Genomic DNA, 57,671 nt, shown 5'->3' with positions numbered 1-57,671 from the left:
TAAATGTTATAGTTTTGTAGTAAGTAAATTAATCTGGTGAAAGACTAGTAAATTTACTTAGAAAATCTTTCACTGATTTATTTATTATTCAGAGAAACTATGATACATACCGCAATGGGGTCATAGTCAATCTTAAAACTAGTATTATAGTTTCTAAAGAATAATATAAATTTAGGAACTTTAGGGAGGAATACATTAATGGCAAAGCAAAACAAAGGTCGTAAATTATTCGCGACAACTGCAACAGCAGCATTAGTTGCATCTGCATTAGTACCAGCAGCAGCATTTGCAGCTGATACAAAAGAATTTACTGATGCAAGCAAAATTTCTGATTATGCTAAAAAATCAGTAGACTACCTAGTAGGTAAAGGAGCTATTGCTGGTTTTGATGGTAAATTTAATCCAAAAGGTGAGCTTACTCGTGCTGAAGCTGTAACAATTTTAGTTAAAGCTAAAGGTATTGCTATTGACGAGAACAAAAAAACTGATTTCGCTGATGCTAAAGATCACTGGGCTTCAGAAGAAATCGCTGCTCTACAAGCACACAACAAAGATATCATCGCAGGTTTCGAAGATGGAACATTCAGACCAGATGATAAAATTACTCGTGCTCAATTAGCTTTAATTATTGTTAAAGCTTATGATTTAAAACAAGACACAAGTGCTATCCTAAACTTCACTGATAACACAGCTACATGGAGTAAAGACGCTGTAAACACACTAGCAAGTCTTGGTATCGTGGCTGGTGTATCAGAAACGAAATTCGATCCAACTGCAGTTGTTACTCGCGAACAAGCAGCAGCATTCTTCCACCGTACAGAAGTTAAAGAAGAACGTATTGCAGTCAAAACATCTGTACCAGTAGTAACTTCAGTTAGCGCAACTAATCTTAAAGAAGTAGTTATTTCTTTTAACAAAGAATTATCAGATGCAAAAATTAAAGCTGACCAATTCTCTGTTAAAGATAACACTGTTGCAGCAGTAACGTTATCAGATGACAAAAAATCAGTAACATTAACTTTAGGAACAGCTGTTGCACAACAAGCAACTGTCGAAGTAACTGCTAAAACTACAGTTGCATTTGCGGATGAATCTGCATTAGCAGAAGATGTAGTGAAATCACTTACAGTAACTGATGTAATCATCCCTGTTGCTGAGTCTATTACACTTACTGGTCCTAATACATTTGAAATTAAATTCAGTGAGCCTGTTCAAGCTGGAGCTAGTGCAGATGTATCGGTTAATAATGGTGTATATGGCATAGCTCAAAAAACATTATCAACAGATGGACGTACATTAACTGTTCAACTAAGTGCTGGTTCAATTGCTGAAGCAACTTACAAAGTTAAAGTTGAAGGATACTCTGACTTTGCACCTTTTGCTGCAATGGCTAAAACATTTGATTTAGTATATGTTAAAGATAAAACTGCACCTACAGTTAAATTAGTTTCTGCTTCACAAAACGAAGTAGTTGTTGAGTTTGACAAAGCTGTAACTAAAAAAGGTGGAGCAGCACTTGATGTAAACTACTTCTACCAAACTTATTCAGCTTGGAAACCAGTTGCTGTTACAACAACAGATAACAAAAAGTTCACATTAAAATTCTCTGATAATGACCCAGCTACACAAGATTTCATCTTACCAGAAGGTAATGTACCTGTTACGGTTCTTAAATCAGTGGGAGATGTACCAGTAGTTGATTTATGGGGTAACGAGTTAGCTGCAGATGCTAAACTTACTGCAACAATTACTGCAGACAAAGTAGCACCAACTGTTACAAAAGTTGAAGCTAAGGCTGAAAATCAATTAGTAGTAACTTTCTCTGAAAAAGTTAATGTAGCTGCTAACAACTTTACAATTAAAGATGTTGATGGGAAAGTTGTTTCTCCAACAATCTCTAACGTAGCATTTGATAATGATAAACTTACTGCAACAATTGACTTAAGTGCAAAACTTGCTGGTGGTAACTATACAGTTGAAGTTAAAGATGTAACAGATACATCTTTATCAGCTAACAAAATTTTACCAGTTACACTTTCAGTGTCAGTAACTGATAAAACACCTATGAATCTTTCAGAAGCAACTGCTACTGTTGTAGACAATGCTACTGCTAAAGAACAGTATATTTATGTGACATTCCCAGAAGCTATTGATGCTAAAACAGCATTAAACAAAGATCTTTACCTTGTAAATGGTACTGCATTAGCTTCTAACGATAAAATTGAACTGTTTGGAACTAATAACAAACGTGTGAAAATCACAGTTAAATACCGTGGTGCAACACCAGCTGCTGTTGTTGTTCCAGGTACAGACGTAGCTACTGATGATTTAACATTTGGTCGTATTGCAGATGCTTCTGGTAACTTACCAACAGCATTATCAACTACTATCAACATTACAGACGAAACAGCACCAACAACATTTACTGCTAAAGCAATCGGTTTAAACAAGTTACAATTAGTATTTAATGGTGAACTTAAAACTGTAGTTGCTGATGGTATTGAAATTGATGGTAACGGTGACGATACTTATGCAACTGCTGCTGCTATCGATAATGTTGAAATTAAAGATGGAAAAACATATGTAACTGTAACTACAAAAGCTGCTGAAGCTTCTGTAAATAAATCAGCTATAGAACGCAATAAGATTCAAGTTAAAGTTGTAGATAATAAACTAGAAACTATCACTGGCCAAAAATTAACAAACGTTGCTGCTGTGACTAAAACTAATGTAGCAGATGGAATTGCTCCAGAGCTTGAATCAACTGACCCAGTTACATTAGCTCGTACATCTGCTACTGTTGCAACAATTACAGTTGATTTCGATGAAGCTTTAGATACTCTAGATGCATTAGCTGCAACAGATTTAGTAGTTAAAGATGCTAACGGTAAAGAGTATGTTGCTGGTACTAACTATTCTGTTGCTCTAAATGCTGGAGATGATTCTAAATTAGAAATCGTAATTACATTTGCTGATGAAGCAACACTTGATAAACTAAACAATACTAAGTTCTCAGTTGCTACAAAAACTACAGTAAACTACTTAGATGATGCTGCTGGTAACAAAGTTAAAGTATTTGAAACAAAACAAACAAAAACAGCGTTAGCTGACAATCCTGCTCAATAAGCAAAATAGATAAAAGTATTTTGCATGAGTTTAAATAGCTCTATAGAGAACATTCTCTATAGAGCTTTTAATTTTGTAGATCGATATTTTAGAGAAAAGAAAATATATTTGTTATATATAGTAGAATTATCATACCCAAATTTTTAACACTTAAGTTAAGTCAAAATATATTTTAAGTTAATTAATCTTGTACATGCGAAAGAAAAAACATTACATATGTGAATAGTAAATAAGATATATCTACTATTTAATAAACTATTTTAAACCATGAAATCAACTTATTCATTTACTAAGTAATAACTTATGACTAATTTTGACTTGTTCTTCTTCATATATTACACACAACAAACTCTCTAACAGGACTAAAAGGTTTTTAAATTATACACTTTATAAAAAAATCCCAAATACATAAAATAAAAATTAAGGAAATTTTAAAGAACAGGCAATATCATTTTGATCAATTTATTAAAGTACATAGTAATGTGTAGGTAACGAAATTTAATTCCGTGTATTATTACAAATAACATGCTTGCTCCAGGTTGAAAATAAATAGAATAAATTTTATTAGATTCTATTTCTCATTATGGCTGAACGATACAGGGAAGAAGATGGACCCTAGATAGAATATTTAGGTATTTTGAAATAAATGCTATTTTATAATTGTAAGTCTAGGTGTGGAAAATAACACCGTATCTACCAATATTATATTTCTATACCAATATTTTTTTATTTATTTATCATTTAAATAGTATTATGATAGATTTGTAACAAAGAGTTACAAAACGATTACTAGTCGATATGATTCTATGAAACTTTAATACATAACTATTTCATCATAGAATAGTATTTAACATTAAAACATTCACTGGAGGAATCACCAAAATGTCAAAGAACAAATTCTTCGCAACAACAGCAACTGCAGCTTTAGTAGCATCTGCAATCATGCCAGCAGCATCATTAGCAGCTGAAACTAAAACTTTCACAGATGCAGGAAAAATTGCTGAGTATGCAAAGCCAGCTGTTGACTATTTAGTAGGTAAAGGTGCTATTACTGGTTTTGAAGACGGAAGCTTCAATCCACAAGGCGAACTTACTCGTGCTCAAGCAGTAACAATCTTAGTTAATGCTTTAAACATTGATGTTAAAGAAGGAACAAAAACTAATTTTGAAGATGCTAAAGATCACTGGGCAACTGAAGAAATCGCAGCATTACAAGCATATAACAACGACATAATTAAAGGTTTTGAAGATGGATCATTCAGACCAAATGAAAAAATTACTCGTGCACAATTAGCTTTAATTATTACTAAAGCTTACAACTTAAAACAAGATGATAGCGCAGTATTAAACTTCACTGATAACACTGCAGCTTGGAGCAAAGATGCAGTAAACACTCTTGCAAGCCTTGGTATCGTTGCTGGTACTTCTAAAACAACATTTGCACCAAATGCAATTGTCACTCGTGAACAAGCAGCAGCATTCTTCCACCGTACAGAAGTTGAAAGCGTACGTCTTGAAGTTGAAACTACTGAAGCAAAAGTAACTTCTGTAAGTGCAATTAATGCTAAAGAAGTTGTAGTTAAATTTAATACAGCACTTGCTGAAGGCACTACTAAAGCACAATTAGAAGCTGCTTTTGCATTAGAGGGTGCAAACTTAGTTGCTGACTCAGCTGTTCTTTCTCAAGATAGAAAATCAGTAACATTGACTCTTGATACTACAGAAGTAACAAATGCAAAAGTTACTGTGGCTGCATTAGATACTGCTAAAAAGGATTCTAATGGTGTAGCTATTAAAACTGCTCAATACACTTCTTTATTAACTTTTGAAGATACAACTGCTCCAGCTGTTGCAAAAGTTGAAGCTAAAGGCACAACTTCTGTTATTACTTTCACTGAACCAGTTAAAGAAGAAGGAACTGTTAGCTTAAATGGATCTGTTATCACTTCAACTACTGATTATGAGTTGAGTGCTGATGGAAAAACTTTAACAGTTAAAAACTTAGAAGCGGAAAAATCTTACAAAGTTGATATTGTAGGTGCAACTGACTTTGCTGATAACATTGCAAACCCAATTGCAGTTAACTTCACAGTTGCTAAACCTGTTGTTGATAATACAAAACCAACTGTTACATCTTCAGTTAACGGAACTAAAATTACTTTAGATTTCTCTGAAGAATTAGTGAAGCAAAATCTTGATGTTACAGCTGGTGACGATGAGTACGCGAAAGTTACTGTAGGATCAACTGAATTCTTCCTAAAAGACGCTCAACAACATGCTGATGATAAAACTAAATTCACTTTTGATGCATTATCAGTATTAGGTTCTGAAAAATTCATTAATACTAATGTAAAAGTTGAAGGATTTAAAGATGTTGCTAACAATGCTGGTGATGCATTTGAATTCGCTGCTACATTACAAAAAGATACTTCTGCACCGAAGTTTGTTAGTGTTTCATCTAAAATGCTAGCTGCTAACGACTCTGGCTCAACTGACGTAGATGCAATTTACTTAACATTTGATGAAGAAGTAACTGTAACTGGTGACTTTACATTAAAAACTAAAAACGGTATTGTTTACACTTCAGCTACACCTATTTCATTAAGTAATGTTGCTTCTGGAGAAGACGTTGATGGTAATGGAAAAGTTGAAGGTGCTGAAAAATATACTGTTAAAGTTGATGTAGATTTAGACGAAAATGCAACTTATACATTTGAATTAGGTGCTAACGCTGTTGCTGATGCAGCTGGCAACAAAATTGCTGATGCTTTATCTGTATCATTTACTTCTGGTAAATTTGTAGTTGCACCTGGAACAGTAACTGATTCGTTACAATTAGCTGCTTCTAATCCTATAGTAGTTGTTGATAACAACGTATTTACAGTAGAATATGCTGCAGATGTGACAACTTCTGCATTAACAGCTTCTAACTATACGTTAGGTGGTAAAGCTCTACCAGCTGGAACACAATTACAGTTCGTTGATGGTACTAATAAAGTAAGATTTACTTTACCTGAATCATCTATCACTGCAAATGGTAACTATGTATTTGAAGTTAAAAACGTTGTTGATACTAACGGAAACACTTTAAAAGATGGAAAAGCTACTGCAACAATCGCATTGAATGAAAATATTGCTCCAACAGCTACTAAAGTAACAGTTGTTAACAGCAAAACATTCACTGTAGATTTCACAGAAGCAATTGCTAACCAAGCATCTGCAACAGGTCTAACTGTTAAGATTGCCGGTACTACTGTGACTCCTGTATCTGCTTCTGTAGCTAATGGTAAACTTACTGTTACAACAACTGCTGACTTTACATTAACTGATAGCATTTCTGTTGAATTTAAAGATACAAACTTAGTAGATGCTAACGGTAATAAAGTTAAAAACGGAGTAGTAACTAAGTAAAAATAATACTAATATAAGCCTATCACTTCAGGGTGATAGGCTTTTCTATTTATGAAATATGGGTTATCTTAGAGTTGCAGAATTCCCAACATATCTAAAATTGAAACAACTTTGTTGACAGTAATAATCTTCTATAAGGCGAAGTGTATGTAACTACTTATTTTTATTAAACAACATGATGAAATCTGTTTAGGGAGAAATCACTATTAGACTCACTGTTTACTACAGACAGAATTAAATTCAATTATAATTATTATGTAAGTACCTGGCATAACCATTTCCATCCTCTCCCCATATTTTCCTAATCCCTAGTAATTCCCTCCCATCTTTCTATGAATCTACCAAACCAGGCGAAAAGTATGCTATATTCTAGTTATCAATATATTTTTCTACATAATGGAGTGAGAGATTTGGCTAGAAAGTTAAGGAAAATAGTTATTGCATACTTCTTAGTAATATTTGTTTTTGGTGGAACTGTTGCAGATGCATCTGTGTTTACTAATAAGGTAAGTGAAACAGAAAAAGTAGTTGCACCACAAGTAATACACAAACAACAGAAATTTAAAACCGATTCTATCAATGAGTTTGTGAATGTATTAGATATTAATCTTTCAAATACATATACAAAATTAGAAATTGGCATGTCTGATCCTCTAAAATTGCGAAATACGACATCAAATTTGGCGAAAGCACATAGTTATGAAGGTCATCAAGTGGTTGGGGCAGTGAATGCTTCTTACTTTTTGGCAAATGGTTTACCAGCGAACTTACTTGCACAAAATAACGAAATCATCAACTATGGTATTTTAGGTGAAAATACAGAAAGTCCAACACAAAATCCAGTTGCATTTGGAGTATCGAAAGATGGTACTGCCATTGCAGATGAATTTAAAACGAATTTAACGTTTAAAGTTAATGGACAAGAATACAAGATTGATAATATTAACAGTGAGAGAGCGCAAAATAAAAATGTTTTATATACTCCAGTCTCTGGAACAACTGGGACAAATATTTATGGAGCTGAAATTGTCGTAACTTCAGCTACTCAAAATACAAATGAATTGCATTTTGGTGACCAAATTTCAGGAGTTGTTTCTCACGTAACAGGCTATGGTGAAACGGGAAATTCTCAAATTCCTGCAGATGGATTAGTCATTTCTATTCAAAATAAAGAACTTGCACAGTCACTTAAAAATTCAGTTGCGATTGGCTCAACAATTGATGTTAGTCTATCAATCGATGAAAAATGGATGGATGCTGAGTTTATACTTGCTGCAGGACCACTTTTAGTGAAAAATGGGCAAGTTAATATTTCAATGCCAACAACTACTACCTTCGCAAAAAGTCGACAACCAAGAACGGCTGTTGCTGTTGATGCTACCGGTAAAAAGGTATTCTTTGTTACTGTTGATGGTAGAAGTACAGGGCATAGTAATGGAACTAGTTTAACAGATTTAGCAAATCACCTTATCTCATTAGGTGCAACTTCTGCGATCAATCTAGATGGCGGAGGTTCAACAACGATGGTAGTACGAAATCCTGGAGATATTTACCCAACAATTGTAAACAAGCCATCTGATGGATATGAACGGAAAGTGTCTACCATTTTACAAGTTGTAAATACAGCACCGAAAGGCACGGTAAAATCATTTAATATAAATGGTATTCCAAGCCAAATGATGGTAGGGACGTCAGCGAATTTAAATATAATAAAAGTTTATGATGAATACTTCAATCCTTTAACAATTCACCCTTCTGATGTGATATGGTCTGTTGAAGGGAATGTTGGTGTGATAGAAGGTGGTACCTTTAAAGCAACAACAGTTGGAAGTGGTAAAATTATTGGTGAGTATCAAGGAGTACGTAAAGAGTTTTCCGTTACGGTTTTAGAAATTCCAAAATTACCAATATTGTTAGATAATTTTGATACAATTTCTAATTGGAGTAAAGATACAGCAAAAGCTGATGCTCTAATAACTACTAGCACTACCTCTGAGCCGACTCGACAAGGTGCTGGAAGTTTAAAATTAAGTTATGATTTCACAACACAAGACACCGGAACAAAAGCAGCTTATGTTGTTAGTAAGACGCCTATCCCTATATCTGGGAAACCACTGAATTTAGGTGTTTGGGTATATGGTGATGGTGGAAAACATTGGTTAAGAGGGACAATCAGAGATGTTGCAGGAACAAAACATACTATTGATTTTACAGCTGAAGGCGGCCTGAATTGGACTGGATGGAAATATGTCACAGCAGCAATACCAGAAAATGTCGTTTTACCGATAAAATTTGAACAAATCTACATTGCACAACCAAATAGTTCATTACAAAACAAAGGGAATATATACTTTGATCAACTACAAGCAGTATATGTAGAGAATTATGAAGAACCAATATATTTAGATGTAGCACAATCTCATTGGGCATATTCATCCATTAAAAATTTGAACATCCAAGGTCTTATTGCAGGCTATCCAAATGGAACCTTTAAAGCAGACCATTCCATTACACGTGCTGAAGCAGCTGTAATTATTGCAAAAGCCTTAAATCTTACTGCATCAAAAGCACCTACTTTTACAGATGTAAGTAATACTCACTTTGCCTATAAACAAATTACTGCCGTTCAAGAAGCTGGAATTATTACAGGAAGAGCGCCAGGTAAGTTTAGTCCGAATGAAAACTTAACTAGAGCTGAAATGGCTACGATTTTAACAAAAGCTTATAAACTTACAGGAACAAGTGAAGTAACATTCAAGGATGTTACAAATAAGCACTGGGGATATCCATTCATTCAAACATTAATCGCTAACAATTTAACATCAGGTTACGATGATAATACATTTAGACCAAATGGAAATATTACGCGTGCTGAATTTGCAGCGTTTGTTGATCGAGTAAATGAAAAATAAAAATTATCATCAAGAACGTGGCCTTGTGTGATCATCAGCATCACACAAGGTTTTTCTGTATTTTACAGGTAAGTTAATTTTAATATGCATCCTCTTAATTCACATACTAACTATGATAGAATAATAGATAGTTTGTGGAACTATTATTGGAGGATCTTATGAATAAAAAAATATTAGGTATCATTTTTATTTTGCTAATCATTATTGTTGGAGTAAGTGTATACGCCATTATTAATAATGTTGAATCATCACAGCAATTACTTGATGAATACGATGTTATTGTAGTTGGTGGTGAACCAGAAGGGGTTGCAGCTGCAGTTTCTGCAGCACGAAATGGGGCCAAAACCCTTCTGATTGAAAATAGAGAAGAACTTGGCGGGTTATTTACATATGGAATGTTAAACTTTTTAGATATCCCTCAAGGTGAGGATGGACATTCAGTTAGTAAAGGGATTTTCGAAGAGTGGCATAACCTTGTTGGAAATACAAGTGTTTTCGATATTGAACTAGCTAAGTCAACTTTTCGTAAAATGGTTGAAGATGAACCTAACATTACGTTATTAACAGAAACGAATGTTTTGAATTCTATTAAAGCTGGAAACAAAGTTGTGGCGATTGACATAGAAAATGAAACTGGTCAATATACGATAAAAGGTAAAGCATTTATCGATGCTACACAAGATGCGGATTTTGCTGTAATGGCAGATGCACCGTATTTTGTTGGTGGGCAAGATATTAATATTGCTGATAAAAAAATGGCTGTTACATTAATGATCCATCTTAAAAATGTAGATTGGGAAGGGATTAGGGAAGCGGCAAAATCCGAAAAATTCGGGGAAGCTGTGGTGACTAACACAGCTGCTTGGGGGTTTGCTAGTCTTCACCGTGCCTATCCAGCAAAAGTTGAAAATACAAGATTACGTGGCCTAAATTTAGGAAAAGTAGGAGACGACTACTATATCAACGCCCTACAAATCTTTGGTGCAGATGGACTCTCTGAAGAATCAAAAAAAGATGGAATTGAAAGAGGAAAACAAGAGACAGAAAACATTCTCGCATATTTGCAAAAAGAGTTTCCTGGATTTGAGAACGCTGAAATTGCTAGTTTCCCAACAGAGCTATATGTGAGAGAGACAAGACACATTCTCGCAGAATATCAACTACCAATGTCAGACCTGTGGACAAACAGTGATCATTGGGATAGCATTGGCTTTGGTGCATACCCAGTAGATATTCAAGCACAAACACCTCAAGATTATGGATTTGTCGTTGCTGCACCGAAGCAATATGCGATTCCATTTAGATCCCTTGTTCCAAAGGAAGTAGATGGATTGCTTGTTGTTGGGCGAGCAGCTGGTTATTCTTCAATTGCTGCAGGTAGTGCAAGAATTGTTCCAACAGGAATGGTAACGGGTGAAGCAGCAGGAGTAGCTGCAACAATTGCCATAAACGAAAACCTATCATTTAGAGAGTTAAGTAAAGATCAAGAACTAATTGAACAACTACGAAGCAAACTTAAAGCGCAAGGTGCTTTTGTTGACCATATAGAGACAAGCTATCCATATGAAGGAGAATGGTATGATTCTTCTATTCAAACATTAATGGATTATGGTTTAATCTTAGGTTCTTATACAAATGATTTGAAGGTAGATGAAAGTACAACGCAACAATATTATGTTAAGCTAATCCATGATTCAATATTACGAGGAAATCCTGAAGTGTTCGAAACGTATCAGGAAAGTATTATTCAAGTACATGATGAAATATTAAATTTAGAAGATGTTCCACTTGTTAGAGATGATGCTGCGACCATATTATCGCGGATGCTATTGTTGAGTACTGAGAATATTAGTTGGCAAGATCTAATTGACGAAGGAATCATTGATGAGGAATTGGCACAAAGAGTTTTAGAAGATAGAGAGCTGAAATTGCAGGAAGTATATGCAATTGCTGTTGCCGTAATTCAATGGAATCAGTAAAATAAATAAGGGTGCTCAAAAGCGGAAATTACTTTTGGGCACCCATTTTATTTTACTTATAAATTAATGCTTTAGAGCTTTCTGGACTTGATTCTTCCGTAAGAACCATTTCAGAAGAACATTTTACAGGCATCTTTTACGGAGCTGCTCCAAAAATCATCCAAGAGAATTTAAAGTATTTCAATACAATGTGAACAAGGATCCAAGAAACAAATAAGCTTAATAGGAATCCTGCTAGAATGTATAAATGATACAAAAAAGAGTTTCCGTAATATGGAATGAACTTGTGCGCTAAGTTTAAAATAAGTAAATGAATTAAGTATACACCAAATGAAACAACACCTAGATGCATAAGTGTATTTACAACTTTTGTCGAGCACGCTCGGTAAATGACAAAGGATATTTGTAATAAGACGATTGCAGATAATACCGTATGAACATTCCAAATGAACTCATTCATTAAAGAATGAAGGGTAAAACCTACTTGAGTTCTACTAAAATACATTGCTGTTACATGAATACTAGAAACAATTCCCCATGACATCCATAATAGAATTGTGTACAAGCCTAATTTTGACTTAAATAGTTGTGAAAGTTTAATATTAAGGAAATCTTTTATTCTATCAAAATAGACACCAAAGAAAATTCCAAGGAAATAGAAACTAAAATAAGAAAGTGCAATATTTCCTTTGTTTAAATGGAAGCTTACCGATTAAACCAGCTGAAATTGGACTATGATAGTAAGAGTAAAACAGAACAAATCTACTTAAGAATATAAATGTAGTTGTGCCAATTCTGAAAAATGTATTACCAAAATTATAAAAGCCATATAAGGATGAATTACTGTTTAGTTCACCAATCGTAAAGGATGTTGCGTGAACAATCAAAACTCCTAATAGCTAAAGCCCTTGTAATATATAATTTATTGATTTGTGCTTTTTTCAAATAGCCCGCCTCGGTTATATTATATCGAAATACATGGTAGAATAGAAGATAGTTTGCGTCAAATGTAATATTTTGGAGGAGAGTATGTCGAAAAAGAAATTACTATTAATAATAGTAGCATTGGTAATTATGATTGCAGCAGGTTTGATTGGTATCAATCTATACAATAATTTAAAAGATCCTGAGTTAGCAGCAGAACCAATTCCATATGATATACCCGATGCAGTAAGTGAATTTGATGAAGAATATGATGTAATTGTTATTGGCGGAGAACCAGAAGGAGTAGCTGCGGCAGTTTCTGCAGCTAGAAATGGTGCAAAAACGCTATTAATTGAAAATCGAGAAGAACTAGGTGGAGTATTTACTTATGGAATGTTAAGTTTCTTAGATATACTCCAAGGTGAAGACGGGAAATCTGTAAGTCGCGGTATTTATCAGGAGTGGCATAGTCTTGTCGGAGGTGGAAACGCTTTTGGAATTGAACAAGCAAAGGCCGCTTTTAAAAAGCTAGTCGATGAAGAAAAAAACATTACATTATCTGCGAATACAGAAGTAGTTGAGCCTATCTTAGAAGGAAATACAGTCATTGGTGTTAAAGTGAAAAATGAACACGGAGAATTCAAAATTAGTGGGAAAGCATTTATTGATGCGACACAAGATGCTGAATTTGCAGCAATGTCAAATGTACCATATTTTGTCGGTGGAGAAGACATTGGTATAGCGGATAAAAAAATGGCCGTTACACTAATGATTCATTTGAACAATGTTAACTGGGACAAAGTGAGAGAAACAGCGAAGTCAGAAAAATTTGGTCCAGCTGAAGTGACAAACACTGTTGCTTGGGGATTCTCTGATTTACATTATGATTATCCACCAGTTGAAGAAAACACACGTTTGCGCGGCTTAAACTTAGTAAAAATTGATAACGATTATTATATTAACGCGTTACAGATTTTTGGAATTAATGGATTAGATGAAGAATCGAAAAAAGAAGCGATTGAAAAAGGAAAGCGTGAAACAGAACATATTCTAGCTTACTTACAAAAAGAATTCCCTGGCTTTGAAGATGCTATGATTGCAAGCTTTCCAACAGAACTTTATGTCAGAGAAACTAGACATATTTGGGCAGAATATCAGCTATCAATGGCTGACGTTTGGACGAATCGCGACCACTGGGATAGCATAGGTTTTGGTGCTTACCCTGTTGATGTGCAAGCTCAAACTCCTCAAGATTATGGTTATGTTCTATCTGATCCAAAACAATATGCGATTCCATTTAGATCGATAGTACCGAAAGAGATTGATGGTTTACTTGTTGTTGGTCGATCAGCTGGATTTTCATCCCTTGCAGCAGGTAGTGTTCGAGTAGTTCCAACTGGAATGGTAATTGGTGAAGCAGCAGGTGTTGCCGCATCCATTGCAATCAGCCATGACATGTCATTTAGAGAAATGAGTCAAGACGAGGGACAAATTGAATATTTACGTACTTTATTAACAGAACAAGGTGCTTTTGTGGAACATAAAGTAACAGACTATCCATACCAAGGTGAATGGTATGACGAATCCATTCAGACATTAATTAATTACGGATTAGTAGTCGGTGGATATACGAATGATCTTAGAGTTGATGAAGCGACGACAAGACATAGTTTCATGAACATGCTTAAAGGCGCAATCGAAAGAGCTAACCCATACATTGATGAGGCGTTCCGTAAGAAATTGAATACTGTTCATGCCAATGAATATGCAAAAGAAAACGGCCCTCTAATGCTCGAAGATGTAACGAATGTTTTAACACAATTATTTATTAGTGAGTCTGGTGCACCAAGTTGGCAAGGTTTGATTGATAATAATATTATCGGAGCAGACATTGCAGCTAATATTTCACCAGTAAATCATGAACTAACATTTAAGGAACTTTATGCAATTAGTGCAGAAGTTATTGAGTATGTAAAACAGTAAAACAAACTTTAAAACCGATCTATTTAATGGACACTCATATAGTGTTTCTAAATAGGTCGGTTTTTGATTGTCTTGATTTATTTTTGTGAAATGTATCAGTAAAGGGGTTTTTCTGGAGAGCAATCGCTGAATTTAAAAAGTTGACTAGTAACCGGGTTTTACTAGACAGAATTCGGTGAATTTAAAAAAGTTGACTAGTAACCGGGTTTTAATAGACAGAATTCGGTGATTTTAGAAAAAGTTGTCCAGAAACCGGGTTTTTCTAGACTGTCTCAGCCTCTATCACTAATTTTCATATATGTAAAAAGTGCTCGCTATAAGCAAGCACTTCACACTTTATCTTATCGGTAAACTATTTAAATACATATCAGAAAGACGCATTAGCTCTAGAATACGATTGTAATCATTTTCGTAGTCAGAATAGTCTGAGATGACTTCGTTTGTATAAACATTAAACGCATCACCATCTTCAAAAGCTTCTTTTGGTTTAAATGTAATCTCACTATTATAAAATGATCCCACTGGCATGTAATATCTCATACCAATTAAATTATCAGGATAGTTCACTAAGTCCTGCCCAAAGTAGACACTATCATCTAAAGATAGATTCAGTAAATTTGCAATCGTTGGCATAATATCGACTTGTCCACCTATAGTATCAATGATCTCACCTATTGTTTGGTCACCAACAGTAACGATAAATGGAATATTGAACTGATCTAAGTAGTGGTAATCATGACCTATTAACTCTTTTAGTAAAGCAAAGTCACCTTCAGCAATTGCGCTAGGCTGTAATCCAAAATGATCCCCATAAATGATTAGAACTGTATCCTCCCACATACCAGAATCCTTCAGCTCTTGCACAAATTTCCCTAATGCAAAATCTGCATAATGAACTGATTTTAAATAATTCCCAACTATACTAGAATCGAATTCTGTAGGAAGTTCAATTACTTCTTTTGTAGCAGGAATTTTAAATGGATGATGACTTGATAGCGAGACAAATTGAGCGTAAAACTTTTCATTATTCTCATACATTTTCTTCAATTCCGGCATTACCTTGGAGTAAAGCACTTCATCAGAAGGGCCAATTCCTATAACATCTTCTTTACCGAAGAATTCAATATCATAATATCGATCAAAGCCCAATGCTGGGTATAATTCATTGCGATTCCAAAACGTAACATCGTTCGCATGAGATGTAATTGAAGTATACTCTTGTTCTTTTAGCAATTTTGCTAAACTCGGTATATCCCGATCTGCAAAGGTTTTAGCTGTAGCCTCCCATGGGCTAGGATACAATGAAGTATTAAAAATAAATTCCGCATCAGATGTATTACCAGGAGCAATTTGCTGGTAAACATTAGAGAAGTAAAGGCTGCTTTTTAATAACTCATTTAGAAATGGGGTAACTTCTTGCCCATCTACCTTTAAGCCAATAGTGAAGTCCTGAAGTGCTTCTACTTGAATCGCTATGACATTTTTCCCCTCAGCAATACCTAAGAACTTAAGTTCTTCTTGAGGAATGGTATTTAACTCTTTTAATTTTTGTATTTTTTGAGGTAGATGTGCAAATTCATTTTGTGTTAATGCACTTTCAGCTGCTGCTTTATTGGAAATAGAGAAAATTTGATAAGTGAACATCCCTTGCTTTTGGGCGGCTAGAACTGAATCTGCAATTTGTTCACCTTTGTGTGAAAAGATGTTCAAACTAATCAAAACTACGCCAATAACTAATACTCCACTTAGAAATTTATAGTTTTTATTTAAGTTACCAAGTTCCTCTGTTTTTCTTCTAAAAATGGCGTATATAACTAGAATTATAAAATCGACAAATAATAGCAAATAAACAGGATCAAATAATGAAACAACACTTTCTTGTACTGTTCCAACTTGGTCTAGAAGTGCAAAGGCGTATATGTTGGCAATGTAGCCATAGTAACCTTTGTAAATTAACACTGCTATAAACAAAATAGTTAACAAAAGGTCTACTAATACATAGATAATGGCTTTGAATTTTTGAGAATTAATAAGCTCAATTAAAGCAAAAATAATTAGAAAGTAACCAATCTCTACGAAAATAGTTTGGAAAATATTATAGCTATCGAACAGTAGTAGCCTTGTAAAAAATAGTTTTAATAGAATGATACCTGTAAAAATAAAAAAAAGGTGATGTTTCTTTAAATGATTAAGTAATTGCAAAACACCTTCACCTCAATCGATTGTTAACTTTGTGTAAAAAATAATAAGTACATATTAACTTATATTAGTTGTTTTGTAAATTTAGTAACAAGTTCAACAATATTTTTCAATTAATCTACTATTCATTTCAACATGATAATATTTTCGTTACGGTAGGATATGTAGAATCATGTAAATCATTACATTGTTACATTTTGGTAAGAAATCTAACATAATAGGGAAATACGTTAAATCTGGTCAGAAAGGTAAAAAGTATGATGTGAAATTAGTAGATTTTTGATAGAATAGGAACCAACTAGAAGAAAAGGAGGATTTGAGACAGTGACAATGAAGAGAGTAGGTATTCTATTCATCATCGCAATGTTCACACTCACAATTCTGTCGAATACTGAAGCTTCAGCGAACTCAAAAGTAACATTTCCTGATGTTCCAAATTCGTTAGATGGTTATGATGAAATTTACTACTTAGTAGAAAAAGGTGTTATTCACGGATTCCCTGAGGGCGTTTTTAAGCCTAAAAATCTTGTAACTCGAGGCCAAGCAGCTATTATGGTTATTCTTGCAGGTGGATATGAGCCATTAGTAGTCTCAACATCTTCTTTTGACGATATCGATATAAAAAGAAAGCCTGATTTGTCAGGTTATGTTGAGAGAGCAGTTAGTTTAGGATTTTTCGACTCTATTACGAATCGCAAATTTAATCCAGACCAACCATTAACACGTGGGGAAATGAGTAAAGTTTTAGCCACTGCACTCAAATTAAATATAGATCAATATGCCTCATTTGAGTCTCCTTTTAGCGATATCAACACGGATAACAAATATCACAAATACATAAACGCCCTTTACTATAACGGCTTAACAGTGGGTGCTTATGGAAAGTATAGTCCAAATGATCAGCTAACAAGAGAGCATTTCTCCATGTTTGTTGCCAGAGCAATAAATGAAGCATTTCGTTTACCAGTTGATGTTGCTGGTGTTCATTTTCCAGATGAGAGCAAATATATTGGGAAAGTAGCGGCTACTGATAACTATCTATATGTCCGTTCTACTCCATCAACAGCAAATAAGGCAAATATTGTTGGACAAGTAAATAAAGGTCATGTCTTTGATGCATATAGCATTGAAGGAGATTGGATTAAAGTAACCTATAACAATCGCTATGCTTATGTCTCTGCGCAATATCTAAAATTTGTTGACCAAAATGGAAATCCACTTGGCTCTAAATTGTATTCTGTAGTTGCAGCAGATAATGTATCTGTGTATGTAAAAAATGATGAAAACTCAAATATTCTAGGAGCGTTTGTAAACGGAGCAATAATCGATGTTTACGGAGTAACTGGTGATTGGTATTTAACAAAGGTAAATAATCAACCTGGTTATATTAAAATCTCACAAACTTCTTCACAACAAGTTACTGAGCCTACGGATTTAATAGGGCGTGCGACAGCAAATTCTGTACGAGTAAGAACTGCACCAACGACTTCCGGTGAAATTATTGGAGAGTTAAATCGTGGGGATGAAGTATCTGTTTTATCCATTAATGGTTTTTGGGCAAAAGTACTTTACAATGATAAAGAAGGATACGTGCATAAAACGTATCTAAAACTATTAAATCAATCAGGTTCACCGCTAAATGGTAGAATTATCGTTTTAGATCCTGGACATGGTGGAAGTGATCCAGGTGCAGTGCGTTTACCTTATATGGAGAAAACGATTGTATTTAGTATCACAAATATATTAAAACAAAAGCTTGAAAAGGATGGCGCAATCGTTCACTTAACTCGAACAAGTGATACGTACCAATCATTAGAAAATCGAGTTAAATTCGCACAAGATCATTATGCTGAAATTTTCGTCAGTATTCATACGAATTCAGCAGAAGATCCTGCAGCATTAGGCACAGAAACTTTTTATAGTGTCACTGCTAATGATAACGAAAAAGAAGATAATGCATTAGCATCAAGCATCAACTCTCAAATTGTAAAAAATGCAAATACTGTAAATCGCGGTGTAAAGAGAAAGGATTTTTATGTAATTCGTCACTCTGTGTTCCCGTCTGTATTAGTTGAACTTGCATTCTTATCAAACCAAAATGATCGTGCAAAGCTAACTAGTCCTGAGTATCAAGAAATCTTCGCGGACTCGATTTATAAAGGGATTGTAGAATATTATCAAAAGTGATGCGCGGTTGAAGTAATATAAGAAGACTACTATTCAGATACTAATGAATAGTAGTCTTTTTATTTAGGTCGGTGGAGTTATCTAAAATATAGTACGCTGTAGAAATTATGCTGTATTTCTTTTAGGTTTTAACACCTATTATTGAATTATAAAAATTTGAATCTCAAATAATTCCTACTACGAAATTCATAAAAGTTATAGATTCTATAATTTATAATTAACGATTTTATGTCAAAAATGCTATTTTTATGCGATAAAATATTGAAATGTGTAAAATAATCCCTATTTCTAGTCAAATTTTTAGATTTTAAATGAATATAAGGTATAATAGACTTTATAATTAAGATACACATATAGTGATAAGGTGGAGAATAATGGCTAGAGGAAGAAAAGTAAATTCCAATGGGGAAAAAAGTATGAAACTTTTGCGGGAAAAGGCAATTGAGATTTTTTCTGAGTATGGATATTTCCAAACGAAAATTAGTGATATTGTTAAAGCCGCAAATGTAACACAACCAACATTCTATTTATATTTTGAAAGTAAAGAAACCTTGTATAAGGAAATCATAACTGAATTTAAATTCAATTTGGAAGAAATTTTTGATGATACAGTTAATGAATATGAACATCACCAAGATAGTAAAGTAACGATTCAAGTGTTACTAACTAGAATTTTTAACTATTTTGCATTGAACCCACATCTTACAAAAATCGGTTTAACTGAATCAGATATGTCTCTGAATGGGATATTGAGTCAAAAGTTTAAAAACATCTGTGAGAAGTTTGTAAGTAATTTCTTAAATAACGAAATCGCAAGCCATATTTTTGTTCAAAGTTTAATTGGTTCTGTTGAAAGAGTGTCATTATCTGCTTTGTTAGAAGAAAACATGAAACCAGAAAAACTGGCTGAAGAAATAGTAAATATTTATTTTTCACGAGAAGAAGCTACTGTTAGCATCTAAAAAAACCTGCTGGAATCAGATTTACCATTTGTGGTAAATATTTTTCTAGCAGGTTTTTACTATTGTCATAGTGATAATGAATTTTACACTTCAGTTAAATTATTCTTTTGCCGATTGGACTGTAACCTTTAAATAGTAACCGTTTTTAATTTTCTTTCCACTTAGATCTGTAATTTTTGGATGTATTAACAAAATATATTGCGCATCGTTTTTTAATGGAGCATTTGGTTTCACAATAATTTGTTTAGAATCTTTACCAAGTTCAGTTGAGATTTTTATAGTATTCCCACCTAATTCAACTAATTCAATGGAATCTGGTTGAGTAGGCAATTGAATAGGCTTATTAAAATTAATAGTAAATTTTTTAGTAGTTGGAACTTCTAAGAGATCATTTAGTTTTTCATAATCTTTATTTTTTTCAACAATACTGTCAAAATGTGCTTCATAAATTGCATTCGATAATGTTTTTATATAGGGGGATACGCCAGTTTTATTTACAACAGTATTATTTGGCCCATAAAATTCACCAACTGTTAACTTCAAGTAGCTACCATTACTAAGTTCATAAAAAGACTGCATTGTCCCCTTACCATAGGTTTTTTCACCGTATAGAATAGCGGCATCTTGATCGAGTAGTGCTGCAGCTGTCATTTCAGATGCACTTGCACTATAACGGTTGACTAAAACCCGAGTATCACTAGGGAATTGAATAGGTTGATAGGACGAAGGTGCCATATATATGCCCTCAGAAATTCTTAATTTATAGGCATTTTTTGCTCCTGGAAATAAACCAATAATATCTTCAGCTGTTGTTACGTAACCGCCGCCGTTATTTTGTAAATCTAAAATGAATGAAGTAGCACCTTGAGAAACTAAAGCTTGGTAAGCTTCCTTTACCTCTTTCGCTCCGTTAGTACTAAATGATTTGAGTTGGATATAGCCTACATTTCCATATAATAATTTACTATTAACATTCTCAACTGAAAAAGGCTTTCTTTGGATTGTTAATGTTATTTTTGAACCATCTGTCTTCAATAGTGTAATGGATACAAGTGTACCTTCTGTTCCAGTAATCATGGATGATGCTTCTTCAACGGTCATATCTTTTGTTGATTTTCCATTCACCGCAGTAATAATGTCACCAATGTTAATATCCGATTGATAAGCACTTCCATTTTCAATCACGTCAAGAATGAGAATTCCTTGTGGATGCTTTTCAATAACCACACCAACTCCAACAGTTGTATGATCAATTGAATTTACAAAAGACTCATATTCCTCTTTTGTATAATAGGTAGAGTATGAATCTAGCATCTTCATCATATCTTCGATTGATGTTGCGTTGTCTAAGTCACCAGTAATTTCACCTACATAATCCTGATCGATGATTGTTCTTACCTCATCTATTGGTGCTGCATAAGCTTGAAACGGCAACAAAAGAACTAAAATAGCTAGTAAAAATGAAGGAAAGACCTTCTTCATAAGAGAACACCTCACTAATTATCTAATCCACCTTATTATAACTTTTTCAAAATTTTTTTAATAGAAGAATAGATTTATATATTAATTTACTGAAATATTTGATTAAATAGACATTGGAGCTAAAATATGGAAATATACTATGCATAATTTCATAATCTAGGATAAAAGAGTATAAATTTAATAATTCTTGTATAAGCTAAAGATAAATAGATTTATAGCTTAAGAGATTACATTTTTAGTAGGTAAGCTTATCTTATTAAATAGGACCCGAGAGGAAGTTGAATGTTGAATAAAATGGGTTTAGTATTATTAATTTTATTGTTCATTGTTATACAAACTTCTACTATCAGTGCTTTTGCAAAAATGGAAACAGTTCCTTATGGATCTCAAGATACAATGTCCATTAAAATTGAAAAAATAAAGGATTCACCCCATACAATGTTAGACATGAGTTCCATTTTGCGTATAGTCAATCATGGAAGCTGGGAATCATCCCATGAACATGGGAAAGACGGTATTGTACAAAGAGGAGAGGCAGCAAAAATCATAACAATGGCATTGAGTATCTCTTTAGATTCGGATTATCAATTAAAAGCAATTGATGTGCCAATGACACATAAATATTATAAAGAAATAAGAAAACTTGCAGAACTTGGCATCATACAAAATGTAGAATACATACGTCCTGATGAACCATTAAAAAGGTCAGAGGCTTCAGTAATGATTGCACGTAGTTTTGATGTGCAAATTGACCAACAAAATCAGAAAAAATTTACAGATTATGATGCTAAATTTTGGGCGAAAGATTTTATTGAATCACTGGCTGATGTATATATTATCTTTGGAACTTCAGCAACAACATTTTCACCAAATCAAAACGTAACAACTTCTCAATTGGCAGCTTTAATCAGTCGAGGGCAGGAGTTTGAAGAACAAGTAAATAATTTAGAAATCGTTTATGATTACCTAGCTAAAGATTATATTTATACGAAAAATTATTATACGAATCTAACAGATGAAGTAATTTCTTTTGTCAATTTTGAAAGAGAAAAAGCTGGAATGAAGCCTTTAATCCAAGATAAATTATTAAATCAATTAGCCATTATAAAGGCCCAAGATATGATAGATAGGGATTATTTTGAACATAGATCACCTTTCTACGGATACCCTTGGGATTTAGCAACGTTATTCGACTACGGATATACTAATTTTGGGGAAAATATTGCGAGAAACTATCATTCTCCTAAAGATGTGGTAGAGGCATGGATGGCATCACCTTCTCATAAAGAGAATATATTAAGGAATAACTACACAAATATTGGCGTCGGTGTGAGAGAAGACGACGATGGGAATTACTATTGGGTTCAAATGTTTTCAAGAATGTAACTGATGAACGTTACTGTGAACCTGAAATTTGTTTTCCTATATTGACTAGAGATTTCTTAAACTAAAAAGTAAATTAATGTATTATCAATATGTTTTATGTTACAAGAGTATTACAAGTGGGGAATATAATTTCATGAAATTTCATATGAAAGTGCCGAATTTCTAGTATTACCAAGAAATTCGGCACTTTCTATTTTATAGTAAAAACGTTACATAAATGAAAAATTACATATCTAATTTTTATGTTAATCTATTAATAGCTAAAAAGAGCTTACTGGAAGGGGTAGTTACAGTGCAGAAAAAATGGTTAATTCCCGTATTTGCATCTTTTATGTTATTTTCAGGATTAGGTGTAAACAGCGCAGATGCAGCAGCTTCGGAAACAGAGTTAGTTTCAACAGCGAAACAATACTTAAAAGCTCCTTATAGATATGGTGGAACTTCAATACAGAACGGAATCGATTGTTCCGCATATACACAATATATATTTTCAAAGTTAGGAATCTCACTACCGCGTTCTTCATCAGAACAATATAGTACTGGTACGAAAGTTGCGAAAAGTGATTTACAAACTGGAGATTTAGTATTCTTTAATACAAATGGTAGAAGTGTCTCTCACGTTGGGATTTATATCGGTAATGGAAAGTTCATATCTGCGACAACAAGTGGTGGTGTTGCGATTGACAGTATTAATGACCCGTATTACTGGGGTTCAAAGTATATCGGTGCAAAACGTGTAGCTAGCTTTACGTCTGAAGAAGAAGTTAAGCAGGAAGTAGTAGCAGTTGCTAAGGAAGAAGTGAAAAGTGTAAGTGTTGACTTTAGCATCTATACTTCAAGAGGCGAAGTGGCACTTAAACTTGCTGAAGCACTTGGTTTAGATACATCTGATCCTAATAGCCCATTTGTTGATATTAAACCGACAGATGCATATGCTGGTGCGGCTAATGCTCTTTATAAAATGGGAATTTTTGTTGGTGACGAAAATAAGAAGTTTAACCCAGGTTCACCGATTACTCGTGGCGAATTATCATTAGTATTAGTAAACGCTTACGGATTAACACAAACAGGTGAAGCAGTTGAGTTTAAAGATGTTCCTTCTACTCACTGGGCACATAAATTCGTTACAACTCTTGCTTCTAATAAAGTGACATTGGGAATTGGCGACGGCTTATTCGGTATTAACGATAATGTAACAAAAGATCAATTAAGTACATTTATTACGAAATTGCAAGAAATGTAATATTCGAAAATTACTATCCAAAACAAGATTTAATACAAAAATTAATTCCTGCACGATTGATTTTTGTAGCAAATAAAATATCCTTTCAGTACTCTAATATAAATGAACGGTCAAAAAAGAAGGTATAATTCATACCTTCTTTTTTATATTTATGTGGAGATAGCAAAAAAATACCATGTGAAATGATTGTTAAATGAAGCAAATCCAGTTATATGCCCGTTGGTAAAAGAGGAAAATTATGCACATATTATTACGCAATAATTACAAATATATTCGAAGAATCGCCAAAATGGTTATTTATGCAGGAATACGCTTAATTTAGCAAGTATTTACTTCATATCCAGTACATCAACTCTTAACGTAAATGAAAAATTACAACACTCTTTTCTATGATAGTCTAGTAGTAGTTAAATGATAGATATTTGATAGAAAGGAGAGAGAAGTTTTGAAAAAGAAGAAATGGTTATTACCAATTTTTGCATCATTCATGATTTTTTCTGGCATTGGCATAAATGAAACTGAAGCTGCCAGCCCTTCCCACTTAACAAGTACAGCTTTATCATACATAGGAGCACCTTATAAATATGGAGGTACTTCAATTACTTCTGGAATAGATTGTTCAGCATATACGCAACTTGTGTTTTCGAAACTAGGTATACATCTTGATCGAACGTCAAAGGATCAATATCAACAAGGAACAAAGGTTGCAAAAAATAATCTTGAAACAGGAGATTTAGTGTTCTTCAACACATCAGGTAGAGGAATTTCCCATGTGGGAATATACATAGGAAGTGGAAAATTTGTTTCTGCTACAACAAGTGGTGGTGTAGCAATCGATCACATAAATGACCCATATTATTGGGGTAAACGATATGTTGGTGCAAAACGTGTAGCCAACTTTTCAAATGTAGAAGTTGCATCAGTAAAGGCTGCAGCAGTTGATTTTAACGTATATGCATCAAGAGGAGAAGTAGCCCTTCAATTAGCTGAATCACTTGGATTAGACACATCTGATACAAATTCTCCTTTCCCGGATGTGAAAGCTTCATCTGAATATGCAGGTGCTACGGTAGCGTTAAATAAGATAGGAGCATTTGTAGGGGATGAAGAAGGAAAATTCAATCCTGCATCGCCAATTACTCGTGGAGAATTAGCACAAGTGTTAATAGTTGCTTTTAATATGAAGGCGCAAGAAAATGTGGAGCAATTTATTGATGTTCCAACAACACATTGGGCATACAACTCGGTATCAATCTTATCATCTAATAAAGTAACAATTGGTATTGGTGATGGATTATATGGTGTTAAGGATCATGTTAGATTAGATCATTTAGGTTTATTTGTAGAGAGAGCCGAGACGATTGAGTAAGGTAGAATAAAATATCTTATAAAAACCCCAGTTATAGTCACATCGTTTAAAAGAGTGATCTGTCTGGGGTTTTTAGTATTTTATAGAAGTGAATGCTGTAGAGTTTCACGCATTTCTTGAAGTTCCTCATCATTTAAAAAATAATACCATATTCCATTTTGCAATCCGCCTTCACCTTTTGAAAAATGAAGATGTTCAATATCATTTAACGTTGATTTATAAACACTTTGAAACTCAATCATCTCATCAAAAGTTAGATTTGTTTGAACATGTTCTCTAATTGTTTTAAGGATGCTAGGAGCCTGCCAGATTAGATTAATTGAAGCTACTTTGTTAAAGATGCTTTCAAGCACTTGTCTTTGCCTCATCTGCCTTCCAAAATCTCCACGAGGATCTTCCTTCCTCATTCGTACATAACTAAGTGCCTCGTCACCTGATAGAGTTAAATTTCCTTCTGGATATTCAAATGAGTTATTAGAGAATGACATATCATTATAGACATCTACTCCACCAACGATATCTACCATTTCTATAAAACCTTCCATATTAACTGTAACAACATAATCGATTGGGATATCCATTAGGGTCTCTACAGTGGATAGTGTAGTTTCTACGCCACCAAATGCATAGGAATGGTTAATCTTATCCTCAAAATCAAATCCAACAATTTCGGTGTAAGTATCCCTTGGAATACTTAATATTTTCATTGTACTATCATTAGGATTTAAGGTAAGTAGAAGGATTGTATCTGCACGGCCAGTGGTTGATTCCCAGTTATCTATTCCTAGAAGAAGAACGGTAATTGGTGAAGATGGTGTATTATTGTGAAGCTGTGGTTGAATTGGGACTTCGTTTGATGGGGCATTACTATTTGCTGAATAATTCACACTAGTTTGCTGTCCATTGTCAGTAGCCTTAGGTGTAATCCATAAAGGCTCGTGAATGGTATCAAAAGTGCTACGAATTTCAATGTATAGATAAATTGAATAGCTAAGGAAAATAAATAGAATTGCACCTAGTAAACTTAAAACTACCTTCCATCTTTTCATCGAAAAAATTCCCCCATAATAAAAATCCTCTATTTTGCAGTATATGCAAAATAGAGGAAATTCAAGATGACTATTTCGTACTCATTTTAAGTTGATAGCTAGATTTTGTTAATAAGTGAATAATCCATCCTATAACAAGACCAATAACTGCTGGTAATAACCAACCTAAGCTTTGCTCTGCAAGTGGTAATGAATTAATTAATTTTGAATACCACCCAATTTTAATTCCTGCTGTTGATAGACCGTCATAAAGTCCGATAAAAGCAGTTGGAATCAATGCTAAAGCATATACAATTGGTCTACGGTCAAACAATTTGTCGAACATTACTAATAACATTAAAACGATTGTAATTGGGTAGATGAACATTAATACAGGAAGCGTAATTTTGATTAGGTTTGCTAAACCAAAGTTAGAAATTAAGAATGAAAATACTGTGAATACAACAACTAATAATTGATAAGAAAGTTTCGGGAATAATTTATTGAAAAATGTTGCGTTAGCTGCAACAAGTCCAATTGCTGTTGTTAAACAAGCTAATATAATAACAGCTGATAAAATTATGTTACCAGCACTGCCGTAAAGTACTCGTGACGATTCAGCGATAATACTTCCGCCGTCGCTAAGGTAACCTGTAACACTCGGGCTAGTAACACCAATGTATGCTAATGAAATATAAACGAACGCTAGTCCAAGTGCAGCAATAATACCTGCATTAATCGTCATTTTAACTTGTTTAATACGATTTTTTATACCATTTGCTGCTAACGATTGAACGATTAATATACCGAATACAAGTGAAGCTAATACGTCTAATGTTAAGTAACCTTCAGTAAATCCTTTAGAAAATGCTTGAGTTACGTATGGACCTTGTGCATCACCAATTGGCCCAATTGGTGTAATAAAGCTTTTCACTGCAAGAAGTACGATAACTAATAACAATAATGGCGTTAATACTTTACCTACACGGTCTATTAATTTGCTTGGGTTTAATGCTAAGAAAAGAACCAAGGCAAAGAAAATTAGTGTAGTGAAGAACAATGGCATCCATCCACTCTGCGCTTCAGCGGATAGGAATGGTGCAACACCAATTGAGTAAGTTGTTGCACCTGTACGAGGAATCGCAAATAGTGGCCCAATGGATAAATAGACAACTGATGTGAAAATGATCCCAAATACTGGGTGAACTCGTTTTGATACTTCTTGTAAATCTCCTCCGTTTAAAGCTACAGCAACGATCCCCATTAAAGGTAATCCTACTCCAGTAATTAAAAATCCAATCATCGCTGGGATATATTCTGATCCTGCTTGTTGTCCCAATGAAGGTGGGAATATAATATTTCCTGCTCCTAAGAATAATGCAAATAGCATAAATCCTACGGCAAGGTTTTCTTTTAAAAATTTCACCATGTGTAAAACCTCTCTTTGTTGGAATTGTTGAAACTTTCTGAAAATAATATTCCTAATAGTTGTGTATAAGTTAGGATTCTAGCATAGTTTTTGTATAATTAAAATAGTTTTAATAGTTTTTTTGCAAGAAAAGTCGAAAAAGAGGGTATATTGTTACGAAAATTCGAAATATTTAAATAGAATTTACCTATTTATTACCTATGAATACTAGAATTGGTATTTTTAAATTGCTTTTAGTTTTGCTCTAAAAGAATTGTCAGTTTTTCAATTATTGAATGAAAGGCGAGATTCTTGTCACTTCTTGTAATAAAGTTGTTACAAAACTGTAACGTTAGTTTTACACAATTTTACCCAAGATATCAATAGTCAAATTTGATAATGGTATTTGGAGGTTTTCATGAAGCAACATATTTCAATTCGAAAAATCATAATAACTGCCATCACCAGTATAACGATATTTTTCTGTGTAGACTTTGAAAATAAAGCTGTAGCAAGTGCAAATGAATATGATTTTACTTCCGATAAATTTCAGGAAACTGCTAAACAATATCTAAATATACCTTATCGTTGGGGTGGTACAACAACGAGTGGCTTCGACTGTTCCGGTTATGTATTTAAAGTATTTTCTGATTTAGGGATTGAACTACCTAGGACTTCAAGAACTCAGTACGGAGTCGGTGTAGATGTTAAAAAGGAAGACTTACAGCCAGGAGATTTAGTTTTCTTTAATACATTAGGTAACGGTGTATCTCATGTTGGAATTTACTACGGAGATGGAAAGTTTATTAATTCCCAAAGTTTTAAAGGGGTTAGTATTACTGATATTAATGATCCAAAATATTGGGGGGCACGCTTCGTTGGTGCAAAACGAGTTGCAAATGTTGGAGAACTGTTGCAAACAACCACTGGTGCCACAGGTGAATCCGCATCGTAGGGTAAAGAGACGATATAGTGAGAGTTGACTTAAATGTCAACTCTCACTTCAGATTGTCGACAAAAGGTCTTCAAAATGCCTTCATTTTGAAGACCTTTTGTCATTTTGAGATATTTTCATTAGTATCCTACGGATACTCTTACCAAAGTCACTCTTGGAGTAACCTTTTTCAGGCCATTTTTGGAGCTTGCCATGTCCAATTGGCAAGCTTCTTTAAATTCATGGCAGCAAAAGTAAGCATCGCCTGCATAGACAATTTTTTAATTCCCCGTAGGGTTGTCCATCGCATACCATGCTTTTCTTTTGCATCTGCAAAGACACGTTCAATCGTTTCTTTACGTCTCGCATATATTTGTTTGATATCGTTTTGATGACGAAGATGATCCGCTTCCTCTACATGATGTTCCCAAATATGACGTTCAATTATTTTTCGATGATCCTTACTATTGGTACATTGGGCAAGTAAAGGACAAGTTGTACATTGAGTTGGGTTTGATTTATATTGGCGTTTACCTTCTTTGGTCGTTGTCGAGTATTTAAGTTCTTGCCCTTCAGGGCAAAGGTAGCAGTCATAGTACTCGTCATATACATAGTCATGTTTACGTAAAAATCCGTCCTTAGTTTTGGGACGTGTATAAGGAAGTGCCGGTTGAATATCTTGGTCGAATAAGAATTTAGTTATCGCAGGTGTTTTATAAGCAGCATCGGCAGCAACAGCAAGTGGCTTTTTCACTTTTTTTATTACCTTTTCAACAAGAGGCTGAAGTATATGGCTATCATGAACATTACCAGGTGTCACAATGGTACCGAGTATAAATCCATATCGATCGGCCGCTGCATGAAATGAATATGCAAACTGCTTAGTTCTTTCATCTTTTACATAGTAGCCACTTTCAGGGTCTGTCGTACTTTCTTTAATTTCCTTCATTTCATCTTTTTCAAATTTATCTGGTGAGAATGGTTTCTTTCCACGGTTAATTCTGTCTTGATTTAATTCCTCTTGTAGTTTAGCTTCATATGCACGAGTCTCTTTACGTACCATTTTCTTTTCGAATTTACGTTTATTCGCACTCGCTTTGACATGAGTTGAATCAATGAAAACATGCTCAGCACTTAGTAAACCTTTATCAGCAATTTCTTTGAGTATGCGATAAAAAATCTGTTCAAAGATATCAGTATCTTGAAATCGACGTTCATAATTTTTACCGAAGGTAGAAAAGTGAGGTACTTCTGAATGAAATCCAAATCCTAAAAACCAACGATAAGCCATATTTGTTTCAATTTCTTTTATTGTTTGACGCATTGAACGAATCCCAAATACATATTGAACAAAAGTCATTTTGATTAATACAACCGGGTCAACACTAGGTCGACCTAATGTAGAATACAATGGTTCCACCAGTGGATAGATGAAAGAAAAATCAATCGCCGATTCAAGTTTTCTGACCAGATGATCTTGCGGTACAAGTTGATCAATAGTTATCATCTCAATTTGATCACGTTCATGATTGTGGTTTTTCGTCATCATATCTATCACCTCTAGTAGTTTCTAATTCTTATAAGTTTATTTTAAAAGAAAAAAGACTGTAGGCAAACTCAAATTTTGAGTTTGTCTACAGTCTGTAGTGAGAGTTGACTTAAATGTCAACTCTCACTTTTTATGCTTCTATTTATAACTATTGTGCAACACGTGGTGTCCAACTGCTAAAATCAGCACCTTCAGCATCAACCATTTCTTTCGGGAAAACAAAAGTCCATGGTTTTGTCGAATTAGCTTGAACTGTCAGTACAGGATCTAACTTAAAGTAGCCTTTAGCAATTTGCTTTTTGTTGGCATCTAAAATTTCTAATGGTAATTGCTCTAAATTGATAGCTTTTTCATTGCCATTTCGAAGTAGAATGGACACAGCTAGTCCTTTATCTTCGAGTAATTTTATCTGGAAGCCAGTGAAGTTTACTTCTGTTTTACCAAGACTCGGTAAATCTTTTATGATTTTTTCTAATTGATTAATCTGTTCTTCTGAAAGTTTATTTTTCCATGTTTCGTCTAGGTCTAGCTGATGACCTCGTAGTGAAACCAAATTGAAGGCAATTTTCCAACCTTCTTCTGGTAGCTCACTTGCTTGAATTGTATTTTTTTCGAAAGTGAACACCCACGGTCGAGCACTTTCTGCAGGGATAGAACCTAGTTCTTTTAAGTCAAATGTCTTTGAAGCGATTACTTTCCCATCTTTATCAAGTAGGAATAGACCGACTTCCCCTAGCTCAATCGCTTTTGGTAGGGAGCTTCGTAAAAATGCTTTTACATCCCATGAACCATTCGCTTGATTTACATCAATAGCGATAGCAGCTAAAGATAGTTGGTTTGGTTTTAAGGGCTCTAATTCATTTGATAGAAAGTTGAAAATGTATTTTTGCTCTTGAGGTACGTCCCAATCAGGATGGAAAGAAAGTTTTGTATTTACCTCAACTGTATTTTTAGATTCTTCTACTTCATTAAGTAATTCTTTTGATTCAACTGTGCTGTCTTTTCCTACCTTGTCTGTCTTTTTAAATAGATCGAATAATCCCATTATTGCTCCTCCTGAATGCTTTTAATTCTTTTCATGAATTTAACAATTTCAACTACGATACTTCGGCGAAGTTCCTGGTAGTTTTTACCGAAAAGTTCTAATCCTTCTCGTTGATAAATTCGCATTGGATCTTCTTGTTGATATTGACGTAAACCAATTCCCTCTTTTAAATGTGCCATTTGCTCTAGATGTTTAACCCACATACTATCAATAAAGCTTAACATGACATTTGGAATAAGTTCCATAATTTCATCATTATCTTTAAAACTCTCGATAAAGTTCGACAATTCTTCTATCGATGGTTCTAATGAATCTATAATACGATTTACTTTAGATTCTTCATTATTAATACTTACAGGAGTAAGGAATAGGGAATTAACATTCTGTTCCATTTTTTCAAAATTCCAATCCAATGGACTAAGTTCCTCTGGAGCGTTATCTCGTATTGCAAAATCAACAGTCTCACTCAGCATTTTAAGTAATTGCTCTATGAAACGTTTTTCCTTTAAAATACTGTCACGTAAATTATAGATTACTCGTCTTTGATCATTAATAACATCATCTAATTTTAGATTATACTCACGCATAGAGAAGTGAGCACCTTCTACAATTCGTTGTGTACGGTCAATAAGTTCTTGTACATCTTTGTTTGTAATGCGTTTTGTCTTATCAACTACCATTTTCTTTTTAAACTTTTCTAGTTCATCTTTTGCAAATCGACGGAACATATCATCTTCAATTGATAAGATGAAACGACTTTCTCCTGGATCACCCTGACGACCAGATCGTCCTCGTAATTGGTTGTCAATACGACGGCTTTCGTGTTTTTCTGTCCCAATTACATAAAGACCACCTAATTCTGCAACACCTTCACCAAGAACAATATCAGTACCACGGCCAGCCATGTTCGTAGCTACAGTTATTCGCCCTTTTTGACCAGCTTCTGATATTAACTCGACTTCTTGTTCTACAGTTTTGGCATTTAGAAGTTGGTATTGAAGCTTGTACTTATCGAGGTATTTAACCACTTTTTCAGATTGAAGTATTGAAGTAGTTCCTATCAAAACAGGCTGACCTTTTTCATGTCTACGCTTTGCTTCCTCAGCAACGAATTGATATTTTGCATGGATAGTTTCAAAGATAATGTCAGGTTCATCCATTCGAATTTTTGGTTTATTTGTAGGAATCTGAATAACATTCATCCCATATACTTCAAGGAATTCTTTCTCTTGTGTTTTCGCAGTCCCTGTCATTCCAGCTAATTTTGGATACATACGGAAGTAGTTTTGAATTGTTATTTGTGCTTGAGATTTATTTTCTTCTGTAATTGGTACGCCTTCTTTTGCTTCAATTGCTTGGTGTAAACCATCAGATAATGTGCGACCTTCCATAATTCTTCCTGTAAACATATCGACAAGGAAGATTTTATCATCTTTTACAATGTAGTCGACATCGCGTTCGAACATAACATGTGCTCGTACAGCTTGAATAACATAATGATATAAAGTTTGGTGATCTAAATCATAAAGATTATCAACACCAAAAGCAGCTTCAACTTTTTCAATCCCTTGATCAGTTAGAGATGTTGCCTTCGTTTCGTCATCGAAGTCATAGTCTTCATCTTTTTTGAACCGTTTTGCTAGTCTAGCAGCAATACGGTGGAGTTCTTCATTTGCTTCCATTTTACCTGCGATTATTAACGGAGTTTTCGCCTCGTCAATAAGTACTGAATCCACTTCATCAATAATTGCAAAATGATATGGTCTTTGAACTTTATCTTCTATAGAACGTGCCATATTATCACGTAAATAGTCGAATCCAAATTCTGTCCCGACTCCGTAAGTTATATCAGCATTATAGGCTTCTTTTTTCTCGTCCTGCTGCATCATAGGAAGATTTAAACCAACTGTAAGGCCAAGAAAACGATGAATTTGACCGATTAAATCAAAATCGCGTTTTGCTAAATAATCGTTTACTGTAATAACATGCACACCTTTACCTTCTAGTGCACGTACGTATGTAGGAAGTGATGCAACTAATGTTTTACCTTCTCCTGTAGCCATTTCAGATATGTTTCCTTCAGTAAGGACAAGCCCACCGATTAATTGAACATCAAAATGACGCATATTTAATACACGTTTTGATGCTTCACGTACAACAGCAAAGGCTTCAGGGATAATATTAGAAAGGTTTTCACCATTTTGTATACGATTTTTAAATGTGTCTGTCATGCTTTTTAATTCATCATCAGACAGTTTAGTGTAGTTTGTTTCTAATTCATTTATTTGATTTACGATTTTATAGTATCGTTTTAATTCGCGATAGGATGTTTTTTCTTTATTACGATTAAATAATGAAAACATTTTTGCTTACGCTCCTTTATTTTACTGATCGATATTTAAATTATCAGGATATCAGTATAGGAAAATACATCGATTTTCGCCATTATGCAACAAATCGTGTTTTTCTAACGTCTAACTAATAAATGGTAGACACTTAGTTATTCTATCAAACTTTTGTTGGTATGACTACAAGACGCACGGGAAAACTAAATAGAAGAAAGTAACGGTTATGTAAATATTATTACCAACATATTGCATTAAATAATAAGATTCTAGAATATATTTACAGTTTTATGTTAATTATAGAGAAAAGCTATTTTTTCCACATTAATCATGCTATAATGAGCAAGGTTTGATCGTACATAGAAAATGATTTAAGGAGGACAGACATGATTTATGTGTCTTTGATTGTGGCGTTCTTATCGTCAATTTTACTCACTCCACTAGTAAAGCGATTAGCGTTTAAAATAGGGGCTGTTGATGCTCCAAACTATAGAAAAGTTCATTCGCGAATAATGCCACGTCTAGGTGGATTAGCAATTTATCTTTCGTTTTTAATTGGGCTAGTCATTCTCAGACCGGATAATGAATATACTTTAGCTATTGTTCTTGCTGCTACTGTCATTATTGTAACTGGCATATTAGATGATATGTACGAAATTTCTGCGAAAGCGAAAATGATTGGCCAATTAGCGGCTGCTGTTATAATTGTGTTCTACGGTGGTATTAAAATCGAAGTGATTAACTTACCATTCGGTGGAGAAATGGATTTTGGGATGTTAAGTATTCCACTTACAATTATTTGGATTGTGGGTATAACGAATGCTATTAATTTAATTGATGGTTTAGATGGTCTTGCTGCTGGTGTTTCAACGATTGCGTTAATAACTCTTGCAACAATGGCTTTCATTATGGGGAACAATCCATTTGTTCTTGCCTTGGCAGCACTACTAGCTTGTAGCACTCTTGGATTTTTATTCTTTAATTTTCATCCAGCAAAAATCTTTATGGGAGATACAGGAGCTTTATTCCTTGGCTTCATGATTGCTGTATTCTCGTTACTAGGATTTAAAAATATTACAGTCGTATCATTCATCATTCCTGTAATTATGTTAGGTGTTCCAATTTCAGATACATTCTTTGCAATTGTTCGTCGTTTACGCAATGGACAAAAATGGTCAGATCCAGATAAGTCTCACTTACATCACCGCTTACTTGACATTGGATTTTCACATAAACAAACTGTCTTAATCATTTATGGAATTGCAGCGATGTTCGGTTTGTTTGCAATTATCTTCTCGATGGCAAAGATCTGGGGCGCAATTTTATTAGTAACTGTAATATTAGTTGCACTTGAATTGTTTGTGGAAATTATCGGTCTTGCAGGTAAGAATTACAGACCGCTCATTAAATTGGCAAGAATTTTTAATAAATCAATTAACTAAAACTTTAAGCTATTACGGCTGAATTGAAATCTATCGATTCTACGTAATAGCTTTTTTGTTTGTTAGAATACAAACTTAGTACATATTTACAATTCCCCTAATAGTTTTAATATTCTATTAACATTTTATCTTTAAAATAGAAGAAACTAGATAAGGTGGTAAAATAATGACTAAATATCTTTCTTCAAAAACTCTCTTTGCACTATCAGCAGCCGGGGCTGTATTAGTAGCTCCTTCAATTCAGGCAGAAGCAGCAGAAGTGAAATATAAATTGTCTGTTGATGCTCGCTATGATTCAGGTGTGCAAAATCCAGATGGTGGAACTACTGAGATTATTGCTTATAACAAACATAATCATTCAGTATATCTTGTAAATGGTGAGACAAAATTAGTTGAGGCTGTTTCGTTAACATATAACGAAACCAATGCAATGAAATTAAAACCTTTCATGTCAGTAAATATTGCCGACCTAATCAAAGAACAAGATCCTGATTTTGTATACGGTGATCTATCAAGTATTGCAGTTCACCCAAATGAAAATGTCATTGTCGCAGCAGTACAAGCAGATGATTATACAAAAGAAGGTTACGCTGTATTTTTAACTGGAGAAGGAAAATTGATTAGCTTGGTAAAAACTGGAGTTCAACCAGATAACATTACCTTCACTCCAGATGGTACAAAGGTATTAACGGCAAATGAAGGCGAACCTCGTGGTGGTTATAGTAAAGACATTATTGACCCACAAGGAACAGTTTCAGTTATTGATGTATCAAAAGGATTTGAGAACTTAAAAGCAAACAACATTACTTTTGAAGCATTTGACAGTGCAGAAAAACGCGCGGATTTAGTAAAAAAACAAGTCATTTTAAAGAAAGGTTCAAATCCGTCAGTAGATTTAGAGCCTGAATACGTTGTAGTAAGTGAGGATAGTAAATTTGCCTATGTTGCTTTACAAGAAAACAATGCAATAGCGAAAATAGACTTAACGACAAATGAAGCAATTTCTGTAGATGGCTTAGGGTTTAAAGATTTTAGCGCACCTGGCAATGAACTTGACCTGCGCAAAAATAAAGAAGTAAAACTTCAAAACGAAGATGTCTTCGGAATTTACATGCCAGATGGAATTGCAACTTATAGTGCTAACGGAAAAAACTATATTGTGATTGCAAATGAAGGTGACGCACGTGAGTGGGGAGAAGAAGATACGGAAGCTTTCCATTTAAATGAAAAAGAAGTTGAAGTTGATGGAAATGAAATCGTGTTCTTCGATACGACTGACTACGAAGGCTTTGAAGAAGGAAAAGATTATATCTTTGGTGGACGTTCATTTGCAATCGTTGATGCAGATACAATGGAAGTTGTATATGACAGCGGAAGTGATTTCGAACGTATTACTGCAGAGCTATTTCCAAAATACTTTAACACAACAAATGATGCAGTGAAGTTGGACAACCGTAGTGGTAAAAAAGGGCCGGAACCTGAAGATGTGAAAGTTGGAAAAATTGGCGATCAAGTCTTTGCATTCGTTGGTTTAGAACGAATTGGTGGTATTGCAATGTACAATATTACAGATCCATCAAAGGTTGATTTTGTTGATTATATTAATACACGTGACTTTAGTGAAGATATTGCTGGTGACGTTTCTCCTGAGGGACTTGCATTTGTTGGTGGCGAGAAGCCAATGTTACTAGTAGGCCATGAAGTAAGCGGAACAGTTACTGTGTTTGACTTACTTGAAAAATACGAAGATGTGAAAGTGTCTTACAATGATATTGAAAAACACTTTGCAAAAGATTCGATCATCAAAGTGACGAAAGCAAAGTTATTCTCAGGAATGAGTAAAGCACAATTTGCACCAAATGAATATTTTACTGAAATGCAAGCTTTAATCGTATTAGATAAGGTTTCAGAAGCTAATGGTAAAGAATTAACAATTAAAGTAAATAACTCTGCGAATCCATTAACACGTGAAGAATTTGCTCAAACAATTTATAATTACTTAGTTTCAACTGGAGAAACTTTTAACGTAGATTCAGTTCAACAATATAATGACGACACGAAAATCAGTGATGAAGCGAAACAAGCAATTTATGCCCTTCAATCAAAAGGAATCATGGTTGGATTTGACAATAAATTTGATCCAAATAGTTTGATTACACGTGGAGAAACGGCAGTAGTTTTCGCTAGTTTATTGAAATAATTTTATAAATTTTCCCTATTATATTATTGCTTTAAGCTAGTGCTCAATTAAATTTGAGTACTGGCTTTTTGCGTGGGTGTGTAATTTTTATCCTTTAGTCGTATTTTCGAATCATGAATCATACGATACATAAATAAGAAAAGTCTAATTTGGAAGATTGTGTCGTTTGTTAAATCTATCTAGTTGGTTGTTCTAAAGGTTGAGCCGATTTTCAAGGTTATTTGGTTTCATCATAGGGGTGATAAGTGTTTGAAAATCACAATTGAGAATGCAATGTCGAACCATACTTTCTACCGTAACTTTATCCCATTTCATTTACTAAAAATGATTGAGGAATCAAAAGAAGAATTTACTATTCTTGGCGCTAGGTGCAAAGACGATTATGCTGGAATTGTAGTTGCTAAGAAATATAAAGAAGCGTCCGTAATGAAAATCATCTATTTATCTGTCAGTGAATGGAATAGGAATACTGGCCTAGAAGAAATGTTTTTCTACTTATTGGAAGATATTGCTAGTAGTGAAAAGATTCATCAAATTCACTTTGAATATAGCGGTGATCGAAATGAGTATTTTTACTATATAGATGGGCTTTTGCGGAAGAATAATTGGTCATCGTTAAAACCAAAATCTTTTAATTACTTGCTATTTAGAAATGCAATCTCAAGGGACCTAAAGTATAACAGACATTTTAATAGTAACCAAGAACTTATATTTTTTGAATGGGGACTATTTCCTTCAGATCAACGCTTTGAAATTATTCAAGGTTACGAAAAATGGTATCCCAAAACACATGATTCATTTCTTGATACTGAAATGATAGAAAAGTCTAGCCTTGGTGTAAAATTTAATGGAGAAGTTATTGGATGGTTCTTAATCGAAAGATTTGACAGTCAAACACTTCTTGTGAAGTCAATTTCTATAAAGGAAGAATACCGAAGTGCACAGAATAGTAGGCAGTTACTAATTATTGGTTTAATGCAATGTTTAAAACTGCCCGGATGGCAAAACTTGATATTGAATATGGACGATGAAAATAAACAATTACAGTTATTTTTAGAAAGAGTACTTCGAAGATCAATTCAAAACAAAACAATCATGTATATTTCAATGAAGAAGGTATTATAAATAAAATACTGAAGACGAAAGTGCGATTGAATTTAAAGTCTTACACATTTAATGTGAAAAGGCTTTTTTCTTTTAAAGCAAGAGCATTATTTTAAAAATAACTTATTATTCCTAGATAGGAAAATAACTATTGAGGCATACTAGGAAAATAAACGGTATTTGTACATTGTTCATGATACGGGGTGAAAAGATGAGTCAACGAAAAGGACTAGTAATGAGAGAAATTCGTATGGAAGAAATGTCGCAATCCATTGATTTACTCAACTATGTCTTCCAAATGTCAATGTCTATTAAAAGAGATCGAAGGTTTGTTAGTGAAAAAAGTCGTCAATTTAATGAGGGGCACGCTCTTGGATGGTTTGATGGGGGCCAACTTGTTTCACAAATATTAAGCCTGCCATTTCAAGTAAATGTCTACGGTGTTCCTTACGAAATGGGAGGAATCACAGCAATTGGAACATACCCTGAATATTCAAAGCAAGGACTCATGGATACATTGATCAAAGAAACGTTAAAGATTATGCGTGATGAAGGGCGTTATATTTCTTATTTGTTCCCGTTTTCGATTCCTTATTATCGTAAAAAGGGTTGGGAAATTATGTGTGATATTGTGGAATTTCAAGTGAAAGATACTCAATTTCCAAACTATAAAGAAGTACCCGGAAAAATTCGGCGTGTGAATACGAAAAGTGAACACCTAATTAGTGTGTATGATCGATTCGCCGAGCGTACACATGGTGCAATGATCCGTAATACCATTGCTTGGAATGAAAAATTCCATGAGGATTATTGGGAAGAAAAGTTTGTGGATTCAGATGTCGAGCTGCAAGCAGCGGTTTATTATGATGAAGATGACGTACCTCAAGCATATATGTACTATCGGATTATGGAAGAAAATTTTTATATTGATGAGGTTGTATATTTAACAGAAGAAGGGCGCAAAGGGATATGGAATTTCGTATCTGCCCATACGTCTATGGTCTATAACGCATATGGAAAGATGCAAGGAAATGAACCAGTTGCTTTTTTACTGGAAGATAGCGAGATTATTCAGGAAGTCTCTCCGTATTTTATGGCTCGTATTGTAGATGTGGAGAAGTTTCTAGAACGCTATCCATTTGATGAACCTAATTTCCTTATACGTTTTGTTGTTACGGACAGAGTGGTTGAGTGGAATAATGGTACTTATGAAATTCAATCGGTGGATGGGAAAGTGACTATAAAGAAAGTGGAGGATGTAAATGAAGAAATCACAGTGCATCTATCCATTCAAACACTTGTTACGATGCTGCTTGGTTATAAGCGCCCAAAATATTTAGAAAAAATTGAACGATTGCAGGGTAATGACAAGATTATTACTGTTCTAGAAGATATTTTGCCAGTAGGAATTCCTACGTTTATTGATTATTTTTAGTTTTGGTGGTGGGGCTGAACTCGAGATGAGTTCGGCTTTTTTATATTAGTTTAGCATTGGTAATTCGCAAATAAAGTGCAAGATACCGCAAGTAAGTCATGTAAATCCGCAAGTAAAATCAGAACCGCAAATAACACTCCTGGAATCGCAAATAAAATGTCGGAAACCGCAAGTAACATACGGCAATTCGCAAGTAAATCACATAAATCCGCAAGTAAAATCAGAACCGCAAATAACACTCCCGGAATCGCAAATATAGTGTCAGAAACTGCAAGTAATATACGGCAATCCGCAAGTAATAACAGGACCGCAAATAACACTCCCGGAATCGCAAATAAAGTGGTGGAAACCGCAAATAACATATAGCAATTCGCAAGTAAATCACATAAATTCGCAAGTAAAACCAGAACCGCAAATAACTCCTAGAAATCTTCAAATAAAACTCCCGGAATCGCAAGAAATTTTAAAAGACTCTTTGTAAAGAATTGTTAAAATTTCAAAGGCCTTTTTATCCAATCAGATAATAAGCTGGTATAGGACTTTGTAATTTACAGGCGAGAAAATACTCCTAGTATTCATTTTCAAAATTAATTAATATGAATCAAAATTTGAATTTAACTCATATTTTTGATTTAAAAAGAAGGTTTAAACAGTTCTCCAAAGAATAAGGTGTTTTACAAAAGATTCACATTAAGTAATAGGGATTTAACAAATGTTTAGTACCATTAAATTGGAATTAAACCTATAAATTTCCTAATAGGAGGGAGTTTCTTTATAAGAAAATATTTCTTTTAAAACTGAGTTGTAAGTTAGGTGAAGAAAAAGAAAAATCCCAATTGATAAGGAGAATAATAGAATGAGTAAACGAATATGGAAGAAATCCGTAAATGCCTTATTAGCAACTAGTCTAGTTGCAAGTATTGCCGTTCCAGTCGTACCTAGTACAGCAAATGCAGAAACAATCGCAACTGATTTAATTATTTCTGAGTATATTGAGGGTAGTAGTTTTAACAAAGCAATAGAAATTTATAATGGAACTGGGAAAACCATTGATTTAAGTAATTACACATTAGAACTCTATTCAAACGGATCGACTACTGCAAGCAATACTTTAAAGTTATCAGGAACTTTGGACAATGGTGAGGTTTACGTTCTATATCACAAAGATGCAATTGAAGCTATTAAAGCAGTTGGAGATTTAGAGAATTCAACTGTTATTAATTTTAACGGTGACGATGCCCTTGTTTTAAAAAATGCTGGTACTGTCATTGATTCAATTGGACAAGTAGGTGTAGACCCGGGAACTAGTTGGGGAACAACTGTAAAAACTATTGATTCTACCCTAATTAGAAATAATACGATTCTTACTGGGGATACAAATCCATACGATGCATTTGTTCCCGAGGCGGAGTGGACTAGCTTAGGAAAAGATAACTTTACAGATTTAGGAAAACATTTAAACAATGGGACTCCAGGTGATCCGGAAACACCAGAAGTTATCTCGATTGCAGATGCTCGTGCACTAGCATCGGGTAATGCGACTATAAAAGGGATTGTAACTGCAAAACTAAAAAATACAATTCACATTCAAGACGAAACAGCAGCAATTGCTGTTCGCCCAGCTTCTTTAGATGTTGAATTAGGTGATGAAATTATTGTAAGTGGGTCATTACAAGAATATAGAGGTCTATTACAATTAGACTCTGCTACTGTTGATGAAAAAACTGTAGCAACTGTACCTGCGCCAGTTCAACTAAATGGTACAGATGTAAATGAAGTCAATGAATCTAAATTAGCACTTGTGAAAAATGTTGAGCTTATTGATGTTAATAAGGGCAATGGTTGGGCTAATTACACAGTGAAAACAGAAGATGGAGCGACATTTTTAATTCGTGACGAAACAGGTACATTAAATTTAACTGTTGGAACAACGTATGATTCTATCACAGGGATTGTTCAGCAATTCGATCAAGACTATCAAATTATTCCACGTGGACAAGCAGATATAATTGAAGATGCGACAACAGTGCAAAAAGTCTACGCTTCCCATCCAACAGGAATGCTTCCAGTTGGAACAGAAGTAACTTTATCAACATCTACAATAGGTGCTCAAATTTACTATACAACTGATGGTACAGAGCCAACTGTTGAGACTGGTCAATTATACAAAGCACCAATTACGATTAATGATGATATGACAATTAAAGCGATTGCGGTGAAGGATGGCCTTTCAAATAGTGAATTGAACGAATTCCAATACACTGTTTATGAAGTAGAAGACATTCGAATTCATGATATTCAAGGGGAGAGCCATAATTCACCATTAAATGGAACAGTCGTTGAAAGCGTGGAAGGTATTGTAACGTACACTTACAAAATCGGTAGTGGTAACTATTTCACAATGCAAACACCAGACGATAAAACGGATGGTAATGCAAAAACTTCAGAAGGTATCGTTGTCTATACAGGAAATAAAGCAACTGCCCAAGTTGGTAATCTAGTAAGTGTAACTGGAACGGTAGATGAGTATCACATTGATGGTTACAATGATACGAAGCGAGATACAGATCTACCGGTGACTCAAATTAATGCGCGGGATGATCGTGGTGGAGTGGTAATAGTTCTAACGGAGAAAGTAGCACTTCCAACTCCGTTCGTAATTACTAGCTCGAATTTACCAAGCGAAGTGATTGATAATGATGGATTCTCACAATTTGACCCACAAGAAGATGCGATTGATTTCTGGGAAAGCCTTGAAGGTATGTTAGTGGAAGTGGGGTCAGTGAAAGCAGTAGCACCTCAGGAACACGGAGATTTAATAACAGTTCTTGAAAATCGAGAAACAAACACGATTCACGGCGGCGTTTTATTAGAAGAAAATAATGCAAATGCAGATCGTATTCAATTTAAAATGTACGATAATTACGAGGCTAGAGAATTTGAAGTTGCAACAGGTGATAAATTCATTGGTCCTATCCAAGGTGTAGTCAATTATGGGTTCCAAAACTATAAAATCTATGTTGATTTAGAAGTAATGGAAGCTGCACTCGTGAAAGGTGATGCAGAACCTGAAACGACTACAATCGTAAAAGAGGAAGGTAAACTAACAATTGCATCTTATAACCTAGAAAACTTCTCAAATAATACAAAAGAAACGTCGATTGACAAAGCTCAAAAACTAGCAAGAGCATTTGTAAAAGATATGCAAAGCCCAGATATTATCGGTGTAACAGAAGTACAAGATAATAACGGTCAAGCCACAGGAAATTCAGCTGCAAATGAAAGTTATGAGCGCTTGATTCAGGCAATTGTCGATGCTGGTGGTCCTCGTTATGAGTATGTAAATATTGATCCGGAAGTAAATAAAGATGGTGGAGCACCGAATGCGAATATTCGTGTAGGTATATTGTATAATCCAGAACGTGTAAGTCTATCGAAGGATGAAAACGGACAAGTGATTCCTGTTGGTGATGCGACAACAGCTGTTGATTATGAAGATGGTTCATTAACATTGAATCCAGGTCGAATTGACCCAACAAATCCAGCATTTAATAGTAGTCGTAAACCTTTAGCGGCACAATTTAACTTCCAAGGTGAAGAAGTGATTGTAATCGTAAACCACTGGAACTCTAAGTCAGGAGATACGCCTTTATTTGGTTCAACACAGCCACCTGTTTACGGTAGTGAAGCGCAACGTAAGGAAATTGCAAAGATTGTGTATGACTTTGTTGAAAACATTAAAACGGAAAACCCAGATGCGAACATTGTATCTGTAGGTGATTTTAATGATTTCCAATTTTCAGATGCGCTTAAAATTCATGAGGGTACACTAATGACGAATATGATCAATAAAGTAGAAGCTGCTGATCGTTATACGTATTTATTCCAAGGGAACTCTCAAGTACTAGATCACATTTTAGTATCTAATAATCTAGTGAACAACACGGAGATTGACATTCTTCATATCAATGCGGACTTTACGGATATGGCAGGTCGTGCAAGTGACCATGATCCTGTAATGGTACAAATTAATTTAAAGAAAACAGATAAAGATGATAAAGCGGAGAAAGTGATTGTTTTAGATGAGCCGAGATATCATGCGAACAAAATAACAATTACTGAACCTAGTATTGAAATCCATTTAGCTGACCATACAAAAATGAATAATATGCTAGTAACTAGTAATTATGTAGAATTTTATGGTGGTGGATTTAAGAGAACAAAAGTAACGATAAAACCAGAAAATCCTGGGGCTATCCTCGACTTTAAAGGGACAGAAATTAAGGAAGTTACTATTGAGGGTAAAAATGTAATTGAAATTCGCAACGCTGAAAATATTAAAAAAATCAAATTTAAAAAAGGCGCATCAAAAGATTCGATAAAATTTGTTAATTAAGTTTAGAGAAGAAGGGTCCCATTGTGGACTGCACCTCAAATTTTAACACGAAATTTGGGGTGCTTTCTTTTTTGGCTAATTTTCAAGGGAAGAAAAAACGAAGCAGTAAAACGGTATCTACATGGAAACTGACGTTATAAAACGGTAGTTCAAGCATTTAATCGTTTCATTAGAGGTGCCCCCTAACCTTAGGGCTGGCATTATCAAATGTAGCAATATCAACACAATATAGTTCAAAAAAAATTCCTTAACATAACCTTACTATCTGGAATAAAATCTACGCCCCTTAACATATTGTATTTTTGGAACAATATTAGTAATAAAGAGGGGGCGTTTTGTGGTTAAAAAGTCATATAAAAAATATTTGAATGCAACGATTGCAACGGCCGTTGTAGCTAGTAGCGTAGTCGGAACATCATCAGTTGTACTCGCTGCTGAAAAGAGTTTTCCTGATGTAAAAGAACAAGACTTTTTTTATGAAGCTGTAAAAGTATTAACGGAGCGAAAAGTGATTTCTGGATTTCCTGACGGTACATTTAAACCTTATGAAAATATTACACGTGGCCAAATAGCTGTTTTATTGGTAAAGCTATTAAAACTTGATACGACAAATGTTATAGATCCAGGTTTTCATGATGTACCAAAAACCCATCCTTATTATAGTGTAATTGCTGCCCTATACAATAAGGGCTATATTACGGGCTATGCAGATAAAACATTTAAACCAGATGAACCAATAAGCCGTTATCATACTTCAGTAATGTTATCAAAAGCTTTTAATTTTAAATCAAACAGTTCAACAGTACTGCCATTTGATGATGTAGATCCACGTTATAAAGAATTTGTTGCTGCTCTTTTTGACAATGGAATTACTGTAGGCATCTCCGCAACTACTTTTGGAGGAGATGAACACCTTACAAGAGGTCAATTTGTAAAGTTTTTATTAGATGCAGAAAAGGCAAATAATCCTCCATCCATATCATATACACCGGCAACACCTGGAGATAGCGTTGCGCCAACCCTATCAATGCTTACAAATATTGTGCTTATAGGCCAGAAAATTTCAGTGAGTAGTAATGAGGTAGGAACAGTTTATGTTACTAACAGTGCAACAAAACCTACATCTGTTACTCAGTTAGAACAAATAGATGTACGGAAAAAGTCAGTTTCGGCTGCAAACAATAATGAGGAAATTGAAACAGAAGGACTGACAGCTGGAACTTATTATTTGTATGCAGTCGATCAAGCAGGTAATATTTCGAATTCAACAACATTACAACTATTTGATAATCCAGAAGCATATATAAATGCGTTAATTGATGAACTTGCTATGTACACGTTTGGTAAAACTGAACTGGGCGACGAGGATTTTATTCAAATTTCAGATGACGAAAAATCACTTGAGATTATGAAAAAAACCTATGTAATCCTTATGGCGATGATAAATTACGGCGATTTAACTCAAGTAGGAATGCCTGTACCTCCTCAAGTACTTAATAATATTGAGTCCATTGAAGCATTAGAAGCTCTTATTGAAGAAACTCCTAACAATGAAAATCCATCCATGGATATAGAGTTGTTACTAGAGAATCTATTTGATGTTTTAATGCGTATTCAGTTTACGAATCTTATAGAATTTAATATGTTTGAATACATTGTACCATATAACCACCTCACTCCATCTTCCTTTGAAACCTATGTCAATGAAACACCATCTCTTTTTGCATTAGAAGATAATAGCTTAAGTCCTGAACAATATGCAGCAAAATTAGACTCAACTTTAAAATTATTTAATGGTTTTATAAAGTATATAAATGAAGAAAAAACAGTATTAACACAATTTCATTCCGAAATTGTTCATCTCATTAATTATGCAGTTCCTTATTTGTATCTTACAGTCATTGATACACAGTTCAACAATGGATATGGGGAAGGTGATTATGGGGGATTAGGTGTACCATTAAGTGAAGTAAGCTTAGAAGGTATCGAGACATACTATGGATTTGAGTTCGATAAAGATACTCAGCGAAGAATTATTGAAAGTTTGAAAAATTATTTATACAACGATTTCTTTACAACATTAATGGTGAACAGAGTGTTTAAAAACCCTAATGCTAATGTGAATGATTTACAGTTAATAGATAGTATTGACGATATTATTGACCTAACTGCGTTATTAAAAGAGTTAGGGATTGAAGATTACGAAGATTTAGATGAGATAAAAGAAGAGTTAAACTATTTAATTGACTACCTTATTGAATATAACCTTGATATCACGTATCTCTTAAATGTAAGTAATTTTCCTAATGTTAGAGAGAAGTTTTATAAAGCAATTCAATTATATGGAGAAATCAACCCAGAGTTTTCGACATTTATGACTCTTGAGAAAGTAGAGAGTGGAAAAGGACAATTTAAAATCGTTCCTCATAATTTTGAAGCGAGTTTTATAGAAGGTGCAATTGAGAATATTATTGATCCAACATATTCGGGTGATTATTTTAAGGTAAATGAGGATAGCTCGTTTTCATATTATTTATGGAATTTAAGTTCCAATGTGGAAGAGGATGATATTATCCGTGTTAAAGAAAGTAGCGACGGTATCATCACAATTGAAGTAGAAGATTCGGATGATAATGGTTCACTTAATGGTTTCTATGAATTAGAAGTTTATGATGAAGTGAATGAATTATCACAGTCTGTTAGTTTTATCATTTCTAATAGGAATGGCAGTGCTGAAGTCATCAGTGTCTTTGAAAATCAATTTTATGGATATATCGATATTTATACAGATGCAATAGAAGATTGGTATTATATTTGGGATCAAAAACAAAATCCAGAACTTACATGGTATATTGAGCCAGAAATTGGACTACTAGGCTACTCTTATTTAGTAGTAATGTACGACAGTACGACAGATAAAGTACATTGGGCTGTTAAGGATATTCCTAGATTTACAAATGAAATTGGTGAAAATGCATCAAGTGTAGCAGGAGAAGTACTAGTAGACTATCAAGCTCCAGATTTTGAAAATGGAGTCGCTAGATATCACGATATGGTAATTGAAGTATTTTTGTTAAATAATTCTTCGATCGATTTCGCGGGTGTGGATACAAGTGACTACAAATCAATCATAGCTAAAATAAAGGACTCTGCTGTTGCTTGGGGTTACTATGTTAGTCAAATAGAATATGATATTGCTGAGGCGGAACAGAATGTAATTGAAGAAACAGAAAGTGAAACACCAACAGATGGTGAGGCAGGTGAACCATCAGAAAATGAAGGGGATGAAGGTTCTACTGAGCCAGATGTACCTGAAGAAGGTGAATCTGACGGAGAAGACCCAGGTAATGAGGACGATGAAGTTATTCCACCGATTGATGAAGATGCATCAGATAACGAGGGAACAGTTTCATATAATGCTATAGATACACTAACATTGGGAGTTAACTTCGTTTTAGTAAATGGGCAAGTTAGGATAGTATAAGTTAGCGAATATAGCCAAGTTCAGATAAATAATACTGAACTTGGCTATTGTTATGCATTAGAAACAGTAACAATTGAATGGTGATGGCTCCCACAAACTGAAACCTTTTCACATAATAATTCGTAAATTGGAAATGAACAGGGGGAATTAATATGGAAATACTATTTTGGGTAATTATACTTTTCACGCTAGTTTACGAGCCGATTGTTGGTTATTATGGTTTTCAAAAATTTGAAAGACGTCTAGCACATAATAGCAATGTCCGTTTAAAGTATTACTATAATATTATGTTAGGGCTGTGGGTTCCTACAATTTTCATAATCTTTATTATTCTATTAACGGACCTAACTTTTCAAAATGTAGGACTAACATTACGAACGCTTGATACGAAAACGTTAGGACCGATTATTACATATATTGTACTAGGTTTGGCGACGATTTATTTTTTCTTGATGTTGTATTACATAATTACCTATCATGTTAGTGAGAAGTTCAGAACAAAGTTCATTCAATCAAAGAATAGCCAGATGGGGGATTTGAGTTTTGCATCTTTACTACCTGTTACTCTAAAGGAGAAGAAAACTTGGATTTATGTTTCCTTAACTGCAGGTATTACGGAAGAAATCATCTATAGGGGATTCTTAATTTTTGCCATTGCATATTTATTTCCAAATTTATCGATTTGGATTGTTATGCTAGGTGCATCCATTTTGTTCGGGTTAGCTCATACGTACCAAGGGTTGGGCAACGTCGTAAGAACAACAATAATTGGTTATTTTTTCTCCATCCTTTATATTGGAATAGGTTCAATTTTACCAATCATCGTATTGCACTTTTTAATTGATTATGTGGCAAAACTCGGGGACGAAGACTAATTGGAGAATAAATAAAGTAAGCTCGTAGTACTAAAAACTGGAGGCTATGAAATGCCATTAAACATTGTTCGAAATGATATTACGAAAATGAAAGTTGATGCAATTGTGAATGCGGCAAACTCATCACTACAAAAGGGTGGGGGGGTTTGTGGAGCGATTTTTCGTGCGGCTGGAGCAGAAAAACTTCAAAAAGCATGTAATGAAATAGGGAGTTGCGCGGTTGGGCAAGCAGTGGTGACTGAAGCCTTTGATTTAAATGCAAAATATATAATACATACAGTTGGCCCGGTTTGGCGAGGTGGATCCAAAAATGAAGCTCAATATTTAGCTTCTTCCTATGAAAATTCATTACAACTAGCAGCAAAATATCAATGTCAATCAATCGCATTTCCTCTAATATCTTCGGGAATCTATGGGTATCCGAAACGAGAAGCTTTGCAAATTGCCGTTTCCACGATAAGTTCTTTTTTATTGAATAATGAAATGGATGTCACAATTGTTGTTTTTGATAAACAGGCGGTTCAAATAAGTGAAAAGTTATTTCATTCAATTCAACAGTTTATCGATGACCATTATGAGGAAGAATTCGAATTTAACCAACTTAGAAGAAACGATATTGAAGAATATCAAATTTTTTCAAATGAAAAGTATGCTGAAGAAGAAGCACCAGCTTTATATAACATAAGCGAACGTTCACTCGAAGATGTGTTGGATCAATTGGATGAAACGTTCTCTGAAAGGCTTCTCCGTTTGATTGATGAAAAAGGAAGAACGGATGTTGAAACGTACAAGAGGGCGAATATTGATAGAAGATTGTTTTCAAAAATAAGAAATAAGCCGGACTATACGCCTCAAAAGAAAACGGTTCTTGCCTTTGCCATTGCTTTGGAATTAAACATTGATGAGACAATAGATTTGTTACGTACGGCAGGATACACCTTATCGAATAGCAGCAAGTTTGATGTAATTATTAAATATTTTATCGAACAGAAAAACTATAATATTTTTGAAATCAATGAAGCCCTATTTAGTTTTGAGCAAGAACTTTTAGGCGCATAAATTTGTCGCCTGTGAAGCGACCATTGATGAACTCGTATTTGATATCCTTCAATTAACAAAACAAATTGGAGGATATTTTTTATGAAAACAAATGTAACTGAGATTGTATTTATTTTAGATCGTAGTGGCTCTATGTCGGGGCTTGAGTCTGACACTATTGGTGGCTATAATGCGATGCTTACAAAACAAAAGGATGCAGAAGGGGAAGCGATTGTTACAACAGTCCTGTTTAATCATGACTATGAATTGTTACATGATCGTATAAATGTAAAAGGTGTAGCTCCGTTATCACAAAAAGATTATGATGTAAGTGGTACAACAGCTCTGTTGGATGCAATAGGTCACACAATCAATAAAATTAAAAAAGCCCAGAATGCTACATTGAAAGAACATCAAGCAGATAAAGTGTTGTTTGTAATAACAACGGATGGGTTAGAGAATTCTAGCCACGAATTTAATTATAAGAAGATAAAACAAATGATTGGACAGCAAAAGGAGAACGGGTGGGAATTTATCTTCCTTGGTGCAAATATTGATGCCATTGGAACTGCAAGTGAATTAGGAATTGATAGTGACCACGCAGTAGAATTTCATGCAGATGAAGAGGGCGTGCAAATGAACTTCTCTGTAGTGACTGAAACTGTGCTCAATTATCGCAAAGAGGGGAAAATTGAAAAGGACTGGAAAAAGGAGATTGAAGCAGATTACAAAAGAAGAAAATAAAAAGTTTGAGTGCCTGGGCGCTCAAACTTTTTTTAGACTCAACTTACCAAGCCATAAAGCGGTCTTTCATTTTCATAAGTCCATATACGTAGAAGAAAATCCCACCTGTTAGGTACATTAATACGACGAATAGAATCGCTTTTGCTTGGTCTCCTGTCCATCGGTAGTACAATCGATAGAAATAAAAGGCAGATAAAATAACCATAGCGATCCCTGCTAGGAATCCGATAAATGGAATTATCGCCACGATACCAAGACCAAAGTAAACTAATGTATATATGAGTGCATCTGATTTAACTTCTTCAATTGTAGTTTTTTTTGATCCGAGTGCAAACAGTACGTAAATATTAATAATAGGAATCCAACTTATTACGGCAATTTCTTGGAATCCGTTCGTTTTCGCAGTATTAGAATAAATAATGGCAGAAAGAATATATGCAATGAGTGCAATAATTAAAAAGAACACAATAAATCCTAAGATATAGCTTAATATTGTTGCATAATCAAGTAACACTGTCTGATCTCCAATTTGCAATACCATATCCTCACACCTCCTTTCTCCAGATTCGTACACTAAATTAATCCATACCTCAAATTAGAGATGGTTCGACTAATAGCTTATTTAATGGGGATCGTTTTCAGAACAGAGGATATTAAACTATATGAACAAATTTATACAAGAAATGACAAGAAAATGGTGAGAATTTTCTAACTTGCGGTGATTTCTAATAAGTGTGGATTTTTTCTAATAAGTACCTTGGATTTTCTAATAACTCTGTGATTTTTTCTAATATTGGCTCACGTAAGGTCTGAATCAGAAGGAAATTCTAATAAGTCTTAATTTTTTTCTAATAAGTACCTTGGATTTTCTAATAACTCTGTGATATTTTCTAATATTGGCTCACGTGAGGTCTGAATGAGAAGGAAATTCTAATAAGTTTTGATTTTTTCTAATAAGTACCTTGGATTTTCTAATAACTCTGTGATATTTTCTAATATTGGCTCACGTGAGGTCTGAATCAGAGGGATATTCTAATAAGTCTTGATTTTTTCTAATAAGTACCTTGGATTTTCTAATAACTCAATGATATTTTCTAATATTGGCTCACTTGAGGTCTGATTTCGAGGTATTTCAAATATATCTTAAATTGCTGGCCGAGATTGTATAACATCTCTTTAATTACGTCTCGCATGCGCGGATTAAAAATAGAATCAAAAAAACCACCCTCGGAATTTTACGCCCGAGGGTGGTTTGCAATTTTATTCGCTTGTTTTAGAAATCGTTGAACGATTCGTTGTGTTTTCATCCGTATCTAATGTTCCAGATATATTTGAAGTGTCTTCAATTAATCCTAAGTGACTTTTTAATATCGTTTGTGTTTCATATAGGTTTTGTTCATCTAAAACATAAATGTAAGCCCCTGTGTATGGGTTTGAGCCATTTTCACCAAGAAGGGTCAATGCATCAATTTGAGGAATTCCACCTAGAAGATAGGAGAAGAAAGCCTTCATTTCGTCAAATGTCATATCTGTTTTCATGTTATCGCCGACTGCATCAATAATCGCGCCGTAACTTCCAATCGATGTGATGTTTGCTGCTTTATTGGCAATGGCTTTCAAAATCTCTTGTTGACGTTTTCCGCGTTCGATATCACTATCTTGTTTTCTTGTACGTGCTAGAGCTAAAGCTTCTCGCCCATCTAATGTTTGTAAGCCTTCTTTTAATTGAATTGTATATTTGTCATTTTCATCAAGTTCTAGACGATCGTAAGGAACCTCTACTTCAATTCCACCAACTGCATCAACAACATCAATGAATGCGTTGAAATTCATTTTTACATAATAATCTACAGGGATATCAAAAAGTTCTTCCACTGTTTCAATTGTAGCAAGTGTTCCCCCAAATGCATGGGCATGTGTAATTTTGTCTTTATAATCTAAGTAAGGAACATAAACGTAAGAATCACGAGGAATACTTACTAATTTTACAGTTCGATCTTTATTATTTAACGTTGCCAATAATAATGCATCTGAACGCGGGTTCCCGGAACCTTTTTCTTGACGAATTTCACTATCATCAACACCAATAAATAAGATAGACACATTATCATGGGTCGGTTCTACTTTCGCTTCACGCTTATCTGATACTTCTCGATTTTCTACTTCTTCATAAGCTTTATTTGCAGCTGTTTCAGCTTTCTTTGTTAGATAGACTGCATATGTAGTTAAACATATTAAAAGGGAAGCACATAGGAGAACAGCAATTTTAAGTCCATAAACAAAAGCGCCTTTTTTTCCCTTGTTGTTATTTGCTCTATTCATTAAAATTACTCCTTATAAATGGAAATGAAATCGTAGTTTGACGCTTGTTGAAACATGAAAATATAAGTCAAAAAATGTCATGTTTAAAATTCTCATAAACTTGATTATACTATGTTGATAAAATACAGTAAATGAAATTTTATTACAAAATAAATTCTAGATAGGCAGAATTTTCAAGAGTAACAATTGCTTGACCATTTGTTAGTTCAGTCATCCAATTAATGAATGCATCTTCTTCGTCGCATAATACATAAACATATATATCAACTAAATCAGTGTATTGTATATTGTCTAATTTATAATGAGAAGAGCGAATTTCATTTTCGACTTTACCTAACCATGTATAGTCTATGGATATCTTCATAAAATGATGTAATTTTCTTTCGACAACTTGCGCAGCAGTTATTCCTTCTGTTGTTGCTTTTCCGTAAGCACGTATTAGACCGCCACCACCAAGCTTTATACCGCCAAAGTATCGAGTTACAACTACGACCGTATCTTTCAGGCCTTGTTTTTTGAGTACTTCTAACATAGGAACGCCTGCAGTCCCACTTGGTTCCCCGTCATCATTGGCTTTTTGAATTTGGTCGTGTTCACCAACCATATAGCAGGAACAATTGTGTGTAGCAGTAGGGTGCATTTTTTTTATTTTATCTATAAAACTTAATGCATCTTCTTCAGTTTCTGCACGATTAACATAAGCTATAAATCTTGACTTTGATATAATTATTTCCTGTTCACCAAAGCCTTTTACTGTTTTGTAGTTTTTTAGCATATTTTTCTTCTCCCTCAAAGTTAATATTATGTATAATTTATATTACAAAAGTTTGAAATTTTTAACATGGTTATAAATAGTGCTATAATAGTATTGTATAAAAAGAGGTTCGTTGTAAAATCAATTGATATGATTAATTTGATTTTTGACTTGAATGGAGATCCGATATGTTTTCAAATGATAAAATTGACATCGCATCACTCGATGTCATATTTAACCGTATGATTGATACAATTACACATTCTAAAAATGATATATTTATTATAAGTGAACAAAGTAGAAGAAACTTCGAACAAATGAAAACCGAGCTCGAATTAATTAAACAAAAGATTATCATTACAATTAATGAGAGTGATATATTAGAAAAAAAGCTAAAATTAGCAAAAACTCGATTGGTAGAAGTTAGTAAATATTTTGATAAATATACCGAAGAACAAGTTAGAGAAGCATATGAGACAGCTAATGATTTGCAAATTAAGCTATCTCTTACACGTGCAAACGAAAAACAGCTTCGAGAAAAAAGAGATGATATTGAACGACGTTTAAAAGAATTGAATGATACAATAGAAAGAGCAGAGCATATTGTTGAACAAGTTAACGTAGTTATTAACTATTTAACATCTGATTTAAAAAATGTTGGCAGAGCACTTGAAAAAGCGAAATTAAGACAAAATTTTGGCATTAAAATTATCGCTTCTCAGGAAAAAGAAAGAAAAAGAATTTCAAGAGAAATTCATGATGGTCCTGCACAAATGATGGCAAATGTATTAATGCGATCTGACCTCATTGAAAGAACGTACAGAGATAAAGGAATTGACTCAGCAATTAGAGAAATAAAAGAGTTAAAAGGTACAGTTCGAGATGCATTGTCTGAAGTACGTCGAATCATTTATGACTTACGACCAATGGCATTAGATGATTTAGGGATTATTCCAACCTTAAGAAAGTATTTGTCTACTATGATGGAATATAACAGACATGTACAAATTCACTTCCAATCGAATAATGTTGAAGAACGCCTTCCATCAGATTATGAAGTTTCAATTTTTCGATTAGTACAAGAATCAGTAAACAATGCAATAAAACATGGTCAAGCTTCTGATATTTGGGTTAAAATAGAATGGTTAAAAAATCAAATTAATATTATAGTTAAAGATAATGGCTCTGGATTCGATATAAATCAAGTAAAAGAAAAAACATTTGGTTTAGTTGGTATGAAGGAGAGAATTGATTTATTAAAAGGAACAATGGAAATGAAAAGCAACATTGGCGAAGGAACTGTCATTTTGTTTAAAATTCCACTAAAGGATCTCGCAACAAATTAGGAAACTTAAAGTAATTTAGAACGTCTATATATTGAATGTATTCGGAAATGTTAGTCTAGGGGGTAACACGTATGACAAAAATTATTATTATTGATGACCACCAATTATTCCGTGAAGGGGTCAAGCGAATTTTAGACTTTGAAGATACATTTGAAGTTGTTGCTGAAGGTGACGATGGATCAGATATCCTTCGCTTATATCGTGAACAATTACCAGATGTGGTTTTAATGGATATTAATATGCCGGGGAAAAATGGAGTAGATGCAACTTCAGAGTTAATCGGAGAGTTTCCAGAAGCAAAAGTAATTATGCTATCTATCCATGATGATGAAACTTATGTGTCTCATGCATTAAAGTCTGGCGCATTGGGTTATATGTTAAAAGAAATGGATGCCGACGAAATTGTCGATGCTATTAAAATTGTAGCAAATGGCGGTTCATACTTACATCCAAAAGTAACAAAAAATCTAGTGTCAGAATTCCGTCGTCTAAGTGAACATGAGAATAAGGGGAATTTCCACCAAACAGAAATTCGTCGTCCTTTCCACTTATTAACGAAACGTGAGTGTGAGGTACTTCAATTGTTAACAGATGGGCAGTCAAACCGTACAATTGGTGAAACATTATATATTTCTGAAAAAACAGTAAAAAACCATGTTTCAAGCATTCTTCAAAAAATGAATGTCAATGACCGTACACAAGCTGTTGTTACTGCAATTAAAAATGGCTGGGTAGAGGTTCGATAGTATATCTATCAACCTCTTAGTATTTTTGAAATTATTTCAATTACATAATAGCTACCATTCCAATCTGTCACAGGTTGGAATTTTTTTAATGCCATGTATTTACATACTATTTAAACATTTAATCGAATTGAGGATAATTTAGGCAAAGATAAATCAATCTAAATGAGAATAAGTAATTTCTTATCCTAAATAGGCAACATATTCAATTGGTATTTCGTCTTTAATTGCTGTATTAATAATTTGTAACTTTTATTACAAATCATATTTATTATTGAATATCTAAGAATAATTCACTATTTCAATCTGAAAAAAGTAAGTAAATAGGCATAGTTTGAAAATTATGTTACAATTGTGCATCGGGAGGATTAGGCAAATGAGTAAATTTTTAATAGCTGTAGTTGCAGTATTTTTGCTTGCAGCTTGTGGTAATAAAGAGCAACAAGTTAATTTAGCAGAAAACGAACAAATTATAGAAGAAGGTACAGTTGGATTTGAGGTAATGGGTGAAAGTATTGAGGAAGCAGCTGGAGTTCCTGTAGAAGAAAAGGAATCAATTATTTCATCTTTTGAAGAATATATTGCATCATTTAACTCAAAAGATCTTGATCGATATGTAAATACACTTTCTAAAAATCCACAAGGCTTTTCGATTGAAGAAGATCAGGCAGCAGCCAAAATGATCTTTGAACAATATGATATAACAAAAACTGCTTCAGACATCACAATTGTGAAATATAACGAAAACGAAGCGCAAGTTTTTTCAAATATTGTAACAGATATGACTGAGATTGCTTCTGGTACTGAACTGCAAGATGAAGGCCGCCAAGTAACTGTTTTTGTTAAAGAAAATAATGGCTGGAAAGTAACAAGTATTTATTACATTGGTAACCAATATTGATATAAAAGGCAATACGCAATTACGGTAATTGCGTATTGCTTTTTTTATTAAAAATGTAAACCGCAAATAAATTTGTAGAAACCGCAAATATTTGCTATAGAATCGCAAATGAAATTCATGAAAACGCAAATATTTTTGAATGCGCAAATAAGTGTTGAATTCGCAAATATATATCGATATCGCAAACACTTAGTTTTGAATCGCAAATAAAACATTGGAAACCGCAAGTATTCCAGATTGTGTAATTAAGCTACCTAATTTTTCAAATAAACAAGCGAAAACCGCAAGTAACTGAGTTAGAATATCAAAATTAAATCCTACTAAATGAAATTTAAGTTTTCATATGGTTTTTATAGCTTAAAAAATAATTATCTGAAAATTGATATTACATTTTGATTTTAGAAGTTCACAATATGACACTTGTCATGTAAACTATTACCTAGGGGGAGTGGTGAATTCGATGAGAATTGCGGTCGTAACAGATAGTACAGCCTATTTAACACCTGAGGAAAGAGAACGTTACAACATTCATATGATTCCTTTGAGTGTAACGTTAGAAGACGGTGTTTTTGAAGAAGAAGTAGAGATTACAACAACAGAGTTTTATGATAAAGTGCGCGGGGCAAAAGTTTTTCCAAAAACAACACAACCTTCTGTAGGAAAATATACAGAACTGTTAGAAGAACTTTCAAAAGACTATGATGAAGTGATCTCTATTCATTTATCTAGTGGCATCAGCGGAACTTACCAAGGAGCTGTACAAGCTGCTGATATGGTAGAGGGCATTAAAGTACACACGTTTGATAGTGAAATTTCATGTGCTCCACAAGGTATTTATGCAAAAACTGCTAGTGAATTGGCAAGCAATGGAGCCACTGTCGAAGAAATTTTTGCAAAGCTTGAAAACTTAAAAACAAAAATGAAAGCGTACTTTGTCGTTGATGATTTAGCACACCTCCAACGTGGTGGAAGACTATCTTCTGCAGCTGCAATTGTTGGTGGACTATTGCAAATTAAACCGGTTCTTCACTTCGAAAATAAAGTCATCGTACCTTTTGAAAAAATCCGTACGAAGAAAAAGGCTTTGAAGCGTGTAGAGGAACTATTAGGTGAAGACGCTGTAAAGTATAAGCGTTTAGAAGGTGTCGTCATCCATGCCAACTGCGAGGCAGAAGGAAAAGAGTGGATGAACGAGCTTGCGGATAGATATCCAAATGTAAGTTTTAGTCTAAGTTATTTTGGCCCAGTCATTGGAACGCATTTAGGTGAAGGTTCACTTGGATTGGCTTGGGTGTCAAAGAACTAGTTTTTGATTTTACTGCAATTATAATATTTTTATAACTATGCCTCTGTTTATTTGACAGAGGTTTTTTATGTGTGCCAGGCATGGCAACTATCTAGGTGGTGGAAGTCCA

At 34.1% G+C, this 57,671-nt stretch carries 36 protein-coding genes; 24 read left to right on the top strand and 12 right to left on the bottom strand.

The genetic code is table 11. The features are described from left to right. Positions 1–198: 198 nt before the first annotated feature. The 4 genes from CD29_RS01830 (at position 199) to CD29_RS01815 (ending at position 11,428) form a co-directional block, all read left to right on the top strand. Positions 199–3,126, top strand: coding sequence for an S-layer homology domain-containing protein (locus CD29_RS01830; RefSeq protein ID WP_036182241.1), 2,928 nt, complete (start codon positions 199–201; stop codon positions 3,124–3,126). An 882-nt stretch (positions 3,127–4,008) separates the two neighbouring features. Further along, positions 4,009–6,537 carry an S-layer homology domain-containing protein gene (locus CD29_RS01825; RefSeq protein WP_235801759.1) on the top strand — a complete coding sequence of 843 codons (2,529 nt, stop codon included), beginning with the start codon at positions 4,009–4,011 and terminating at the stop codon, positions 6,535–6,537. A gap of 410 nt (positions 6,538–6,947) precedes the next feature. Beyond that, positions 6,948–9,449, top strand: coding sequence for an S-layer homology domain-containing protein (locus CD29_RS01820; protein ID WP_036182236.1), 2,502 nt, complete (start codon positions 6,948–6,950; stop codon positions 9,447–9,449). 158 nt (positions 9,450–9,607) lie between these two features. After that, the gene (locus CD29_RS01815) at positions 9,608–11,428 is read left to right on the top strand and encodes an FAD-dependent oxidoreductase (RefSeq protein ID WP_036182233.1); all 1,821 of its coding nucleotides are present in this window, start codon (positions 9,608–9,610) and stop codon (positions 11,426–11,428) included. 136 nt (positions 11,429–11,564) lie between these two features. Here the strand turns inward: CD29_RS01815 and CD29_RS01810 are convergent, their stop codons facing one another. Beyond that, positions 11,565–12,110 (bottom strand): acyltransferase family protein, encoded by a 546-nt coding sequence (locus CD29_RS01810; RefSeq protein WP_328286469.1) that lies wholly within the window; start codon positions 12,108–12,110, stop codon positions 11,565–11,567. A 347-nt stretch (positions 12,111–12,457) separates the two neighbouring features. On the opposite strand from CD29_RS01810, the gene CD29_RS01805 reads away from it, so the two are divergent. Continuing rightward, positions 12,458–14,335: an FAD-dependent oxidoreductase gene (locus CD29_RS01805; RefSeq protein ID WP_052123950.1), complete on the top strand. Its 1,878-nt coding sequence runs from the start codon at positions 12,458–12,460 to the stop codon at positions 14,333–14,335. 336 nt (positions 14,336–14,671) lie between these two features. Here the strand turns inward: CD29_RS01805 and CD29_RS01800 are convergent, their stop codons facing one another. Then, a complete protein-coding gene (locus tag CD29_RS01800) occupies positions 14,672–16,537 on the bottom strand; it encodes an LTA synthase family protein (protein ID WP_036182227.1) in 1,866 nt (621 codons plus the stop codon). A gap of 327 nt (positions 16,538–16,864) precedes the next feature. On the opposite strand from CD29_RS01800, the gene CD29_RS01795 reads away from it, so the two are divergent. Beyond that, complete coding sequence (locus CD29_RS01795; protein ID WP_036182567.1) at positions 16,865–18,721, top strand: N-acetylmuramoyl-L-alanine amidase; 1,857 nt, start codon at positions 16,865–16,867, stop codon at positions 18,719–18,721. 374 nt (positions 18,722–19,095) lie between these two features. Then, complete coding sequence (locus CD29_RS01790) at positions 19,096–19,683, top strand: TetR/AcrR family transcriptional regulator (protein WP_036182224.1); 588 nt, start codon at positions 19,096–19,098, stop codon at positions 19,681–19,683. 99 nt (positions 19,684–19,782) lie between these two features. Here CD29_RS01790 and CD29_RS01785 read toward each other — a convergent pair whose 3' ends face one another. Further along, entirely contained in the window at positions 19,783–21,165 is a 1,383-nt protein-coding gene (locus tag CD29_RS01785; RefSeq protein ID WP_036182222.1) for a S41 family peptidase, read from the bottom strand. Positions 21,166–21,447: 282 nt separating this feature from the next. On the opposite strand from CD29_RS01785, the gene CD29_RS19510 reads away from it, so the two are divergent. From CD29_RS19510 to CD29_RS01770, 3 genes are all read left to right on the top strand, one after another. Beyond that, complete coding sequence (locus tag CD29_RS19510; RefSeq protein ID WP_052123948.1) at positions 21,448–22,551, top strand: CAP and S-layer homology domain-containing protein; 1,104 nt, start codon at positions 21,448–21,450, stop codon at positions 22,549–22,551. Positions 22,552–22,843: 292 nt separating this feature from the next. Next, entirely contained in the window at positions 22,844–23,794 is a 951-nt protein-coding gene (locus CD29_RS01775; RefSeq protein WP_036182220.1) for a C40 family peptidase, read from the top strand. Between the two features lie 487 nt (positions 23,795–24,281). Next, positions 24,282–25,163 (top strand): C40 family peptidase, encoded by an 882-nt coding sequence (locus CD29_RS01770; protein ID WP_052123967.1) that lies wholly within the window; start codon positions 24,282–24,284, stop codon positions 25,161–25,163. An 80-nt stretch (positions 25,164–25,243) separates the two neighbouring features. Here CD29_RS01770 and CD29_RS01765 read toward each other — a convergent pair whose 3' ends face one another. Together CD29_RS01765 and brnQ are read right to left on the bottom strand one after the other, a co-directional pair. Beyond that, complete coding sequence (locus CD29_RS01765) at positions 25,244–26,212, bottom strand: LCP family glycopolymer transferase (protein WP_036182216.1); 969 nt, start codon at positions 26,210–26,212, stop codon at positions 25,244–25,246. A gap of 70 nt (positions 26,213–26,282) precedes the next feature. Continuing rightward, positions 26,283–27,620, bottom strand: coding sequence for a branched-chain amino acid transport system II carrier protein (gene brnQ / locus CD29_RS01760; RefSeq protein ID WP_036182214.1), 1,338 nt, complete (start codon positions 27,618–27,620; stop codon positions 26,283–26,285). A gap of 397 nt (positions 27,621–28,017) precedes the next feature. On the opposite strand from brnQ, the gene CD29_RS01755 reads away from it, so the two are divergent. Then, a complete protein-coding gene (locus CD29_RS01755; protein WP_081976111.1) occupies positions 28,018–28,554 on the top strand; it encodes a C40 family peptidase in 537 nt (178 codons plus the stop codon). A gap of 169 nt (positions 28,555–28,723) precedes the next feature. Here the strand turns inward: CD29_RS01755 and CD29_RS01750 are convergent, their stop codons facing one another. From CD29_RS01750 to secA2, 3 genes are all read right to left on the bottom strand, one after another. Continuing rightward, positions 28,724–30,082 (bottom strand): IS1182 family transposase, encoded by a 1,359-nt coding sequence (locus CD29_RS01750; protein ID WP_036182212.1) that lies wholly within the window; start codon positions 30,080–30,082, stop codon positions 28,724–28,726. A gap of 148 nt (positions 30,083–30,230) precedes the next feature. Continuing rightward, the gene (locus CD29_RS01745) at positions 30,231–31,127 is read right to left on the bottom strand and encodes an accessory Sec system S-layer assembly protein (RefSeq protein ID WP_036182210.1); all 897 of its coding nucleotides are present in this window, start codon (positions 31,125–31,127) and stop codon (positions 30,231–30,233) included. Continuing rightward, positions 31,127–33,490, bottom strand: coding sequence for an accessory Sec system translocase SecA2 (gene secA2, locus CD29_RS01740; RefSeq protein ID WP_036182208.1), 2,364 nt, complete (start codon positions 33,488–33,490; stop codon positions 31,127–31,129). The genes CD29_RS01745 and secA2 overlap by 1 nt, the downstream gene beginning before the upstream one ends. Positions 33,491–33,858: 368 nt before the next feature. Between secA2 and CD29_RS01735 the strand changes: the two genes are divergently transcribed. The 4 genes from CD29_RS01735 to CD29_RS01720 all read left to right on the top strand — a co-directional run bounded on the left by CD29_RS01735 (position 33,859) and on the right by CD29_RS01720 (position 39,653). Beyond that, the gene (locus CD29_RS01735; protein WP_036182205.1) at positions 33,859–34,914 is read left to right on the top strand and encodes a glycosyltransferase family 4 protein; all 1,056 of its coding nucleotides are present in this window, start codon (positions 33,859–33,861) and stop codon (positions 34,912–34,914) included. A 166-nt stretch (positions 34,915–35,080) separates the two neighbouring features. Next, the gene (locus tag CD29_RS01730) at positions 35,081–37,114 is read left to right on the top strand and encodes a choice-of-anchor I family protein (protein WP_036182203.1); all 2,034 of its coding nucleotides are present in this window, start codon (positions 35,081–35,083) and stop codon (positions 37,112–37,114) included. A gap of 249 nt (positions 37,115–37,363) precedes the next feature. After that, positions 37,364–38,239 carry a hypothetical protein gene (locus CD29_RS01725; RefSeq protein WP_036182200.1) on the top strand — a complete coding sequence of 292 codons (876 nt, stop codon included), beginning with the start codon at positions 37,364–37,366 and terminating at the stop codon, positions 38,237–38,239. A gap of 190 nt (positions 38,240–38,429) precedes the next feature. Then, a complete protein-coding gene (locus tag CD29_RS01720; protein ID WP_036182197.1) occupies positions 38,430–39,653 on the top strand; it encodes a GNAT family N-acetyltransferase in 1,224 nt (407 codons plus the stop codon). 50 nt (positions 39,654–39,703) lie between these two features. Here CD29_RS01720 and CD29_RS01715 read toward each other — a convergent pair whose 3' ends face one another. Then, positions 39,704–39,973 carry a hypothetical protein gene (locus tag CD29_RS01715; RefSeq protein ID WP_140422884.1) on the bottom strand — a complete coding sequence of 90 codons (270 nt, stop codon included), beginning with the start codon at positions 39,971–39,973 and terminating at the stop codon, positions 39,704–39,706. Between the two features lie 536 nt (positions 39,974–40,509). On the opposite strand from CD29_RS01715, the gene CD29_RS01710 reads away from it, so the two are divergent. From CD29_RS01710 to CD29_RS01690, 5 genes are all read left to right on the top strand, one after another. After that, entirely contained in the window at positions 40,510–44,049 is a 3,540-nt protein-coding gene (locus CD29_RS01710; RefSeq protein ID WP_036182191.1) for a chitobiase/beta-hexosaminidase C-terminal domain-containing protein, read from the top strand. Positions 44,050–44,386: 337 nt separating this feature from the next. Continuing rightward, positions 44,387–47,533 (top strand): S-layer homology domain-containing protein, encoded by a 3,147-nt coding sequence (locus CD29_RS19505; protein WP_052123947.1) that lies wholly within the window; start codon positions 44,387–44,389, stop codon positions 47,531–47,533. Between the two features lie 152 nt (positions 47,534–47,685). Continuing rightward, positions 47,686–48,408, top strand: coding sequence for a CPBP family intramembrane glutamic endopeptidase (locus tag CD29_RS01700; protein WP_036182188.1), 723 nt, complete (start codon positions 47,686–47,688; stop codon positions 48,406–48,408). A 51-nt stretch (positions 48,409–48,459) separates the two neighbouring features. Continuing rightward, the gene (locus tag CD29_RS01695; protein WP_036182185.1) at positions 48,460–49,467 is read left to right on the top strand and encodes a macro domain-containing protein; all 1,008 of its coding nucleotides are present in this window, start codon (positions 48,460–48,462) and stop codon (positions 49,465–49,467) included. Between the two features lie 81 nt (positions 49,468–49,548). Beyond that, the gene (locus tag CD29_RS01690; RefSeq protein ID WP_036182183.1) at positions 49,549–50,190 is read left to right on the top strand and encodes a vWA domain-containing protein; all 642 of its coding nucleotides are present in this window, start codon (positions 49,549–49,551) and stop codon (positions 50,188–50,190) included. A gap of 43 nt (positions 50,191–50,233) precedes the next feature. Here CD29_RS01690 and CD29_RS01685 read toward each other — a convergent pair whose 3' ends face one another. The 3 genes from CD29_RS01685 to CD29_RS01675 form a co-directional block, all read right to left on the bottom strand. Continuing rightward, positions 50,234–50,731 (bottom strand): hypothetical protein, encoded by a 498-nt coding sequence (locus CD29_RS01685; protein WP_052123946.1) that lies wholly within the window; start codon positions 50,729–50,731, stop codon positions 50,234–50,236. Positions 50,732–51,450: 719 nt separating this feature from the next. Next, entirely contained in the window at positions 51,451–52,512 is a 1,062-nt protein-coding gene (locus CD29_RS01680; protein ID WP_036182180.1) for an LCP family protein, read from the bottom strand. Between the two features lie 142 nt (positions 52,513–52,654). Further along, entirely contained in the window at positions 52,655–53,287 is a 633-nt protein-coding gene (locus CD29_RS01675) for a YigZ family protein (protein ID WP_036182177.1), read from the bottom strand. 167 nt (positions 53,288–53,454) lie between these two features. Between CD29_RS01675 and CD29_RS01670 the strand changes: the two genes are divergently transcribed. The 4 genes from CD29_RS01670 (at position 53,455) to CD29_RS01655 (ending at position 57,562) form a co-directional block, all read left to right on the top strand. Next, positions 53,455–54,612: a sensor histidine kinase gene (locus CD29_RS01670; RefSeq protein ID WP_036182175.1), complete on the top strand. Its 1,158-nt coding sequence runs from the start codon at positions 53,455–53,457 to the stop codon at positions 54,610–54,612. Between the two features lie 71 nt (positions 54,613–54,683). After that, positions 54,684–55,358 (top strand): response regulator transcription factor, encoded by a 675-nt coding sequence (locus CD29_RS01665; protein WP_036182174.1) that lies wholly within the window; start codon positions 54,684–54,686, stop codon positions 55,356–55,358. 373 nt (positions 55,359–55,731) lie between these two features. Then, entirely contained in the window at positions 55,732–56,256 is a 525-nt protein-coding gene (locus tag CD29_RS01660) for a nuclear transport factor 2 family protein (protein ID WP_036182173.1), read from the top strand. Positions 56,257–56,716: 460 nt separating this feature from the next. Next, positions 56,717–57,562: a DegV family protein gene (locus tag CD29_RS01655; protein WP_036182170.1), complete on the top strand. Its 846-nt coding sequence runs from the start codon at positions 56,717–56,719 to the stop codon at positions 57,560–57,562. Positions 57,563–57,671 lie beyond the last annotated feature (109 nt).

Origin of the sequence: Ureibacillus manganicus DSM 26584, assembly GCF_000772945.1 — a bacterium.
In the GTDB taxonomy this organism is placed as follows: Bacteria; Bacillota; Bacilli; order Bacillales_A; family Planococcaceae; genus Ureibacillus; species Ureibacillus manganicus.
Note: the sequence above shows the minus strand (reverse complement) of the source record. Positions and strands in the feature narration are given on the sequence as shown.

What these genes read in the sequence shown, in the direction of transcription:
- CD29_RS01830 (WP_036182241.1), top strand. Translation starts at nt 199, where the DNA reads ATGGCAAAGCAAAACAAAGGTCGTAAATTATTCGCGACAACTGCAACA.
- CD29_RS01825 (WP_235801759.1), top strand. Translation starts at nt 4,009, where the DNA reads ATGTCAAAGAACAAATTCTTCGCAACAACAGCAACTGCAGCTTTAGTA.
- CD29_RS01815 (WP_036182233.1), top strand. Translation starts at nt 9,608, where the DNA reads ATGAATAAAAAAATATTAGGTATCATTTTTATTTTGCTAATCATTATT.
- CD29_RS01805 (WP_052123950.1), top strand. Translation starts at nt 12,458, where the DNA reads ATGTCGAAAAAGAAATTACTATTAATAATAGTAGCATTGGTAATTATG.
- CD29_RS01795 (WP_036182567.1), top strand. Translation starts at nt 16,865, where the DNA reads ATGAAGAGAGTAGGTATTCTATTCATCATCGCAATGTTCACACTCACA.
- CD29_RS01790 (WP_036182224.1), top strand. Translation starts at nt 19,096, where the DNA reads ATGGCTAGAGGAAGAAAAGTAAATTCCAATGGGGAAAAAAGTATGAAA.
- CD29_RS01785 (WP_036182222.1), bottom strand. Translation starts at nt 21,165, where the DNA reads ATGAAGAAGGTCTTTCCTTCATTTTTACTAGCTATTTTAGTTCTTTTG.
- CD29_RS19510 (WP_052123948.1), top strand. Translation starts at nt 21,448, where the DNA reads ATGTTGAATAAAATGGGTTTAGTATTATTAATTTTATTGTTCATTGTT.
- CD29_RS01770 (WP_052123967.1), top strand. Translation starts at nt 24,282, where the DNA reads ATGATTTTTTCTGGCATTGGCATAAATGAAACTGAAGCTGCCAGCCCT.
- CD29_RS01765 (WP_036182216.1), bottom strand. Translation starts at nt 26,212, where the DNA reads ATGAAAAGATGGAAGGTAGTTTTAAGTTTACTAGGTGCAATTCTATTT.
- brnQ (WP_036182214.1), bottom strand. Translation starts at nt 27,620, where the DNA reads ATGGTGAAATTTTTAAAAGAAAACCTTGCCGTAGGATTTATGCTATTT.
- CD29_RS01755 (WP_081976111.1), top strand. Translation starts at nt 28,018, where the DNA reads ATGAAGCAACATATTTCAATTCGAAAAATCATAATAACTGCCATCACC.
- CD29_RS01750 (WP_036182212.1), bottom strand. Translation starts at nt 30,082, where the DNA reads ATGATGACGAAAAACCACAATCATGAACGTGATCAAATTGAGATGATA.
- CD29_RS01745 (WP_036182210.1), bottom strand. Translation starts at nt 31,127, where the DNA reads ATGGGATTATTCGATCTATTTAAAAAGACAGACAAGGTAGGAAAAGAC.
- secA2 (WP_036182208.1), bottom strand. Translation starts at nt 33,490, where the DNA reads ATGTTTTCATTATTTAATCGTAATAAAGAAAAAACATCCTATCGCGAA.
- CD29_RS01735 (WP_036182205.1), top strand. Translation starts at nt 33,859, where the DNA reads ATGATTTATGTGTCTTTGATTGTGGCGTTCTTATCGTCAATTTTACTC.
- CD29_RS01730 (WP_036182203.1), top strand. Translation starts at nt 35,081, where the DNA reads ATGACTAAATATCTTTCTTCAAAAACTCTCTTTGCACTATCAGCAGCC.
- CD29_RS01720 (WP_036182197.1), top strand. Translation starts at nt 38,430, where the DNA reads ATGAGTCAACGAAAAGGACTAGTAATGAGAGAAATTCGTATGGAAGAA.
- CD29_RS01710 (WP_036182191.1), top strand. Translation starts at nt 40,510, where the DNA reads ATGAGTAAACGAATATGGAAGAAATCCGTAAATGCCTTATTAGCAACT.
- CD29_RS01700 (WP_036182188.1), top strand. Translation starts at nt 47,686, where the DNA reads ATGGAAATACTATTTTGGGTAATTATACTTTTCACGCTAGTTTACGAG.
- CD29_RS01695 (WP_036182185.1), top strand. Translation starts at nt 48,460, where the DNA reads ATGCCATTAAACATTGTTCGAAATGATATTACGAAAATGAAAGTTGAT.
- CD29_RS01690 (WP_036182183.1), top strand. Translation starts at nt 49,549, where the DNA reads ATGAAAACAAATGTAACTGAGATTGTATTTATTTTAGATCGTAGTGGC.
- CD29_RS01685 (WP_052123946.1), bottom strand. Translation starts at nt 50,731, where the DNA reads ATGGTATTGCAAATTGGAGATCAGACAGTGTTACTTGATTATGCAACA.
- CD29_RS01680 (WP_036182180.1), bottom strand. Translation starts at nt 52,512, where the DNA reads ATGAATAGAGCAAATAACAACAAGGGAAAAAAAGGCGCTTTTGTTTAT.
- CD29_RS01675 (WP_036182177.1), bottom strand. Translation starts at nt 53,287, where the DNA reads ATGCTAAAAAACTACAAAACAGTAAAAGGCTTTGGTGAACAGGAAATA.
- CD29_RS01670 (WP_036182175.1), top strand. Translation starts at nt 53,455, where the DNA reads ATGTTTTCAAATGATAAAATTGACATCGCATCACTCGATGTCATATTT.
- CD29_RS01665 (WP_036182174.1), top strand. Translation starts at nt 54,684, where the DNA reads ATGACAAAAATTATTATTATTGATGACCACCAATTATTCCGTGAAGGG.
- CD29_RS01660 (WP_036182173.1), top strand. Translation starts at nt 55,732, where the DNA reads ATGAGTAAATTTTTAATAGCTGTAGTTGCAGTATTTTTGCTTGCAGCT.
- CD29_RS01655 (WP_036182170.1), top strand. Translation starts at nt 56,717, where the DNA reads ATGAGAATTGCGGTCGTAACAGATAGTACAGCCTATTTAACACCTGAG.